39 protein-coding genes, 1 pseudogene and 1 riboswitch are annotated in these 54,794 nt (G+C 72.2%); of the genes and pseudogenes, 16 read left to right on the plus strand and 24 right to left on the minus strand.

Going from position 1 to position 54,794, the window contains the following annotated elements:
• Window positions 1-127: 127 nt before the first annotated feature.
• Window positions 128-1,696 (minus strand): bifunctional phosphoribosylaminoimidazolecarboxamide formyltransferase/IMP cyclohydrolase, encoded by a 1,569-nt coding sequence (purH, locus tag ABZ904_RS36255; protein WP_359398004.1) that lies wholly within the window; start codon window positions 1,694-1,696, stop codon window positions 128-130.
• Window positions 1,693-2,343: a phosphoribosylglycinamide formyltransferase gene (purN, locus tag ABZ904_RS36260; protein WP_359398006.1), complete on the minus strand. Its 651-nt coding sequence runs from the start codon at window positions 2,341-2,343 to the stop codon at window positions 1,693-1,695. Before purN ends, purH begins: the two co-directional genes overlap by 4 nt.
• A 351-nt stretch (window positions 2,344-2,694) precedes the next feature.
• Here purN and ABZ904_RS36265 point away from each other — a divergent pair, with 351 nt between their 5' ends.
• Together ABZ904_RS36265 and ABZ904_RS36270 are read left to right on the plus strand one after the other, a co-directional pair.
• The gene (locus ABZ904_RS36265; protein WP_361828282.1) at window positions 2,695-3,519 is read left to right on the plus strand and encodes a hypothetical protein; all 825 of its coding nucleotides are present in this window, start codon (window positions 2,695-2,697) and stop codon (window positions 3,517-3,519) included.
• A 219-nt stretch (window positions 3,520-3,738) separates the two neighbouring features.
• Window positions 3,739-4,248 carry a hypothetical protein gene (locus ABZ904_RS36270; RefSeq protein ID WP_361828285.1) on the plus strand — a complete coding sequence of 170 codons (510 nt, stop codon included), beginning with the start codon at window positions 3,739-3,741 and terminating at the stop codon, window positions 4,246-4,248.
• Window positions 4,249-4,341: 93 nt separating this feature from the next.
• Here the strand turns inward: ABZ904_RS36270 and ABZ904_RS36275 are convergent, their stop codons facing one another.
• On the minus strand, window positions 4,342-6,090 hold the full coding sequence (locus ABZ904_RS36275; protein ID WP_361828288.1) for a DUF6350 family protein: 1,749 nt from the start codon (window positions 6,088-6,090) through the stop codon (window positions 4,342-4,344).
• A 105-nt stretch (window positions 6,091-6,195) separates the two neighbouring features.
• On the opposite strand from ABZ904_RS36275, the gene ABZ904_RS36280 reads away from it, so the two are divergent.
• Window positions 6,196-7,236 carry a sigma factor-like helix-turn-helix DNA-binding protein gene (locus tag ABZ904_RS36280; RefSeq protein WP_360990692.1) on the plus strand — a complete coding sequence of 347 codons (1,041 nt, stop codon included), beginning with the start codon at window positions 6,196-6,198 and terminating at the stop codon, window positions 7,234-7,236.
• A gap of 105 nt (window positions 7,237-7,341) precedes the next feature.
• Here ABZ904_RS36280 and sucD read toward each other — a convergent pair whose 3' ends face one another.
• The 7 genes from sucD to ABZ904_RS36315 form a co-directional block, all read right to left on the minus strand.
• Window positions 7,342-8,226, minus strand: coding sequence for a succinate--CoA ligase subunit alpha (sucD, locus tag ABZ904_RS36285; RefSeq protein WP_359398016.1), 885 nt, complete (start codon window positions 8,224-8,226; stop codon window positions 7,342-7,344).
• Between the two features lie 21 nt (window positions 8,227-8,247).
• Window positions 8,248-9,429 carry an ADP-forming succinate--CoA ligase subunit beta gene (gene sucC / locus ABZ904_RS36290; protein ID WP_359398018.1) on the minus strand — a complete coding sequence of 394 codons (1,182 nt, stop codon included), beginning with the start codon at window positions 9,427-9,429 and terminating at the stop codon, window positions 8,248-8,250.
• A gap of 462 nt (window positions 9,430-9,891) precedes the next feature.
• Window positions 9,892-11,607, minus strand: a complete 1,716-nt coding sequence (locus tag ABZ904_RS36295) for a hypothetical protein (RefSeq protein ID WP_361828293.1) — start codon at window positions 11,605-11,607, stop codon at window positions 9,892-9,894.
• Window positions 11,608-11,866: 259 nt separating this feature from the next.
• On the minus strand, window positions 11,867-13,018 hold the full coding sequence (locus tag ABZ904_RS36300) for a hypothetical protein (RefSeq protein ID WP_361828296.1): 1,152 nt from the start codon (window positions 13,016-13,018) through the stop codon (window positions 11,867-11,869).
• 217 nt (window positions 13,019-13,235) lie between these two features.
• Window positions 13,236-14,423: a VWA domain-containing protein gene (locus ABZ904_RS36305; protein ID WP_359398024.1), complete on the minus strand. Its 1,188-nt coding sequence runs from the start codon at window positions 14,421-14,423 to the stop codon at window positions 13,236-13,238.
• Between the two features lie 11 nt (window positions 14,424-14,434).
• Complete coding sequence (locus ABZ904_RS36310; RefSeq protein ID WP_359398026.1) at window positions 14,435-16,957, minus strand: DUF5682 family protein; 2,523 nt, start codon at window positions 16,955-16,957, stop codon at window positions 14,435-14,437.
• 132 nt (window positions 16,958-17,089) lie between these two features.
• Window positions 17,090-18,346, minus strand: a complete 1,257-nt coding sequence (locus tag ABZ904_RS36315) for an AAA family ATPase (protein ID WP_359398028.1) — start codon at window positions 18,344-18,346, stop codon at window positions 17,090-17,092.
• A 134-nt stretch (window positions 18,347-18,480) separates the two neighbouring features.
• Between ABZ904_RS36315 and ABZ904_RS36320 the strand changes: the two genes are divergently transcribed.
• Together ABZ904_RS36320 and ABZ904_RS36325 are read left to right on the plus strand one after the other, a co-directional pair.
• The gene (locus ABZ904_RS36320; protein WP_361828301.1) at window positions 18,481-19,833 is read left to right on the plus strand and encodes an SWIM zinc finger family protein; all 1,353 of its coding nucleotides are present in this window, start codon (window positions 18,481-18,483) and stop codon (window positions 19,831-19,833) included.
• Window positions 19,834-19,876: 43 nt separating this feature from the next.
• Window positions 19,877-21,493, plus strand: coding sequence for a DUF5691 domain-containing protein (locus ABZ904_RS36325; protein WP_361828304.1), 1,617 nt, complete (start codon window positions 19,877-19,879; stop codon window positions 21,491-21,493).
• A 252-nt stretch (window positions 21,494-21,745) separates the two neighbouring features.
• On the opposite strand, the gene ABZ904_RS36330 is transcribed toward ABZ904_RS36325, so the two are convergent.
• Window positions 21,746-22,162, minus strand: coding sequence for a cobalamin B12-binding domain-containing protein (locus ABZ904_RS36330; protein WP_359398034.1), 417 nt, complete (start codon window positions 22,160-22,162; stop codon window positions 21,746-21,748).
• Window positions 22,163-22,852: 690 nt separating this feature from the next.
• Between ABZ904_RS36330 and ABZ904_RS36335 the strand changes: the two genes are divergently transcribed.
• Entirely contained in the window at window positions 22,853-23,719 is an 867-nt protein-coding gene (locus tag ABZ904_RS36335) for an alpha/beta fold hydrolase (RefSeq protein ID WP_359398036.1), read from the plus strand.
• Between the two features lie 304 nt (window positions 23,720-24,023).
• On the plus strand, window positions 24,024-25,634 hold the full coding sequence (locus tag ABZ904_RS36340; protein WP_360990669.1) for a M23 family metallopeptidase: 1,611 nt from the start codon (window positions 24,024-24,026) through the stop codon (window positions 25,632-25,634).
• 57 nt (window positions 25,635-25,691) lie between these two features.
• Here the strand turns inward: ABZ904_RS36340 and pcrA are convergent, their stop codons facing one another.
• Window positions 25,692-28,196 carry a DNA helicase PcrA gene (gene pcrA, locus ABZ904_RS36345; protein ID WP_360990666.1) on the minus strand — a complete coding sequence of 835 codons (2,505 nt, stop codon included), beginning with the start codon at window positions 28,194-28,196 and terminating at the stop codon, window positions 25,692-25,694.
• Between the two features lie 407 nt (window positions 28,197-28,603).
• Window positions 28,604-28,773, plus strand: a riboswitch (cyclic di-AMP (ydaO/yuaA leader).
• 8 nt (window positions 28,774-28,781) lie between these two features.
• On the opposite strand from pcrA, the gene ABZ904_RS36350 reads away from it, so the two are divergent.
• Together ABZ904_RS36350 and ABZ904_RS36355 are read left to right on the plus strand one after the other, a co-directional pair.
• Window positions 28,782-29,954, plus strand: coding sequence for an NlpC/P60 family protein (locus ABZ904_RS36350; RefSeq protein ID WP_359398042.1), 1,173 nt, complete (start codon window positions 28,782-28,784; stop codon window positions 29,952-29,954).
• A gap of 108 nt (window positions 29,955-30,062) precedes the next feature.
• Window positions 30,063-31,037, plus strand: a complete 975-nt coding sequence (locus ABZ904_RS36355) for a tellurite resistance/C4-dicarboxylate transporter family protein (protein ID WP_359398044.1) — start codon at window positions 30,063-30,065, stop codon at window positions 31,035-31,037.
• Here the strand turns inward: ABZ904_RS36355 and ABZ904_RS36360 are convergent.
• Window positions 31,015-31,368, minus strand: coding sequence for a hypothetical protein (locus tag ABZ904_RS36360; RefSeq protein ID WP_359398046.1), 354 nt, complete (start codon window positions 31,366-31,368; stop codon window positions 31,015-31,017). The two genes, ABZ904_RS36355 and ABZ904_RS36360, sit on opposite strands and share 23 nt — an antisense overlap.
• 432 nt (window positions 31,369-31,800) lie before the next feature.
• Between ABZ904_RS36360 and ABZ904_RS36365 the strand changes: the two genes are divergently transcribed.
• On the plus strand, window positions 31,801-32,856 hold the full coding sequence (locus tag ABZ904_RS36365; protein WP_361828311.1) for an NlpC/P60 family protein: 1,056 nt from the start codon (window positions 31,801-31,803) through the stop codon (window positions 32,854-32,856).
• A 49-nt stretch (window positions 32,857-32,905) separates the two neighbouring features.
• Here the strand turns inward: ABZ904_RS36365 and ABZ904_RS36370 are convergent, their stop codons facing one another.
• Both ABZ904_RS36370 and ABZ904_RS36375 read right to left on the minus strand, forming a co-directional pair.
• On the minus strand, window positions 32,906-33,634 hold the full coding sequence (locus ABZ904_RS36370) for a response regulator transcription factor (protein ID WP_360990657.1): 729 nt from the start codon (window positions 33,632-33,634) through the stop codon (window positions 32,906-32,908).
• Window positions 33,631-34,959, minus strand: a complete 1,329-nt coding sequence (locus ABZ904_RS36375; RefSeq protein ID WP_359398052.1) for a PspC domain-containing protein — start codon at window positions 34,957-34,959, stop codon at window positions 33,631-33,633. The genes ABZ904_RS36370 and ABZ904_RS36375 overlap by 4 nt, the downstream gene beginning before the upstream one ends.
• A gap of 680 nt (window positions 34,960-35,639) precedes the next feature.
• On the opposite strand from ABZ904_RS36375, the pseudogene ABZ904_RS36380 reads away from it, so the two are divergent.
• Window positions 35,640-36,890 (plus strand): annotated as a pseudogene (locus tag ABZ904_RS36380) (PspC domain-containing protein); the annotation flags it as partial.
• Entirely contained in the window at window positions 36,877-37,119 is a 243-nt protein-coding gene (locus tag ABZ904_RS36385; RefSeq protein WP_359398054.1) for a hypothetical protein, read from the plus strand. The pseudogene ABZ904_RS36380 and the gene ABZ904_RS36385, both read left to right, overlap by 14 nt.
• 69 nt (window positions 37,120-37,188) lie before the next feature.
• Here ABZ904_RS36385 and ABZ904_RS36390 read toward each other — a convergent pair whose 3' ends face one another.
• The 3 genes from ABZ904_RS36390 to ABZ904_RS36400 form a co-directional block, all read right to left on the minus strand.
• A complete protein-coding gene (locus ABZ904_RS36390) occupies window positions 37,189-37,719 on the minus strand; it encodes a DoxX family protein (protein ID WP_359398055.1) in 531 nt (176 codons plus the stop codon).
• Between the two features lie 408 nt (window positions 37,720-38,127).
• On the minus strand, window positions 38,128-39,414 hold the full coding sequence (locus ABZ904_RS36395; protein WP_359398057.1) for a hypothetical protein: 1,287 nt from the start codon (window positions 39,412-39,414) through the stop codon (window positions 38,128-38,130).
• Between the two features lie 234 nt (window positions 39,415-39,648).
• On the minus strand, window positions 39,649-40,443 hold the full coding sequence (locus tag ABZ904_RS36400) for a class II aldolase/adducin family protein (RefSeq protein ID WP_359398059.1): 795 nt from the start codon (window positions 40,441-40,443) through the stop codon (window positions 39,649-39,651).
• A gap of 218 nt (window positions 40,444-40,661) precedes the next feature.
• On the opposite strand from ABZ904_RS36400, the gene ABZ904_RS36405 reads away from it, so the two are divergent.
• Window positions 40,662-41,138: a pyridoxamine 5'-phosphate oxidase family protein gene (locus ABZ904_RS36405; RefSeq protein ID WP_359398105.1), complete on the plus strand. Its 477-nt coding sequence runs from the start codon at window positions 40,662-40,664 to the stop codon at window positions 41,136-41,138.
• A 10-nt stretch (window positions 41,139-41,148) separates the two neighbouring features.
• Here ABZ904_RS36405 and guaA read toward each other — a convergent pair whose 3' ends face one another.
• Window positions 41,149-42,729, minus strand: a complete 1,581-nt coding sequence (guaA, locus tag ABZ904_RS36410) for a glutamine-hydrolyzing GMP synthase (protein WP_359398061.1) — start codon at window positions 42,727-42,729, stop codon at window positions 41,149-41,151.
• Window positions 42,730-43,037: 308 nt separating this feature from the next.
• Here guaA and ABZ904_RS36415 point away from each other — a divergent pair, with 308 nt between their 5' ends.
• Window positions 43,038-43,340, plus strand: a complete 303-nt coding sequence (locus tag ABZ904_RS36415) for a chorismate mutase (protein WP_361828318.1) — start codon at window positions 43,038-43,040, stop codon at window positions 43,338-43,340.
• Between the two features lie 726 nt (window positions 43,341-44,066).
• Window positions 44,067-45,083, plus strand: a complete 1,017-nt coding sequence (locus ABZ904_RS36420; RefSeq protein ID WP_361828321.1) for an LPXTG cell wall anchor domain-containing protein — start codon at window positions 44,067-44,069, stop codon at window positions 45,081-45,083.
• A 138-nt stretch (window positions 45,084-45,221) separates the two neighbouring features.
• Here ABZ904_RS36420 and ABZ904_RS36425 read toward each other — a convergent pair whose 3' ends face one another.
• The 5 genes from ABZ904_RS36425 to ABZ904_RS36445 form a co-directional block, all read right to left on the minus strand.
• Entirely contained in the window at window positions 45,222-47,024 is a 1,803-nt protein-coding gene (locus ABZ904_RS36425; protein ID WP_361828324.1) for a GMC family oxidoreductase, read from the minus strand.
• 49 nt (window positions 47,025-47,073) lie between these two features.
• Entirely contained in the window at window positions 47,074-48,714 is a 1,641-nt protein-coding gene (locus ABZ904_RS36430) for a succinic semialdehyde dehydrogenase (RefSeq protein ID WP_359398069.1), read from the minus strand.
• A gap of 115 nt (window positions 48,715-48,829) precedes the next feature.
• Window positions 48,830-50,488 (minus strand): serine/threonine-protein kinase, encoded by a 1,659-nt coding sequence (locus ABZ904_RS36435; RefSeq protein WP_361828328.1) that lies wholly within the window; start codon window positions 50,486-50,488, stop codon window positions 48,830-48,832.
• Window positions 50,489-50,569: 81 nt separating this feature from the next.
• A complete protein-coding gene (locus ABZ904_RS36440) occupies window positions 50,570-52,234 on the minus strand; it encodes a serine/threonine-protein kinase (protein ID WP_361828331.1) in 1,665 nt (554 codons plus the stop codon).
• A 178-nt stretch (window positions 52,235-52,412) separates the two neighbouring features.
• Complete coding sequence (locus ABZ904_RS36445) at window positions 52,413-54,065, minus strand: protein kinase (protein WP_360990636.1); 1,653 nt, start codon at window positions 54,063-54,065, stop codon at window positions 52,413-52,415.
• A gap of 324 nt (window positions 54,066-54,389) precedes the next feature.
• On the opposite strand from ABZ904_RS36445, the gene ABZ904_RS36450 reads away from it, so the two are divergent.
• A partial coding sequence (locus tag ABZ904_RS36450; RefSeq protein WP_361828334.1) for a helix-turn-helix domain-containing protein occupies window positions 54,390-54,794 on the plus strand: 405 nt, incomplete at its 3' end.

Here is a 54,794-nt window from a genome sequence, read left to right on the forward strand (position 1 = left end):
CGTACCACCACAAGACCGCACGGAACGACACTTCCTGCCGCGGGGTGCCGCAGCGCACCAGCGCCGCCACTCGTCCCTGCCGCGCTCTGGGCAGCCGGTGGCACCGGACAGGCCCGCCGTTCGGCGCTCAGTGGAAGAAGTGGCGGGTCCCCGTGAAGTACATGGTCACGCCCGCCTTCTGCGCGGCCTCCACGACCTGCTCGTCACGGATCGATCCGCCGGGCTGCACGATGGCCTTGACGCCCGCGGCGATCAGGATCTCCGGCCCGTCGGGGAACGGGAAGAAGGCGTCCGAGGCGGCGTACGCACCGCGCGCCCGCTCCTCGCCGGCCCGCTCGACGGCGAGTTTGCAGGAGTCCACCCGGTTGACCTGGCCCATGCCGACGCCGACCGAGGCGCCGTCCTTGGCGAGCAGGATGGCGTTGGACTTGACGGCCCGGCAGGCCTTCCAGGCGAAGGCCAGTTCCGTCAGCTCCTCGGAGGAGAGCGCCTCGCCCGACGCCAAAGTCCAGTTGGCCGGGTCGTCGCCGTCGGCCTGGAGGCGGTCGGTGACCTGGAGGAGCACGCCGCCGTCGATCTGCCTGGCCTCCACGCGGTTGCAGGGGCCGTTGGGGGCCTTCAGCACCCGGATGTTCTTCTTCTTGGTGAGGGCCTCCAGCGCGCCGTCCTCGTAGTCCGGCGCCACGATGACCTCGGTGAAGATCTCCGCGACCTGCTCGGCCATCTCCTTGCTCACCGGCCGGTTCACGGCGATGACACCGCCGAACGCGGACAGCGGGTCGCAGGCGTGCGCCTTGCGGTGCGCCTCGGCGACGTCCGCGCCGACCGCGATACCGCACGGATTGGCATGCTTGATGATGGCGACGCAGGGCTCGTCGTGGTCGTACGCGGCACGGCGCGCGGCGTCCGTGTCCGTGTAGTTGTTGTACGACATCTCCTTGCCGTGCAGCTGCTCGGCCTCCGCGAGGCCGCCGCTCGGGCCGCCGCCGACATAGAGGGCGGCGGGCTGGTGCGGGTTCTCGCCGTAGCGCAGGGTGTCCTTGCGCTCGTAGGTGGTGCCCAGGAAGTCCGGGAAGGGCGAGTCGTCGACGGGCGCGTACGACGACGCGAACCAGTGGGCGACGGCGACGTCGTAGGCGGCGGTGTGCTGGAAGGCCTCGGCGGCGAGGCGCTTGCGCGCGGTGAGGTCGAAGCCGCCGTCGCGGACCGCGGCGAGGACGTCGGCGTACCGGTCCGGGCTGGTCACCACGGCCACGGACGGGTGGTTCTTGGCGGCGGCGCGGACCATGGAGGGGCCACCGATGTCGATCTGCTCGACGCACTCGTCGGGCGAGGCCCCGGAGGCGACGGTCTCCCGGAAGGGGTAGAGGTTGACGACGACGAGGTCGAACGGCTCGACGCCCAGCTCGGCGAGCTGCCGGCGGTGGCTGTCGAGCCGCAGGTCGGCGAGGATGCCCGCGTGGACCTTGGGGTGCAGGGTCTTGACCCGGCCGTCCAGGCACTCGGGGAAGCCGGTCAGCTCCTCGACCTTGGTGACGGGGACGCCCGCGGCGGCGATCTTCGATGCGGTGGAACCGGTGGAGACGAGCTCGACGCCGGCCTCGTGCAGCCCACGGGCGAGCTCTTCCAGCCCGGTCTTGTCGTAGACGCTGACAAGCGCGCGCCGGATGGGCCGCTTGGTGCTCTCGGCGGTCACTGGATAACTACCTTTCGTCCCTCAATGCGATAGCCGTTGCGGGCGAGCCGCCCCACGACCTCGACGAGCAGCCTTCGCTCGACTTCCTTGATGCGTTCGTGCAGAGCGTTCTCGTCGTCCTCGTCCCGGACCTCCACCACGCCTTGAGCGATGATCGGCCCGGTGTCGACGCCGTCGTCGACGAAGTGGACGGTGCATCCGGTGACCTTGGCGCCGTACGCGAGCGCGTCGCGCACACCGTGGGCTCCGGGAAAGCTGGGGAGCAGGGCGGGGTGGGTGTTGACGAACCGCCCGCCGAACCGTGCGAGGAACTCCTTCCCCACGATCTTCATGAACCCGGCGGAGACGACCAGGTCGGGCTCGTGGGCGGCGACGGCCTCGGTGAGGGCGGCGTCCCAGGCCTCCCGGCTCTCGTAGTCCTTGACCCGGCACACGAAGGTGGGCAGCCCGGCGCGCTCGGCGCGGGCCAGGCCCTCGATGCCGTCGCGGTCGGCGCCGACGGCCACGACCTCGGCCCCGTAGCCGGCGGCCGAGGTCTCGGCGACGGCGTCGAGGAGCGCCTGCAGGTTGGTGCCGGACCCGGAGACCAGGACGACCAGGCGCTTGGCCGGGGACTCGGTGACGGTCTCGGCCACGGACTCGGCCACGGCGGGGCCCTTTCTCGGGGAAGCGTTGGTGCAATCGCTCGGCAGAGCGTTTGTATGGTCGTACAAATGCTTCGCACCCCCGGATACGGGGAAGTCTACGAAGCGGTCGGCCGTCAGCAACGATACCGGCACATCGGACGGCCCCCCCAGGGGACGGGGGCGCGGCCGGAAGGTAGCGTCTGGGGAGGGGCCATCCGAAAACGCGGTGCCGACGCGGGGAACGCCGCACCTGCGTGGGACGTTGACCCGGGACGGGAACAACCCCGTCCGGGGCGCCCGCTTCGCGGCTGGCCACAGGGGCAAGCCGGACAAGACGCCCACCGGAACCACCAAGGGGAAGACGCACACCTGATGCCGGACCGCAGTCTCCGACTCCCTCCGCTGCTGCTGCGCGAGCGGCGCCCTTCGCCCGTGCCTCCGCGGGAGAGCAAGGGGGCACCCCACAGCGGGGGTGACTCCGCGGGCGGCGGCTCCGCGGACGGTGGCCGGGGCCCGGAGGCGCCCGAGGACGACAACCCCTTCGCGCCGCCGCCGGAGGGAACGCCCGACCAGCCCTGGCGGCCGCGCCATCCGGCACCGGGGCAGGGACAAGGACAGGGCCGTCGGCCGGAAGGCTCCGACGAGGGCGGACGTCCCTCGTGGGGCAGCCAGTGGAGCGACCGGCAGCCCGGTCCTTCCGCGGGCGGCCGCTTCGGCGAGCGCCCCGGAAGCCAGGGCGGTCAAGGCGGTCAGGGCGGACCCCAGGGCCCCGGCGGTCAGGGCGGACCCGGCGCGGGCCTGCGCTGGGACCCCACGGACCCGGCCCAGCGCCGCGCTCGCTACGCGCTGATGGCAGGCATGTGGGCCTTCCTCTTCTCCCTCTTCAGCTGGCCCTACCTCGCATTGCTGCTGGGTGCCCTGGCGCTGTACTGGGGCGCCAGCGCCCTGCGTGCCAAGCCCCGCAACCCCGACCCGAACACCGCCGCCCCCACGGCCCGCCCGCAGACCTCCGCGGCGATCAGTGGCCTGGTCACGGCGTCCCTGGCGATCGCGATGGTGGCGGCCACGTTCGCGGCCCAGTTGGTGTACCGCGACTACTACACCTGCCTGAACGACGCCCTGACGACCTCCGCCAAGCAGTCCTGCAACGACCTGCTGCCCCAGGATCTGCGAGGGGTGCTGGGCACACGCGGCTGAGCCGGGGGCTGGTCCTGCGCGAGCGGGGCGTTCACGCCAGGTGCGGGACGAACCCTGGGACGCGCGGGTCCGGCGTCGGCCCATCTGAGGCAAGCTCATGTTCTCCTCAGAAACCTCGTGGAAGCTCGCCGTCCGCCGACCGGCGCTGACATGATCTCGCCAGCTTCAGGGGGCACTTGACCGCACCGTGCCCACCGTTCACGGGGGGAGAGATGTGTTGTGAGCGTGCCGAGAACCCTTGCAGGAGTGGGCATCGTCTGCGCCCTGGCACTCGCTTCGGTCAGTGCGTGCACCGCGGACGACACCGGCGACGGGCAGCCCGCCAGGGCCACTCGCTCCACCGGGCCGGCCACCGCCGTTCACGTCACGGCACGCCCTTCCCTGCAGGAACCGCCGAAACTGGACGGTGACGAAACGCTCGCCGGTCAGCAGAAGGTGACCCGCGGCAGTGCCAGTTTCGCCTTCGGCGCGGGGAAGAAGGGCGAGGCGCTGATCGTCGCGGTGAGCTGCCAGGGCACCGGGAAGATCGAGGTCGCGGTGCGCCCCGCCAGTGTGTCCTTCCCCTTGGAGTGCCGGCCCGGCGAGGTGAACACCATCCGCAACGAGGTGCTGGTGCATGGGGTCGAGCGAACTGGCACCGTGTCCGTCGAGGCACCTTCGGCCGTTCGCTGGGCCGTGACCATCGGCCGAGGCGAACCGGCGCAGGTGGAGCCGGCCGGCACCCAGTGATGTCACAGCGGTCCGGCCCGGTCCCCGGTTGAGCGCGGAACTCGGACGGAAGGCGCCATCCGGCGGGAAGATGCCGACCGGCAGCGACCGGCCTCACGCACGCGGTTCGGACCCGTCCGGCGGGACGGGCTTGGAGGGATCCGGCAGGACGGGCTTCGGAGGTTCCGACGGAACGGGCTTCGAGGGATCCGACGGAACGGGCTTCGGAGGTTCCGACGGGACGGGCTTCGGAGGGTTCGGCAGGGCGGCTTTCGGCGGGTCCCGCAGGACGGACTTCGGGAGGTCCGGCAGGAAGGACTTCCTGGAGGCCGACGCGAACGGGTCCTCCCTTCGCAGTGCCTCGTACGGCTTGAGGTCGGGGTCCTCCCACGCATCGTGCTGTTTCGGAGTCGCGGGAAGCGACGGTCTCCGGCCGACAGAAAGGACAGGCGGTCGCGGAACCGCGGGCGGGGGGACCGCGGCGGCGTGCGCCGCGCTCCGAGGCTTCGGTTGCCGCCGCGGCTCCCCGCGCCCCCACAGCCGCACTGCCCGTACCGCCCATCCCACCGGCAGCCCGACCGCCGCCGTCCAGCCTGCCGCCGCGAGGCCCACCTGCCATCCCACCGGCCCGAACCGCGCCAGCGCGTTCACCCCGAGCGGTCCGCCCGCCGCCTCCGCGAGGCCCGCGAGCACCATCCCGCACACCGCGCTCGCCACCAGGACCGCTCCCCCCGTCCGTCCTGCCGACCACGCGCCGTCCCGTCCGCGCTCCCGGTCCGCGCTCGCCGCGCGTGCCACGAACCACCCGACGGTCACCCCCGCCGCGACCGGCACCGCTCCCACCGCCCACCGCAGCGGCCCGCCCCCCGCTTCCGGAACCGCCGCCAGCAGCGGGAACGGCTGCAGGAACGCCGGTGGCCGCACGGTCGACAGCGGTGCCACCACATGCCCCGCTCCCAGCACGAACCCCGGCCCGAGTCCGTACGCCGCGCCCCACACGGCGGCGTTCGGCACCAGCGCAGCCGCCAGGAGCAGCACCGCCCACCGCCCCGACCATCCCTGAGCGAGCTGCAGGAAGGTCAGTTGGGCCGTGTCGCCGTGCCGCACCAGTGACACCCCGACCAGCAGCGCACCACCGCCCACCAGCACGGTCGACCCCGCCAGGGCCGCCCGGAGGGAGTCCCCGAGCCGTAGCCGTCCGTCACGGTCGACCGCTCCGAGCGTCACCACCTGCCGTACGCCCTCGGGCAGCCACTCGAGTGCCCGGCGCACGCTCCATGGCAGGCGCCCACAGGGGCGCCCGTGCGCCGTCCACACGCCCAGACCCGCCGCCCCGGCGACGCCGAGCGGCACGTACCACGCGGCCCCCGTCCACGACGGCCGCAGCGTCCCTCCGGAGGCGTACAGCGCCGCCACGGCCCCCACGCCGAGGTAACCCGCCACCACGCCGGTCCACGCCGCGCGCGCACCGACGGGCGGCGCGTCCTCCCCGGCGGCCTCCGCGCTCTCCCGGTCGGTGGCGTCGCGGGCCGCCCGGTACACCAGCCACATTGGAAGCACGGCCAGCAGCAGCGGTGTCACCCCGACGGGCGCGGGCAGTCCGGAGAGCGTCTCGGTGCGCATCAGGGTGACGCCGTGGGCGAGCAGCCACAGCGCGGCCGCCACACGCAGCGCACCACCCGCGCCGGTGGCGGGGTACGGCGAGCTGATCCACAGCACGATCGCGAGCAGGGCGAACGAGCCGAGCCCCGCCACCGCGGCCAGGGCACCGCCCAGCAGTGCGTCACCCAGCCCGGGCGAGCGCTCCCGCAACCCGGTGAGGAGGGACGGAATGGGGGTTCGGCGGTCGGTCCATTGGGTCACGCCGCCATGGTCCCAACGACACGCGCTAATCCGGTGCAACCGATAAAGCCACGATGTGTCGCTAAATATGTGGTTATGTACTTTTCCGTATTGGAGGACCGTCCAGTGAAGCAGAGTCCTTCCCTCCCGCTGCCGCACCCCAAGGAATGCCGACGTCTGCGCAGGACCAAGTCCCTGACCCAGGCTCAGATGGCCGCCAACTTGCATGTGTCCATCGAAACGGTGCGCGACTGGGAGACCGGCCTGACCAGCCCGCGCGGCCGGAAGCGGAAAGCGTACGCGAGACTGCTCGCCGAATGGGCGGTGCAGGAAGGGGCCCAGGAGAGCCCAGATGAACGCCCGCCCATTCCCCTGACTCCCCATCAGGCGTTCGACGAGCTCTACAGGTTCTGCACGCCCGCCCTCGTACGGCAGGCGTATCTGCTCACCGGCCGGCGCGGGCTGGCCCGGGAATCGGTCGAACGCGCCTTCCAACAGGCCTGGCAGCGCTGGCCGGAGGTGGCCATGGACCGGTACCCACCGGGATGGGTACGGGCGGCGTCGCACGACTGGGCGCTCTCCCCCTGGCACCGCTTCCGCCCGCGCCATCGCCGCGCCGAGGAGCCACCCTCGGACCCCGCCAACCGGGAACTGCTGCAGGCCTTCCTGACGCTGCCTCCGGTCCAGCGGCGCACGCTGCTGCTGCACGACGGCGTCGGCCTCGGTCTGCCGGAGACCGCCGCCGAGACGCAGGCCAGCACTCCCGCCACGGCCGCCCGGCTGCTGCGGGCCCGCACGAGCCTCGCCGCGCTCGTACCGGACCAGGCGTCGCCGGACGTCCTGGGCCGCAGACTGACCGAGCTGGCCACGGCGGAACGCCTCCGCGCGGCCAGACCGCCCGTGGTGCGCTCCGGCGGCGAACGCCGCGTCCGCCGCTGGTCCGCCGCGGCGGTCGTCCTCACGGCCGCCTTCACGGGCTCGACCGCCCTGACCATGCAGATGGCCGCGGACCACTACGAACGGCCGGTGCCCCGGGGAACCGCGATCAAGGACATCCCCGCCCTGGCCGCCCAGGGTCCGCTGTCCGCCCGGCAACAGGCGCTGTGGTACGTGCTGAAGGCGCAGGCCGACCAGGGACCGGAGCGCCTGATTCCGGAGGCGCGCTGACCCGACCGCCCCAAAAACGCCCGTGGGCCCGTCCCCTGCACGGGGTACGGGCCCACCGACGTTCAGCCGGAATGCTCACCTGGAGCACCCCCGGCCGGGAAGGATTCAGCCGGCCAGGATCTCGCGCGCCAGCTTGGCCGTCTCGGTCGGGGTCTTGCCGACCTTGACGCCCGCGGCCTCGAGCGCCTCCTTCTTCGCCTGGGCGGTGCCCGACGAACCGGAGACGATGGCGCCCGCGTGACCCATGGTCTTGCCCTCGGGCGCGGTGAAGCCCGCGACGTAGCCGACGACCGGCTTGGTCACGTTCTCCTTGATGAAGGCCGCGGCCCGCTCCTCGGCGTCGCCGCCGATCTCACCGATCATGACGATCAGGTCGGTGTCGGGGTCGTCCTGGAAGGCCTTCAGGGCGTCGATGTGCGTGGTGCCGATGATCGGGTCGCCGCCGATGCCGACACAGGTCGAGAAGCCGATGTCACGCAGCTCGTACATCATCTGGTACGTCAGCGTGCCGGACTTCGACACCAGGCCGATGCGGCCCGGCTTGGTGATGTCGGCCGGGATGATGCCGGCGTTCGACTGGCCGGGGGTGATCAGGCCGGGGCAGTTCGGACCGATGATCCGGGTCTTGTTGCCCTTCTTGCCGGCGTACGCCCAGAAGGAGGCCGAGTCGTGCACCGCGATGCCCTCGGTGATGACCACCGCGAGCGGGATCTCGGCGTCGATGGCCTCGACGACCGCGTCCTTGGTGAACTTCTCCGGGACGAAGATGACCGTGACGTCGGCGCCGGTCTTCTCGATGGCCTCCTTGACGGAGCCGAAGACGGGTACCTCGGTGCCGTCGAAGTCCACGACCTGGCCCGCCTTGCGCGGGTTCACGCCACCGACGATGTTCGTGCCCGAAGCCAGCATGCGCTTGGTGTGCTTCTGGCCCTCGGAGCCGGTCATGCCCTGGACGATGACCTTGGATTCCTTGGTGAGGAAGATAGCCATGGTTGTCTGTGACCTCGTCCCTTACTTCGCGGCAGCAGCCAGCTCGGCGGCCTTGTCGGCCGCGCCGTCCATGGTGTCCACACGCTGTACGAGCGGGTGGTTGCGGTCGTCCAGGATCTGGCGACCCAGCTCGGCGTTGTTGCCGTCGAGACGCACGACGAGCGGCTTGTTGACCTCTTCGCCCTTGGACTCGAGGAGCTCCAGGGCCTGCACGATGCCGTTGGCCACCGCGTCGCAGGCGGTGATGCCGCCGAAGACGTTGACGAACACGGACTTGACGTCCGGGTCGCCGAGGATGATCTCCAGGCCGTTCGCCATGACCTCGGCGGAGGCGCCACCGCCGATGTCGAGGAAGTTGGCCGGCTTGACGCCCTTGTGGGCCTCGCCCGCGTAGGCGACGACGTCCAGGGTCGACATGACCAGGCCGGCGCCGTTGCCGATGATGCCGACCTCGCCGTCGAGCTTGACGTAGTTGAGGTTCTTCTCCTTGGCCGCGGCCTCGAGCGGGTTGGCCGCCGCCTTGTCGTGCAGCTCCGCGAACTCGGGGTGGCGGAACTCGGCGTTGTCGTCCAGGGAGACCTTGCCATCGAGGGCGATGACGTCACCGGAGGCGACCTTGGCCAGCGGGTTGACCTCGACGAGGAGGGCGTCCGACTTGATGAAGGTGTCCCACAGCGTGACCAGGACGTGGGCCACCTTGTCGGCGACCTCGGCCGGGAACTTGGCCGCGGCCACGATCTCCTGGGCCTTGGCCTCGTCCACACCGTCGATGGCGTCGATCGCGATCTTGGCGACGGCGTCGGGGCGGGTGGCCGCGACCTCCTCGATCTCCATGCCGCCCTCGACGGAGGCGATGGAGAGGAAGGTGCGGTTGGCGCGGTCGAGGAGGAAGGAGACGTAGTACTCCTCGACGATCTCCGGAGCCGTCTCGGCGATCATGACCTTGTGGACCGTGTGGCCCTTGATGTCCATGCCGAGGATGTCCGTGGCGCGGGCGACCGCCTCGTCCGGGGTGGCCGCCAGCTTCACGCCGCCGGCCTTTCCGCGACCACCGACCTTCACCTGCGCCTTGACGACCGACTTGCCGCCCAGCCGCTCGGTGATCTCGCGCGCCGCCTCAGGCGTTTCGATGACTTCACCGGCCAGCACCGGTACACCGTGCTTGGCGAAGAGGTCCCTCGCCTGGTACTCGAACAGGTCCACGCGCTTCCGTCCCTATCAGTGATCTCGCGGTTCGTTGGATGCGTGGGCGTGCCGCGAAGGGCAACGTGACGTCCGCTGTGTCACAAGGGAGGCGCACACGGTGTCCGAGCGCGCGGCATGTCCGTCTCGCAGGTTATCGCCGCTTGAGGTGGGGCTCTAAATCGCAGATCACACCTGAGCGGTGATACCTGTCACACGTGTGACCCCGCGGCGGAACCGGTCGCGACCCTCCGGTGAACGGCCGGAGCAGGGCGGCAGGGTCCCACCGGGTTGGGGTTGGCCCGGTGGGACCCCTTGTGCCGCCCCGGAGGGCGCAGGACGGGTCGACCCCACCCCAATGGGGCCACCCGTCCCGCCCGCGGGGCTTCGGTCGGGCCGGCCGACGGAATTCGGCCGCCGTTCCTCAACCCCGCGGAGTCGGTGCCGGGTGCCGTGCGGCGTGCGCCACACGGCACCCGTGGATCAGATGGAGTCGGTGCCGTAGTGGCCCGGCCGCAGATGGCTCGGGACGGCCGATTCGGCGACGCCCCGGGCGCCGGTCACCGCGTGGCCGCCCAGCGAGCCGCCGGACTCCTGGACCGTCCCGGCCAGGCCACCGGCGAACGGCGCGACCTGGCCCGCGACTCCCTGCGTGAACGGATCGGCCGCGCCCACGACGCCGCCCGCGAACGGCCGCACATCGCCCGTCACGCCGTACGCCAGGTCGGTGGCGCTGCCCGCCGTGCCGTGCACCACGGGCCGCGCGGTCTCGTCGACCGTCTGCACGACCGGATGCACCGCGCCCGCCACGCCGTACGCGAACGGCTGCACCTCGTCCGCCACGCCGTACGCCAACTGGGTGGTGCTCCCGGTGACGCCCCCGGCGAGCGGCGGGACCTGTCCCGCGATCCCGCCCGCGAACGGCCGCACATCACCCGTCACGCCGTAGGCCAATCGGGTGACGTCCTCGACGGACTGCCCGGCGACGGGCACCACCCCGTGCACCGCGGTCTGCGCGACCGGGGGCAGCACGGACCCGGTCACGTCGCCGGTCACCCCACCGGCCAGGCCGTAGACCGGCGGCTGGGCGTCGGCGGCCACGCCGTACACCAGCGCGGACGCATGGCCGGTCGCGTCGTGCGCGAGCGGCTGGACGTCCGCCACGACCCCCTGCGCGAGGCCGGTCACGTTGCCGACGGCGTGTCCCGCGAGCGGCGTCACCCCGTCGACGACCGTGCCGGCGACCGGCGGGAGGACGGCCGCGGCCGTCTCGGCGACCACCGGCGCGACCGTGCCGGGCACCCCGGCGACCGTGCCGACGACCTGCTGCTTCACACCGGTGACCGCACCGGTGATGTGGCCCGGTACGGCGGAGACGCTCGCGTCCGCGGCGGACGTGACCTCGTCCGCCTGGCCCTGCACGGCGGCGACCGCACCCGTGGCCCGTCCCTCCGCCCCGGTGACCGCCTGCTGCGCGGCACCACTCGTGCCGCCCGCGATCCGGCCCGCGCCCGCGACCGTGCTCTGCGCCTTCGTGCGGATCACACCGTCGACGCCGTCCGCCTGGCTGCGCACGGCGCCCTGGACGCCCTGGAGCTTGGTCTGCGCGGCGGCGAGCGCCTGCTCCAGTTCGGGGGCGAAGGCCGAGAGGGGGCCGAAGAGGTAGTCGATCTCGTCCTGCGGGGCGGCCGCGTCGGTGACGACGGCCGTGGCCGCTCCCCCGGCCCTGGACGCGGTGGCGTGCACGGCGCCCTTGGCCTGCGACGGGAGGTGCGCGGCGGTCACCTCGTGGTCGACGTACCGGCGTGCCCGGTCGGCGACGGGTGCCGCCTGCGCGGCCTGCGCGGCCTTGTGGACCCTCTCCACCCGGGAGGCGGCCCGGGTTCCGGCCCGGGAGGGGGTGCTCGTGGCCTCCTTCGCGGTGGACTGCGCCGTGGCGGCGGTGTGCGTCACCGCCGAGGCGGCACCGTGCGCAGCCGCGCCCTGGGTGACGCCTGACACGGTGTTCTGCACATCGGCGACGACGCCGTCCACGGTGCCCGTGACCGCGCCGACGGTGTCCGCGGTGTCGATGCCGACGTCAGAGGTGGAGACGGACGATGCCGGCAGTTCGTCCGCGCTGGCGACGGCGGAGCCGAGCGCCCACGCGCCGGTGACACCGGCGGCTATGACGATGGAGCGGCGGATGTTCTTGTTCATACGTGCGTCAGATCCTTCGGGAATCCGGAATTCTGGAGTTCTTCACGTACCGGTGCCGAGGCCTGCAAGCCGGTGCCGGCGTGGAGCCGGCGGATCCGTGGGCGGTCCGGGGGGAAAGACCGGCGGCCACGGGTGTGCTCCGGCCGCTATGGCTCGGGGTCCGGTGGCTGCCGCCCGGGGATCGGAGAGGTGTCCGGACGGCGGGCAGACCTGCTTCCGCCCCCCGCGCGGCAGGTCTCGCGGGGAGGGAAGGGGCGCCCTAGCCGGGGAACTCGGGGATGTCCCGGTGCCGGTCCCGGGTCCCGTGCGCGGTCACCACCGCGATGGCACCGCGCACCAGCGTGAGCGGTGCCCGGTGGTGGGAGGCGACGGCGTGCCCGTCGCCTTGCGACGGCGCACCGCCGTCGGCGGTCTGCCGATCGCCGTACGCGCCCGTCGGCTCACTGTCGGGCGCCTGGTGCGGGGGCGTGTAGGGGGACCGGGTGAGATGGGGGGTGGGGTGAGCGAACGGCGTCGCCGTGGTGTCGGCCAGGACGACTCGCGGTCCGTACGCGCCGGTCTCCCGCTGCTCGACCGCGTTTCCGTCATCCGTACCACCGCCCTGCTGCGCTGCCGACGGCGCGGGCAGGGCCCCTGCCGGCGATGCCGGCCGACTCTGCGGACCGGACAGCCCCAGCAGACCGGGAACCCCCGGAAGCGACGGCTCCGAGGGGAGCGACGGCAACGGCGCGGGAGCCTCCGTCAGCCCGTCGGTCACGGTCTCCACAAGTCCGCCGACGGGCCGCACGACCGCCTCGCCGACCGGCCGCAGAACGCCTTCGGCGACCGGCCGCACCACCTGCCGCACGGTGCCGCCGACGGCGGGAACCGTCTTGGCCACGGCGGTGATGACGTCGGCGGGCGCGCCGGATGCGGCGGGGGCGGCGGGCGTAGCGGGGCTGGGTGCGGAGGGCTTACCGGGTGCGGTGGACGTGGCGGGGCGGGTGACGGGTGCGGTGCCCGGCCGGACGGTGTGCGAGCCGGAGGGGCTCGCCGTGTGCCGGCCGAGGGGCGGCACGGAGTCCTTGCCGTCCGGTGTACGCCCGGACGGGGGCGGCGCGGGGTGTCCTCGCTGAGCGTCGGGCGCGGGAGAACCCTGCACCGTGTGCCCCAGCGTGCTGCTGACGGTCTCGTCGAGCCGCCGCACCGCCTTCGTGACCGGCCGGAGCGCGTCAGCCGAGGCATCGGCCGCGACCGGAGCCGCAGAAGTTGCCGGTGTGCCCTCCGCCGCGTGCGCCTGCCCCTCGCACAGGAGCCCCAGTGCGAACAACCCACCCATCACCAGGGCCAGATGCACCGCACGCCGACCGGCCGCCGTACGCATCGCGCGCAGTGCGGCACCGGCGAAGGGCAGTGCGGCTGGCAGGGTCAAGACGGGGAGAGCCTCCGTGCGGCGGGACGAGGCGGTGCGGAGCGAACACGCGCACCGCCCGATGGCGAAGCGCCGTCGATCCTTGCACGGGACTCCCGAGGTTGCGCAAGTCCCCCGTTACCGATGGGTAGTCATTTCCGTTTTGTCGCCTGTCGTTCTCGGTGTCCGGTTCGCCAAGTACCCGTTGTGCCCCTCATGTCGGCACATCGGCACATCGTCATGTCGCCTCCGGTACCGGCAGGGGCCGTTTCTCGATCGCCGCCGCCATCACCTCCGGGAACAGGTCGGGCGTACACGCGAACGCCGGTGCGCCCAGCGCCGCGAGGGCCGCCGCGTGCTCACGGTCGTAGGCGGGTGCGCCTTCGTCCGAGAGCGCGAGCAGCGCGACGAACTGCACCCCCGACGCCTTCATCGCCGCCACCCGCTTGAGCATCTCGTCCCGGATCCCTCCCTCGTACAGGTCGCTGATCAGGACCACGACCGTCTCCGAGGGCCGGGTTATCTGCGACTGGCAGTACGCCAGCGCTCGGTTGATGTCCGTGCCGCCGCCGAGCTGGGTGCCGAAGAGGACGTCGACGGGGTCGTCGAGCTGGTCGGTGAGATCCACGACGGCCGTGTCGAAGACGACGAGCCGCGTGGCGATGGACCGCATGGAGGCCAGGACCGCCCCGAACACGGATGCGTACACCACCGATGCAGCCATCGACCCCGACTGGTCGATACAGAGGACGACTTCCTTCTTCACGGACCGGGACGCCCGCCCGTAGCCGATCAGCCGTTCCGGCACGACCGTGCGGTGTTCGGGCAGGTAGTGCTTGAGGTTGGCGGCGATCGTGCGGTTCCAGTCGATGTCGTGGTGGCGGGGCCGGGTGACACGGGCGCCGCGGTCCAGAGCGCCGGTGAGCGTGGCCCGGGTGCGTGCGGCGAACCGCTTCTCCAGGTCCTCGACGACCTTGCGGACCACCGCGCGCGCCGTCTCCTTGGTGGCCTCGGGCATGGCCTTGTTCAGCGAGAGCAGCGTGCCGACCAGATGCACGTCCGCCTCGACGGCCTCGAGCATCTCGGGCTCGAGCAGGAGTGTGGACAACCCGAGCCGGTCGATGGCGTCGCGTTGCATGACCTGGACGACCGACGAGGGGAAGTACGTACGGATGTCCCCGAGCCAGCGCGCGACGGAGGGCGCGGACGCCCCGAGCCCCGCCGAACGGTCCCGTCCCTGCCGGGCCTTGTCCCCCTTTCCGTACAACGCGGTCAGCGCCCCGTCCATCGCCGCGTCCCGCCCGGTGAGCCCGTAGCCGGTGCCGTCCGCAGCGTCCGGGCCGAGCACGAGCCGCCAGCGCCGCAGCCGTTCCTCGGCGGCGGTCGTCGGGTCTCCCGTAGCCGTGGCTTCCGTTCGGTCGGTCATGTGCCTGCTCATCACGCCACCCCCACAAGGTCGTCGGCCTCGCTGTCGGCCGGCTCGTCCAGGCCGAGGAGCAGACGCACCACCGGAACCACCGCGTCCGCCCGCCCGGTGTCGATGCCGGGGGCGAACCCGGAAACACCCGAGCCGGTGGCCGCTCCGGTCTCCCGCGCGCCCGGTCCCCGCCGCACCAGCTCCCCCAGCGTGCGCCGCACTCCCGGCTCGTACGCCGAGAACGTGCGCCGCAGCAGCGGCAGCACGTCCGCGAACGCCTCCGCCGGCACTCCGGTCAGCCATGTGTCCACCAGGCCGAGCAGACGCTCGTCGTGCACGAGCAGCAGTCCGCCGCCGGAGCCGCCCCCGACGAAGCCCTCGATCCACGCTGCCGCGTCCGCGGGCGCCGTCCCCGGCGAGAGGACGAGGCCCATGAGCCGCGACGCCTCGTCCTGCGACAGCTCTCCGTCGTCCAGCAGCAGTCGCACGGCACGGCCGCGGACGACACCGGCGACGGTCTCCCGTCCGGCGAGCACCCGCAGGACGGAACGCCACCGCCCGCGTATGTCACCCTCCGCCGACGCGATCGTCTCCTGGAGCAGGCCCACCGCCCCGTGCACCGCGTCCACATGGCTTCGCATCTCCTCCGCCGCGTCCGCGTCCAGCGCGGCGCACGCCGGTGGCAACCCGACGAACACACGCTCGGCGAGGCCCGCCGCGACGCCGGCCAGCACCCGGGTGTCCGTACCGCGCACGTCCCCGTAGCGCAGGGACCGCACCAGTGCGGGCAGGGCCTGGGCTAGGTGCCCGACGTCGACGTCGAGGGCAGCGCGGTCGGCGAGGACCCGCATCACCACGGGCAGCGCGTCCGGCAACTCCGCGGGCAGGCACCGCTCGGCGAGCGCGGTGACCTCGGCGAGCGTCCGTGTGGCGACCGCGTCCGCCTCGGCCTTGGCGGTCGCAGCGGCGTGCACGGTCGTGCCCCACACCCCGGCCTCGGCGACCCGCACCGCCAGCTCCGGCTCCCAGCGCAGCCGCCATGTCTCCCGGAACGTCCCCGTACTGCCCCGCGAGGCCACGGGCTCGCCCCAGCCGATCCCGAGCAGCCGGAGCCGGTGGAGCAGCCGGCTGCGCCCCGCGTCGGTCTCCTTGCGCAGGTCGAGTTCCACCTCGCGCTCCGACGGCTCCGGTTTGAGGCGGAGCCGCTTCTGGAGCCGGATCAGGTCCCGCTGCAACGGCACGGCGGGCGCCGAGGCGGGCACCTCCCCCAGCACGTCGCCGACCACGAGCCGGTCGTGCACCAGCGCCAGCGGTATGTCCGAGCCGTCGCACATCACGGCCCGCACGGCGTCGGTCGTCTCCGACAGGCCCGGCAGCGGGCGCCCACGCATTGCGGCGAGCGTCCCGGCGAGCCGCACCGCCTCGATGACGTGCGCGGACGACACGATGCGGCCCTCCTCACGGAGCAGCCGGGCGACCTTGGTCAGCCACCGCTCGACGGGCCGGTCGGGCACGCCGAACAGATGCCCGTACCAGCCAGGGGAGTCGATCCCCGCCCCGTATCCGCCGGCCCGGGACAGCCTCCGATGGGTCCAGGGCACCCAGGTCATGTCCGTCTTCACCTTGGGCAGCCCTTTCAGCAGGGCGCGGTCCGCGGCGACGGACGCCCTCGCCCGGAGCGCGGGCACGTGCCACGCCCCGCACACCACGGCCACCTCGCCATCGAACTCGCGCTGCGCGGCTCGCACTTGGAGACGCATGTACGCCTCCCGTACGAGGTCCCGCTCGTGCCCTCCGGTGCCATACGTCTCCCGCAGGGCGGTCATGGCCTCCTCCAGCACGGCGAAGGGTGCGAGGGCGTCGCCCCGACCCCCGCCCCGGTGCTCGACGACGTCCTCCCACCACCGCTCCGGATCGTCGTACCCGGCGGTCTCGGCCAGCACGGCAAGAGGGTCGACGCGCACGGCCTCACCGGGATCGGGCGACTCCCCGGGCGCCTGCGCCTCCGTCGGCAGCTTCGCGCCTCCAGGCCCATTTCCCGATGCCCCCGGCTGCGGGTGCGCAGGGGCGTCTCCCGGCGGCACCGGCGGGTTCCCCGGCGTGCCGGACTCCGGCGCCGGCTGGGCGGCGGCACCGGCGTCGCCGTCCGACGACGCCGGGTCCTCCGCCCTGTCCCACGCCAAGGTGTGCGTCGCCGGCAGATCGATGAACCGGGCCGGAACGTCGTGTTCCAGGGCCCAGCGGATCGCCACCCACTCCGGGGAGAACTCCGCCAGCGGCCAGAACGCGAACCGTCCGGGCTCGTCCACGGCATGCGCGAGCAGCGCCACCGGCGGCCGCATCCCGGCGTCCGCGGCCAGCGGGATCAAGGCGTTCGCCTCCGGTGGCCCCTCGATCAGCACGGCCCGGGGCCGAGCCGTCTCCAACGCGGCCCGCACGGCGCGCGCGGACCCCGGGCCGTGGTGCCGCACCCCGAGCAGCAGCGGCCCCCCGTCCACTGCTCCGGCCACCGGCCCGCCTGACGGCTTGTCAACGCCTGTCACGCCGTCCCCCTCCCCGGCGGCGCCGCCCCGGGCCGCCCTGCCGCCTCGCTCCCGTGCCGCCACATGCGTCCATGGCCCCGGCCGTGCCCTCCCCGGTCGGGAAGTTCCATGAGGGCTCGGCTTCGGAGTGGCTCATGCGGTCACCTCCCGGCACGCGCGGTAGAAGTCCGTCCAGCCGTCGCGCTCGCGGACCACCGCCTCCAGGTACTCCTGCCAGATGACCCGGTCGGCGGCAGGATCGCGGACGACGGCGCCGAGAATGCCCGCGGCGACGTCACTCGCCCGTAGTACGCCGTCGCCGAAATGGGCGGCCAGCGCGAGGCCCCCGGTGACGACGGAGATCGCCTCGGCCGTGGACAGCGTGCCGCTGGGCGACTTGAGCTTCGTGCGGCCGTCCGCCGTGACGCCGCTCCGCAGCTCGCGGAAGACCGTGACCACGCGGCGGATCTCGTCGATGCCGTCGGGCACGGCCGGCAGGTCGAGCGAGCGGCCGATCTGCTCGACCCGGCGGGAGACGATGTCGACCTCGGCGTCGGCGCTCTCCGGAAGGGGCAGCACCACCGTGTTGAAGCGGCGGCGCAGCGCGCTCGACAGGTCGTTGACCCCGCGGTCGCGGTCGTTGGCCGTCGCGATCAGGTTGAAGCCGCGGACGGCCTGCACCTCCTGCCCCAACTCCGGTATCGGCAGGGTCTTCTCGGACAGGATGGTGATCAGCGTGTCCTGTACGTCGGCCGGGATACGGGTCAGCTCCTCGACCCGCGCGATCATGCCCTCCCCCATGGCCCGCATGACGGGGCCGGGCACCAGCGCCTCGCGGCTCGGGCCGTGCGCCAGCAGCTGCGCGTAGTTCCAGCCGTAGCGGATCGCCTCCTCCGGGGTGCCTGCCGTGCCCTGGACGAGCAGCGTCGAGTCGCCGCTGATGGCCGCCGCCAGGTGCTCGGACACCCAGGTCTTGGCCGTGCCGGGCACCCCGAGAAGGAGCAGGGCGCGGTCGGTGGCGAGCGTGGTGACGGCGACCTCGACGATGCGGCGCGGGCCGACGTACTTCGGTGTGATCACCGTGCCGTCCGGCAGCGTGCCGCCGAGGAGGTAGGTGGCCACCGCCCACGGCGACAGTCGCCAGCGGGCCGGGCGCGGCCGGTCGTCGTGCTCGGCCAGCGCGGCGAGTTCACTCGCGAAGGCGGCCTCCGCGTGCGGCCGCAGCGCCTCGGCCGGCGCCGTCACCGCTTCCCTCGCCCCGCCGTCCGCCTGCCCTTCCCCGCTCTGTTGCGCGAGTGTGCGCACGGGCGCGGACGCCCGCCCGTCCGGGCCCGCTCCCCCGCCCCCGTTCGCGGGCGCGGACTCGCTCGGGCCCGGCTGGACGGACATCGGATCAACGGACACACGCATGGCCACTTCCCCCTCGGCGTCGGCCGGTTCGGATCTGTCACCAACCGTGCACCACACCACTGACAACGCGTCGTGAGCTGCGTAAACACCCTCGCGGTGATCGATTGTCAGTGCCGGGACCTACCTTCGACGACATGACTCAGCAGGGGGTGCGCTGGACCGCGGAGCAGGTGCTTGCACTGGCACCTGACGCGGCGTCACGCAAAGCGGGAAGCAAACTCGGCGCGGCCGGGCCGTGGTCGGACGCGGGCAGTTCCGAGGAGGGGACGGTGTGGGGACTGTGCAAGGGCAGCGGCAGCAAGCCGTACCAGACGGTCGTCGACATCGCGGATGCGGCCGGCCCGGCCTACAAGTGCAGTTGCCCGAGCCGCAAGTTCCCGTGCAAGCACGCGCTGGGACTGCTGCTGCTCTGGTCGGGCGGCGACGCGACGGTGCCCCGGGGGCAGGCGCCGGACTGGGCGGAGCAGTGGATCGAGGGGCGCCGGCAGCGGGCGCTTGAGAAGCGGCCGACGACCGGGTCGAAAGCAGCCGCGCCCGCTGATCCGCAGGCGGCGCGGCGCAGGTCGGAGCAGCGGGCGGAACGGATCACGGCGGGGGCGGCGGAGCTGGAGCAGCGGCTGGCCGATCTGCTGCGGGGCGGCATCGCCGCGGCCGAGCAGGCGGGTTACGGGCTGTGGGAGGAGACGGCCGCCCGGATGGTCGACGCACAGGCCCCGGGACTGGCCGCGCGCGTACGCGAGTTGGGGGCGCTCCCGTCGTCGGGACCGGGCTGGCCGGTGCGGCTGCTGGAGGAGTGCGCGCTGCTGCACCTGCTGGACCGGGGCTGGCTGCGCCGCGAGCGGCTGCCGGACGGCCTCGCGGCGACGGTCCGTTCGAGAGTCGGGCTGCCGGGCTCGCCCGACGGTCCGCCCGCCCGCGACCGCTGGCTGGTCCTGGCGCAGTACGACACCTCGGACGGCCGGCTCACCACACGCCGGATCTGGCTGTACGGATCGGAGTCCGGCCGCACCGCGCTGCTCCTCTCTTATGGGGCGGCCGGGCGCTCGCCGGACTTGGCGCTGCCGGTGGGCCTTGCCCTCCACGCGGAGGTGTCCGGGTATCCGGGGGCGGGACAGCTGCGGGCCGCCCTCGGCGAGCAGTTCGCCCCTCCAGCACCGACGACGGTACGGCCGCCCGGTGTGACCACCGCCGCGGCGGCGGCGCGCTATGGAGAGGCCCTGCAGGCCGATCCGTGGCTGGACTCGGTCCCGGTGACGCTGAGCCGGGTCATACCGACGCCCGTCGAGGAGTCCTGGCAGCTGGCGGACGCGGACGGCGGCACGGCACTGCCGCTCACCCCTTCGGCGAGCGCCCGCCCGGGTCTGTGGCGCATGGTCGCCCTCTCGGGCGGCGCCCCGGTCACGGTCTTCGGCGAGTGCGGCCACCGCGGCTTCACTCCGCTCACCGCCTGGCCGGAGGGCGCGGGAGAGGCGGTGCCGCTGTGCTGACGACACCCCGATCCATGCAGAAACCGACCTGGAAGGGACTGACATGAGTGCGACCCCCGCCCTGCCGGGCACACCCAGTGCCGTGCCCTGGGAGGAGCTGGTGACCGCGGCACTGCTCGGTACCGACCGGCGCACACCGCAGGGGCTGCCGCCGGGCCGTGAGCCGCCGACGGCAGTGCTGGACCTGGCCGCCGTGGAGACGGTGCGCCGCAGGGCAGGTCTGCGGCCTGCACCGGCAGGGCCACGGCCGGAGCGGGCGGCGGCCGATCCGCGCCCGCCGCTGCCGCCCGCCGCGGCCCGCAGACTGGCCGTTCTGCTGTCCGACCGCCCCGGGACGGGCGGCAGCGGCCGCCGCGGGTCGGCGCCCGACCTCATGGAGCTGCTGCCGCAGTGGCTGTCCCTGGCCAATGCCCGGGGCTTCGCGCCGCCCCCGGAAGCGCTGCCCGCGCTCCTGGACGCGGCTCGCGGTCGTACGGACCTGCGTCCCGCCGCGCTGGCCTTCGCCGGTCCGCGCGCCCTGTGGCTGGCCCAGCTGAACCCGGACTGGCGCTTCGCACTGCGCTCCACGCCCGGCGGGTCCGAGTCGCCGCCGCAGGAGCGGGACCGCGTCCTAGCCCTGTGGCAGGAGGGCCTGTTCGCGGAGCGGGTCGCGCTGCTCACCGCGCTGCGCGGGCGACGGCCGGCCGCCGCCCGCGAGCTGCTGGCCTCCACCTGGGCCACGGAGCGGGCCGAGGACCGTCTGATGTTCCTCGACTCGCTCCGCACGGGGCTGGAGCAGCCGGACGAGCCGTTCCTGGAGCAGGCGCTGTCGGACCGGAGCCGCAATGTGCGCGCGACGGCCGCGGAGTTGCTGTCGGCGCTGCCGAATTCGGCCCTGGCCGAGCGGATGGCGGCGCGGGCGGCGGCCTGCGTGGCGGTCGACCGTACGCAGGGGGAGCCCACACTCGTGGTCGAGGCACCGCACGAGTGCGATCCGGGCATGGAACGGGACGGGGTGGTGCCGAAGCCGCCCGCAGGCCGCGGGGAGCGGTCCTGGTGGCTGGGCCAGTTGGTGGAGGCGGCGCCGCTCGGCTCGTGGACGGCGCGGCTCGGGGGCCGGACGCCGGAGGAGATCGTCGCACTGCCGGTGGCGGACGACTGGCAGGACGAACTGCACGCGGCCTGGTGCCGGGCGGCCGTGCGGCAGCGGGATCCCGGCTGGTCCCGGGCGCTGCTCGGTCCGCCCTCGGCACCGGAGGCGGGGGGCCCGGGTGCGGTGTCCCTGGCCGAGCGGGCCAAGCTGCTGTCGACGCTGGGGGCGGCGGAACGAGCCGACTGGGTCGCGGGGTTCATCGCCACCCATGGCCTGTCGGAGGCGTTCCAGCTCCTCGGGGTCTGCGCGGTCCCCTGGGCCGCTCCACTGGGACGGGCGGTTGTGGACGCGCTCAACATCGCGCGGGACGCGGGAAGTTACCCCTGGAGCTTCAGCGGTGTGATGGGGCTGGCGGAACGCTGCCTCGACCCTGCGGAGGCGAGTCGGCTCGATGCGCTGACCGCGATACCCGATGAGCCGGCGGACGCGTCGCCGGGCGCCGGGGGCTACTGGGCAGAGGCCTTCCAGCGTCTGACGACGACGCTGCGCCTGCGCGCCACGATGCGGGAGGAACTGAGCGGGGCATGAGGTGAGGCACGGGGCGGACGGACGGGTCCGGGACCACCGGAGCCGAGGGCGCCCGGACGGTCCGGGACCACCAGAGCCGAAGGCGGACGGACGGGTCCGGGACCACCAGAGCCGAAGGCGCTGGGGCCCTCCGCCCGCCGAGCCGGAATCACTCGAACGGCGGCACACCGATGGCGGACGTGGTCCCCCGCGGCCGGAGACACGAAACGGCGCCGCCCGCCCCCGGGGCGAAACGGCGCCGTGCGCGGAGCGTTACGCCTCCGCGGGCTGGCGGACGTTCGCCCGCACCCAGTCCACGATCGAGGCGGTCGTCGCCCCGGGCGTGAAGATCTCCGCGACGCCCTTCTCCTTCAGCGGAGGGATGTCCGCCTCGGGGATGATGCCGCCGCCGAAGACGAGGATGTCCTGTGCGTCGCGCTCCTTCAGCAGCGCGATCACCGCGGCGAACAGCGTGTTGTGCGCGCCGGACAGGATCGACAGACCGATCGCGTCGGCGTCCTCCTGAATCGCCGTGTCGACGATCTGCTCGGGAGTCTGGTGGAGGCCGGTGTAGATGACCTCCATACCCGCGTCGCGCAGCGCCCGCGCGATCACCTTGGCTCCGCGATCGTGGCCGTCGAGCCCCGGCTTGGCCACCACCACGCGGATCGGACCGGCTGCCACACCCATCACTGCCTCCATGAAGCGACTACTCCACCCTGTACCGATCTACCGCCCTGCCGCCACATCACCGCACCGGCGGACACGCGGACCGCACGGTCGGCGGTACCGCACCGGCAAACGGGCGGTTCCGCCCGCCCCTACGGTCCCGCAGAACAGGCGCACAGCGCACCTCACGGCACAGGCGCCCCGCGTCGTACCGACCCGGGAAGTGAACGAACGTTATCGCCAGCATCCCGCAACCGGCAGTTTCACGGTGCAGACCGAGGGGGAAATCACACAGTGGGACACATTCGCCGCGCAGGGTCTCCCCTCTCCGCGGCACACGCGCCGCATTCACCGGCGGCTCGCGCGCCGTGCACCGAGGAGATCGTGCGCAAGGAGAGCCGCAACGAGGCGGCCGCATCACCGTATCGCCGGCGGGGCGCCGTGGTGGTGGGGCTCCTCGGCGAATGGATGTGCAAGGGCACGACAGCGGGGAGCCAGACCCGTACGAGGAGGACGGGAACCGCGCCACACGGGCGGCCCAGGTCGCGTCATCGCGACGAAAAGGCGCCCGTCACATCACCGGCGCCGTACGTGCCGCATCGGCGGCACGGCGAACCCGCGGCACCGGCCCCGCAGGCCACCGCCACTCGGCTTTCCACAAGGGCTCACGGGGGACAGAGGCGTCCTCGGTGTGCCGACGGGAGGTCGGCCATGATGGTTACCAGGGCAGTACAGCCCTTGCAGCCGTTGCTTCCGCTGTGCCAGCGCCTGTTCCCGAGCAGACTGGCCGGACTTTCCATAGCCCTCCTCAAGGCGACCGCCCTGGAGCTCGCGATACTCGCCGGACATCTGCTCCTGTACCCCTCGGGAATCATCCAGGAGCGCCACGCGGAGCCGCTGGCACTCCCTCCGGACACCGCCACGCTGCCGACCAAGGCCAAACCCCCGGTGATCCTCCTCCATGGGTTCATCGACAACCGCTCGGTCTTCGTCCTGCTGCGCCGCAACCTCACCCAGCACGGACGGCAGCACATCGAGTCGCTGAACTACTCTCCGTTGACCTGCGACATCCGGACCGCCGCCCAGCTTCTCGGCCGCCACATCGAGGAGATCTGCGAGCGCACCGGACAGGATCAGGTGGACGTCGTCGGGCACAGCCTGGGCGGACTGATCGCGCGGTACTACGTGCAGCGCCTCGGTGGCGACCTCCACGTCCGCACGCTCGTCACGCTGGGTACGCCGCACTCGGGCACCCGGGTGGCGCCGCTCGCCAACGCACACCCGATCGTCCGCCAGATGCGCCCCGGTTCCGAGCTGATCCAGGAGTTGCGTGAACCGGCCCCCGGCTGCCGCACGCACTTCGTGAGCTTCTGGAGCGACCTCGATCCCCTCATGGATCCGCTGGAGACGGCCTGCGTCGACCACCCGGACCTGCTCGCGCAGAACATACGGGTCAGTGGCATCGGCCATCTCGCCCTGCCCGTGCACCCCACGGTCGCGGCCGGGATACGGCAGGCACTGGACCTCGAGCAGCCGGGAACGGCCGCGGCCCCCACCGGCGGCCTCACGGTGGCGTAGCCCCCCGGGCGCGGCCACTGTCCACGGCGGCCGGCACGATCCGGTCCTCCCCCGGCCGGAGCACAGCCCTCAACCACGCCTGGCACAGCCGCGATACAGCTGTCGGACAACCCCCGGACACCCTCACAACCTCGAACATTCATCGAACGAAGAGCCAAAGCCTTGCCTTTAGCCGCCGAAACACGGCCGAATGCCCGTTTCCTGCCGGAGGGAAACCTGCAGAAGATTGTCGCGCCCGCATACCGCCGGGTACAGTCACCGCACTGCTCTGCCAGCCCCTGCTGTCGAGGCGAAAGAGAAGTTGGTGAACGACCGTCACCCGTCGGGGACCGCAACTCCCTCGGCTCCGGCCTCCGATGCCTCCTCGGCGCACTATGCGTCGTACGGCGGGCAGGGCGGCCAGTACGGTGACTTCACCACGTACGCCGACACCACCGCGGCCGCCTACGGCGCCGGTGGCCACGCGACCGCGAGCTTCGCGACCGACCCCCTCTTCGGCGACCTCCCGGGCGGCGGCTCGACCGGCTCCTACGACGCCACTCAGTGGTCCGCCGACGCCCACACGCGCCTCGACACCGGCACGCACCAGACGGCGCACTACGACGGGTACGCCGCCCAGCACTACGCCGCGTACGACACCGGCGCCCATGACACATCGGCCTGGGCGGCCGGCTACCAGCACCTCGCCGGAATCCCCGCGCAGGCCGCGCCCACCGACGGCACCGGCCAGTGGGACGCCCAAGCCTGGCTCGAGGGCGGCCGGCAGGCGGACCCGACCCAGCAGTGGGAGTGGGGCACGCAGTCCTACGACACGGGTGCCTACGACGCCACGCAGTGGAACTCGGGCGCCACCACCGAGCACGAGGCGCACTACCAGCAGACCGAGGCGGCGGCCGCGACGGCCACCTTCGAGCACGCGGTCCCGGAGTCCTTCGACCAGGCCGACGCGTTCGACCATGCCGAGCAGTTCGACCAGGCCGACGCGTTCGACCACGCCGAGCAGTTCGACCAGCAGGCCACCGCGACCTTCGAAGCGGCGGAGTCCTTCGACGACTTCCCGTACGAGGACACAACCGCCGACGACGAGGGACCGGCGGACGACGCAGCCGATGACGCCCCGTTGCTCGAAGAGCAGGAGGAGTTCGCGCCGGTCCCGGCACCGCGTGCCGCCTCCCGCGGCGCGAACCGGTCCCGGCGCCGTCCCCCCGCGAGGCGTTCCGCACTGCTGACGGTCGCCGTACCGTCGGTGTGCGTGATGGGAGTCGCCGGGATCGCCGCGGCGTCCGTCGGCACCGGCGGAGAGGACACCGGCACGACGAGCGCCTCCGCCGCCACTCCGGTGAAACCGTCCGCCGCCAACATCAAACTGGACTCGCAGCTCCAGAGCCTCTCCGCGGGCGCGAACGACTTCGCCGACCGGGCGAGCCGCACGCAGGAGCGCATCGACCTCAAGGCCCAGCAGGCGGCCGAGCTGAAGAAGGCGGCGGCGGAGGCGGCACTCAAGGAGCGGCTGCGTCCGAAGTTCGTCCTGCCGGTCCTGCAGAAGGGGCTCAGCGCCTACTTCGGGCAGGCGGGTATCAACTGGATGTCCGTGCACACCGGTATCGACTTCCCGGTCTCGTACGGCACGACGGTGATGGCCGCGACCGACGGCACGGTCCGCACGCAGTGGAACAGCGCGTACGGCAACATGATGATCGTGACCGCGAAGGACGGTACGGAGACGTGGTACTGCCACCTCTCCAGCTACCGGGTCGCGAGCGGGACGACAGTGAAGGCCGGCGATCCGATCGCATACTCCGGCAACTCGGGCAACTCCACCGGACCACACCTGCACTTCGAGGTGCGGCCGGGCGGGGGCGCCGCGGTAGACCCGCTGCCGTGGCTGCGCAGCCACGGGCTGGACCCGACCTGACCCGCCCCCCGCCGGGCCCCCGCCGTTCGGCGAGGGCTCCCTCTTCGGACCCGCGGACTAGAGCTTCTCCACCGGCGCATACCGCAGCAGCAGCCGCTTCGGCTTGGTCTCCCCGAAGTCGATCGTCGCCTCCGCGTTGGCGCCCGTGCCCTTCACCCCGACGACTGTGCCCAGGCCGAACTGGTCGTGGGTGACACGGTCTCCCACCGCCAGGGAGACGACCGGCCTCTCCGTCGCACCGCCCCGCCTGGTGGCGAACCCGGACGCGCCTGCGGCCGAGGACCGCGACCGGGAGGACGACAGCGAGGCCGCCACACCCGAGAGCGGGCCCGTCGGCACGGAGGCGGAGATGGCACCCTTCCGCTTCCAGTCCACGTGCTGGTCCGGGATCTCCTCCAGGAAGCGCGAGGGCGGGTTGTACGAGGGCTGGCCCCAGGCGCTGCGCATCGCCGACCGCGTGAGGTACAGCCGTTCCCGGGCACGGGTGATGCCGACGTACGCCAGGCGCCGCTCCTCCTCCAGCTCCTTGGTCTGGCCGAGCGCGCGCATGTGCGGGAAGACGCCGTCCTCCATGCCGGTCAGGAAGACCACGGGGAACTCGAGGCCCTTCGCGGTGTGCAGGGTCATCAGCGTGATGACACCGCCGCCCTCTTCCTCGTCGGGGATCTGGTCGGAGTCGGCGACCAGGGCGACCTGCTCCAGGAAGTCGGCCAGCGTGCCGCCCGGTGCGGCGGCTCCGGCGGCGCCCTCGCCGCGCTCCTGCTCGAACTCCAGGGCCACGGCGGCGAGTTCCTGGAGGTTCTCGATGCGGGTCTCGTCCTGCGGGTCCGTCGAGGCCTGCAACTCCGCCAGATAGCCGGTGCGTTCGAGGACGGCTTCCAGGACGGTGGCCGGTCCCGCGCCGGACTCCACGATCGTCCGCAGGTCCTCCATCAGCGCGTTGAACCGCTTGACCGCGTTGGTCGAGCGGGCCGCCATGCCGTACGCCTCGTCCACGCGACGCAGCGCCTGCGGGAAGCTGATCTTCTCCCTCTGGGCCAGGGCGTCGATCATCGCCTCGGCACGGTCGCCGATCCCCCGCTTCGGCACGTTCAGGATCCGCCGCAGCGGCACGGAGTCCTCCGGGTTCGCCAGCACCCGCAGATACGCCAGGACGTCCCGGACCTCCTTGCGCTCGTAGAAGCGGACGCCGCCGACGACCTTGTAGGGCAGGCCGACGCGGATGAAGATCTCTTCGAAGACACGGGACTGGGCGTTCGTGCGGTAGAAGACGGCGACGTCGCCCGCCTTCGCCTCGCCCGTGTCGGTGAGGCGGTCTATCTCCTCGGCGACGAACTGGGCCTCGTCGTGCTCGGTGTCGGCGACGTAGCCGGTGATCCGCGCGCCCGCGCCCGCGTTGGTCCACAGGTTCTTCGGGCGGCGGGACTCGTTGCGCTCGATGACCGCGTTGGCGGCGCTCAGGATCGTCTGCGTGGAGCGGTAGTTCTGCTCCAGCAGGATCGTGGTGGCGTCCGGGTAGTCCTCCTCGAACTGGAGGATGTTGCGGATGGTCGCGCCGCGGAAGGCGTAGATCGACTGGTCGGCGTCACCGACGACGCACAGTTCGGCCGGCTGCAACTCGTCCTCGCCGGGCGGTACGTCCACGGGGTGCTCACGGGTGCCGACGAGCTCCCGGACGAGGGCGTACTGGGCGTGGTTGGTGTCCTGGTACTCGTCCACGAGGACGTGGCGGAAGCGGCGGCGGTAGTGCTCGGCGACGTCCGGGAAGGCGCGCAGCAGGTTCACCGTCGTCATGATCAGGTCGTCGAAGTCGAGCGCGTTCGCCTCGCGGAGCCTGGACTGGTAGAGCGCGTACGCCTGGGCGAGGGTCTTCTCGAATCCGTCGGCGGCCTGCGCGGCGAAGTCCTCTTCGTCGATCAACTCGTTCTTCAGGTTGGAGATCTTGGCGCTGAAGGACTTCGGCGGGTACCGCTTGGGGTCGAGGTCCAGATCGCGGCAGACGAGCGCCATCAGCCGCTTGCTGTCGGCCGCGTCGTAGATCGAGAAGGAGGATGTGAAGCCGAGTTTCTTGCTCTCCCGGCGCAGGATGCGGACGCACGCGCTGTGGAAGGTCATCACCCACATCGCGTTCGCGCGCGGGCCGACGAGGTGCTCGACGCGCTCCTTCATCTCGCCCGCGGCCTTGTTGGTGAAGGTGATCGCGAGGATCTGCCCGGGGTGGACGCCGCGCTCGGCCAGCAGATGGGCGATGCGGTGCGTCAGCACACGGGTCTTGCCCGAGCCGGCGCCGGCCACGATGAGCAGGGGGGAGCCGGCGTGCACAACGGCCGCGCGCTGGTTCTCGTTGAGCCCCTGGAGCAGTGCCTGGGGGTCGATGACCGGGCGGGGCGCGCCGTCCCTGTAGTACGCCTCACGGTCCGGGGGTACGTCGAAACGCCCGCCGAACAGATCGTCCGGAACCGGTTCCGGAGCGTGATCGTCCTCGGGTGGCGGGGGCTGCTCCTCAGCGGCCGGGGTGGCCTTGAGGTCCGCCAGGAAGCTGTCGTCAAAGAGGCTGCTCATCGCTCTCCGAGTCTAGGCCGCCCGACCGACAACCGACCGCCGCCCGGGAAACACACCGGCCCGCCTGGGCTCCCCGACGGATGATCTTCCGAATTCGGCCACAAGGACTCCGTCACCTTCCGGGATCGATCGGTCACCAGCGGAAACGGATCGCATGGGGCGGACATGCCTGCCCAGGGCCCCGCTCGAGCCCGTGCGGACAGGAAGACGACACCCCTCCGGCAGCCGCGTCAGGAACGAGTCAACTCATCACAGACCTGCCCATATTGACCACGGGCCGACGGATTCATGAGCCAGGTCACGAAAATGTATCGGGCATATCGAACATCAACCTTCACACGGACCACATCAGTTGGCTACCGTTCCCGGCGGGCCGTACGACCCCCACCGGCGAAGGTCGCCGGGTCGCGCGGCTTCCGCCGAGTCCGGTGCGCCCTCGCGGCAGCCGGAGCCGGGGACCCACCCGATCCCGGGGTGAATCGGCCGACCGCCTTTCGGGGCAAGGCCGTAGGGCACGCCTTCCGAACCACCCGCCCGAACCCGACAGCTAACTCGGTAGGCGGAGTACGGAAGGAGTCGCCTCCCATGGCGCCGCACCGCAAGGCCCGCCCCTCAGGCACGCGCATCGCAGGCATACGGACCCCCGCCCTCGCGACGGCGGCCCTCACCTCCGTGGCCCTGCTCTCCCAGACGGCCAACGCCGCGCCCTCCACCGACGGCAAGCCGAGCATCGAAGAGGTCGAGAAAAAGGTCGACGACCTCTACCGCCAGGCCGAGTCGGCGACCGAGAAGTACAACGCCGCCAAGGAGAAGACGGCCGGCCAACGCAAGCGCGTCGACACGCTCCTGGACGACGTCGCCAGACGCACACAGAGCCTCAACGAGGCGCGGGACAAGCTGGGTTCGTTCGCCGCCGCGCAGTACCGCACGGGGGCGGCGGCCCCCGACACGGCCACGCTCCTGCTCGCCGACTCGCCCCAGGACTACTTCGACCAGACCCAGTTGATGGGCCGGCTCACCAGTCGCCAGAAGCAGGCGGTCGACGAGTACACCACCGACCAGGCCGCGACGATGGACAAGCGGCGCGAGGCCACCCAGAGCCTGCAGACGCTCACGGAGTCGCAGCAGACCCTCAGGTCGAGCAAGACGACCATCCAGACGAAGCTCGCCGCCGCACGGAACCTGCTCTCGGATCTGACCGCCGAGGAGAAGGCGCGACTCGCCGCGATCGAGCAGAAGAAGCAGGAAGAGGCTCAGCGCCAGGCGGAAGAGCTGGCACGGCAGCAGGCGGCACAGCGAGAGGCCGCGCAGCGTCAGGCGGCTCAGCAGAAGGCGCAGTCGAGCACGCCGAGTACTACGACCGGTTCGACGGACACGTCCGCCACGGGCTCCTCGAACGCGACGAAGGCTGACCAGGTCCTGGCGTTCGCCCGGGCCCAGATCGGCAAGCCCTATGTGTGGGGCGCCACCGGACCGGACTCGTACGACTGCTCGGGGCTGACCCAGGCCGCTTGGAAGGCCGCCGGGGTGTCGCTCCCACGCACCACGTACGACCAGGTGAACGCCGGCACGACGGTCTCGCTCACCGACGCCCAGCCCGGTGACCTGATCTTCTTCTACGACGACATCAGCCACGTCGGCATCTACATCGGCAACGGCATGATGATCCACGCCCCGAAGCCCGGCGCGTACGTCCGCGAGGAGTCGGTCTACTACGGCGGCGCTTCGATCATCCACAGCGTGGTGCGGCCCGGCTGAGGCCGGTTTCCCTTTCCGGTACGGGGCACGCGCGCGTGGGGTTGTTTTCGGCCCTCCCGCGCGCGTGCCCCGTACGCATCGCGCGTGTGCGTCCCTAGCATCAGGCGCATGTCAGGCACCTCCGAGCTCCGCACCTGGTGGACACAGCGTCCGCCCGCCACCGGGGCCGCCGTGATGGCGACCGGCATCCTGTCGGTCGGGCTGCATCTGACCGGGTACGGGGTCCTCTCCCGTATCGCCCTCGCCTTGACGGCCGCCGCCTGGCTGGGGCTCGTCGTCGACGTCGGCGTACGGGTGCTGTGGGAGCGCGACCGGTGGGCTCAGCAGGCTCTCACGGCGGCCGCGCTCGCCTCTGTGGCGGCGACCGCCACGCTGGGCACGGGAGTGTCCATGCAGGGCGGGCGGCCGCTCGCCGAGGCACTTCTCGCGCTGGCCTTCGTGCTGTGGGTGGGCCTGCTCCTCCCGGTCGCACTGCGCTGGGAGCGGCCTATGCCCGGGGCCGTGTTCCTCGGGTGCGTGGCCACGCAGGGGGTCGCCGTGCTCGCGGCGCTGCTCGGGGCGACGGTGGGGACGGCATGGCTCGTGCACACGGCGCTGGTGCTCTTCTGGCTCGGGCTGGTGTTCTACCTGATCGGGCTGCGGTGCTTCGACCTGCGGCAGACGGCGACCGGTGCCGGAGACCACTGGATCGCGGGCGGCGCGCTCGCCATCTCCGCGCTGGCCGGGTCCCGGCTCGTGGCAGCCGGGCACAGCGGGCGCTATCTCTGGAGCAACGACGACAAAAACGTCCTGCGGGCAGTCACCCTCGCCCTCCTCGTCCTCGCCCTCGTCTTCTACTGCGTGCTGGCGGTGGCCGAGCTGCTCCGGCCGCGGCTGCGCTATGACACGCGGCGCTGGTCGACGGTCTTCCCGTTGGGGATGACGGCGGTGGCGAGCCTGTCGGTCGCCGCCACCCGCGGGGTGTCCTGGCTGCGCGGCCTCGGCGAGGTCCTGCTGTGGATCGCGGTGGCCGTCTGGTGCGTGGTCCTCGCCGGGGCGGTCTCGTCGATCCTGGGAGGCCTCAGGTCCAGAGCACCGCGATGAAGATGTTCGCGGTGGTCAGCGCACCGACGAGGGCGAAGGGACCCTTGTCGATCTTCTCCTCGTCCCGCTTGACGTAGACCAGGCCGAGAATCACGATCAGCAGGGCCAGTTTGACACCGATCTTGAACGTGTTGACCGAGTGGTGGTCCGCCTGGTTGAGGCCGACCAGGACGACGCCGGTGACCAGCATGGTCAGCGCCCCGTGCAGCATGCCGGGCACGAAGCGGGCGGTGCCCCGGCCCATCGCCTTCATCTGGGTGAGGAAGCCGCCGAGGAGCGCGGCGATGCCGACGATGTGCAGGCCGACGAAGAGATGGATGAGTACGTCCATGGGGCGGAGCCTAATCAGGGGTGCGCAGGGCCCCTGACACCGGCCCCGCGGATGTCAGGCCGCTCACACGGCCCCTGGATCACGCATATATGCGCCCCATAGCACTCCATCGACTCTCCCGCTCCCGGAACCGCCGCATCGGTCATCGCAGAGCGTGATGTCGGCCCAGCCATGCCGGGATAACGCTCACATACGGTCACCATCAGTCCAGTCGGGTCACTTCCGTACTTTGCGTCACAAGACGGTCACGGTGAGGTTTAACGTCCTCCACCAGGTGACCGGCTCCCCACCGCCGCCCGGGCCAGGGGCGGCCGTCGGACACCACCGCCGAGAAGTCCGGCGGCGGCCCGTTCCCCCTGTGCGGGCCGCCGCCGGACGCACGAACCGCCGGGGCCCCGGCCCCGGCGGTCGTACGAAAGGACGGGACGTCAGGTGGCAGCGCACCGCAAGCCCAGACAGCGTTCGCTCGGCGGCAACACCGCCCGCACCGCCGCCACGATCGCCCTCGCGGGAGCGGCGACCGCGACGGCTTTCGACGGAACGGGGCACGCCGAGCCCCCGCTCTCCCCGGCCCAGGTCAAGGCCAAGGTCGACAAGCTGTACCGGGAGGCGGAGGTCGCCACCGAGAAGTACGACGGGGCGAAGGAGAAGGCGGCCCAGACCCAGCAACGGCTCAACGTGCTGCGGGACGAGGCGGCCCGCCGGACGGACCGGCTCAACTCGGCACGTGAGGCGCTGGGCTCGGCCGCGGCGGCGCAGTACCGCAACGGAGGCATCGACCCCTCGGTACAGCTCCTGCTCTCCTCGGATCCGGGGCGCTACCTCGATGACGCGGCGTTCGCCGAGCGGCTCGACGGCCGGCAGGCGGCAGCCGTAAAGCGGGTGCGGACGCAGCTGCGGGAGATCGAGCAGCTGCGCGGGGCGGCCCGGGTGGAGCTGGCCTCCCTGAAGTCGCGGCAGGCCGAGCTGAGCCGGCAGAAGCGGACCATCACCGAGAAGCTGGGCGAGGCGCGGCAACTGCTGGCCGGGCTGACGTGGAGCGAGCGGGCCGCGCTCGGCGTGGACGGGCGGGCGTCGCGGGACGCGGCGCGTGACCTGGGGCCGGTGCCGCTCGCGGTGTCGACCGCGATGGCCCCCGGCCCACGGGCGGCGGCCGCGTTGGCGTACGCGTACAGCAAGCTCGGCAGCCCCTATGTCTGGGGTGCGACAGGTCCTGACGCCTTCGACTGTTCCGGCCTGGTGCAGGCCGCGTACCGCTCGGCGGGAATCTCATTGCCGCGGACGACGTACGCCCAGATCGGCGCCGGACGCCGTGTCTCGCGCGCCGAACTCCTCCCCGGCGACCTGGTGTTCTTCTACTCGGGGGTCAGCCACGTGGGCATCTACGTGGGCAACGGCCAGATGATCCACGCGCCCAATCCGTCGGCGCCGGTCCGGCTCGCACCGATCGACCTGATGCCGTTCGCCGGGGCCACCCGGGTGGTGTGAGCCGCCCGCCCGTCAGCCGCACACCGAGCCGGCCGCGGCGCGGGGGCCGTCACACCAGCCGTCGTGCCGTCGCCCAGCGTGTCAGCTCGTGCCGGTTCGACAGCTGGAGCTTGCGCAGGACCGCGGAGACATGGGACTCGACCGTCTTCACCGAGATGAACAGCTGCTTGGCGATCTCCTTGTAGGCGTAACCGCGGGCGATCAGGCGCAACACCTCGCGCTCGCGCTGGGTGAGGCGGTCGAGGTCCTCGTCGACCGGCGGGGCGTCGGTCGAGGCGAAGGCGTCGAGGACGAAGCCGGCCAGACGGGGAGAGAACACCGCGTCGCCGTCCTGCACGCGGAAGACGGAGTCGACCAGATCCGAGCCGGTGATCGTCTTGGTGACATAGCCGCGCGCACCGCCGCGGATGACCCCGATCACGTCCTCCGCCGCGTCCGAGACGGACAGGGCGAGGAAGCGGACCGGCTGCTCCGCGTCGGCCATCTGGGGCGCGCACCGCCGCAGCACCTCGACCCCGCCGCCGCCCGGCAGATGGACGTCGAGCAGGACCACCTCGGGGCGGCTGGCGGTGATGACGCTCACCGCCTGGTCGACGTCCGCGGCCTCGCCGACGACCTCGACCCCGGTCCGCTCGGTCTGCCCGATCTCGGCCCGGACTCCCGTACGGAACATCCGGTGGTCGTCGACGAGCACGACCCGCACGCGCCGCTCTTCCGTGCCGCCCCCGCTCGCGCGCTCCGGCTCCGCCGGGCCGGCCGACTCGTTCGCGTCGCTCATGACGTCTTCTCCACCCTCTCCATCTCCAGCTCGACTTCCGTGCCGCCGCCGGGAACGGCGCGCAGCCGTGCCGTTCCGCCGTTGCGCTCCATACGGCCGATGATCGATTCTCTGACACCCATGCGGTCTGCGGGAATCGCGTCGAGGTCGAAGCCCGGGCCGCGGTCGCGGACGGAGACGAAGACCGTCCTTCCCTCGACCTCGGCGTAGACCTGGACAGCACCGCCCTCGCCACCGTACTTGGCGGCGTTCACCATCGCCTCGCGCGCGGCCTGCATCTGTGCGCCGATCCGTTCGTCGAGGGGGCAGTCACCGACGACGACGACCTCGATGGGCACGCCGTGCTTGTCCTCCACCTCCGCCGCGTTGCGCCGGACCGCCTCCGCGAGGGTGTCGGGCTCCTCGTCCTCGTCCTTGCCGGTGCCCTCGGGTTTGTAGAGCCAGGCGCGCAGGTCCCGCTCCTGGGCGCGGGCGAGGCGGCGCACCTCGCTCGCGTTCTCCGCGTTGCGCTGGATCAGGGTCAGGGTGTGCAGGACCGAGTCGTGGACGTGGGCGGCGACTTCCGCGCGCTCCTGGGCGCGGATGCGCATCAGGCGCTCCTCCGACAGGTCCTGGGTCATCCGGACGAGATACGGGCCCGCGAGCAGCGTGACGCCGACGAGGACCGCGAGCGCCGCCTGCAGGACCGACCCGAGGTGGGCCGCGGAACCCTGTAGCACGAAGATGCCGGAGACGCCCGCGGTGACCAGCAGGACACCGGCGGCGGCGCGGAGCAGGGTCAGGGTGCGCCGACGGCTGCCGACCTCCATCCAGCGGGCCCGCCGCGCGTTGTCCGCCTGGCGCCAGACCAGGGCGACACCCGCGGCGACGAGGACGGCGGGTATGAGGTACGCCTTGGCCGCGCCGCCGACGTTCACACTGCGCACGAAGGTCAGCGCCACGACGACCATGAGCAGCAGGGCGACGATCTGGCCCCGGTCGGGTCTGCGGGCGATCAGCCTTCGCCGGCCGTCCGGCGAGGTCTCGGTGCCGACCAGGGACGGGGAACGGCGGTCGTCGACACCGCCGACGCCGAGCGGGACGAAGAACCAGAACGCCGCGTACAGCAGCGCGCCCAGACCGTCCGCCGTCATCAGCCCGACGAAGACGAGGCGGACCCAGATCACGGGCAGGCCGAGGTGCCCGGCGAGCCCCCGCGCCACGCCCCCGAGCCAGCGTCCGTCGCTGCTGCGGTAGAGCTTGCGCGGCGGCCGCGGGTCGTCGAGGGGCCCTGCTGCGGCGTCCGGCATGCCATTGATGGTCACACGTACGGCGCACCGGGACATCAGGGTCGGGCCCCTAGACTCCCCTGATCTTCGAATTCGGCGATCGAACACTTCCCTCGCCGGCTGTCGGGGCAGATTTCAGGGTTCTGCCAGGGTCGTCCCGCCTGCCGCTGGGCCGCCGCGCCGGAGACCATGGACGCATGACGGATCAGCGGCGCGCGGCAGTGGGGCGGGGCCCCGGCCCGGGGCACGGCCCCGGCGCCGGGCCGGGCTCCGCCGTGAGGGGCGAGGCGCGCGCACCCGGGGACACGACCGTGCGGCAGGATGCGGCCGTGCGGGAGAGCCGGGCCAAGGACGGGGATGCGGGCGTGCACCGGAACGAGGAGAACTTCGGGGGCGCTCCGGTCCACGACGGGCACGACCGCGGCGGCACCGGCGCACCGCAGGGCCCGGGCCGGAGCGAGCCCGGGGACGCACCCACCGGAACGGCGGCCCGTGACCGCGCCGACGGCGGGAGCCCCTCCGGAGGTCCCGTAGGACCCGGGCACCCAGGCGCACCCGAAGGCGGACGTGGGCCCGAAGGCCTCGGCGCCCCTGGGCCGGCATCGGGAGCCGGACGCGGTCCGGGAAGCCCGGGTGGCCCCGGAGAAGGCGGAGGCGGGCCTGTCGGGCGCGGAGACGGGCCCCGGCGTGAGGACGGCCCGGAGGGTGCCGGCCCGGGCGCGGTCCGGAGTCATGGGCGTTTCCGGCGTGACCGGCAGTACAAGATGCTGGGAGGCGTCTGCTCCGGGCTGGCCCGGCAGTGCGACATGGACCCGGTGATCTTCCGCATCGTGCTCGCGGTGCTCTCCGCGACAGGTGGCCTCGGACTCATCTTCTACGGTTTCGTCTGGCTCCTCGTCCCGTACGAGGACGAGGAGGAGAACGAGATCCGCAAGCTGCTGACCGGCCGCGTCGACGGCCAGGGCCTGGCCGCGGTTCTGTTCGCGCTCGTGGGCTGCGGAGTCTTCCTGTCGATGCTCAGGAACGGTGGGGTGCTGACCTTCGCCGCCATCCTGTCCCTGCTCCTCGCCGGTGCGGGCTTCTGGTCACGGCAGCGCGGCGCCACCGACCCCGACCCGCTCGCCGCGCAGGCGGTGGCCGACGCCCCACCGGAGGCCACGGCGCCGCCCGTTGCCGCCTCCTACCCGTCCTGGTGGCGCGACCCCATCGTCAAGGACGGCACCCACGTGGGCGGCACCGGCTATCTGTGGGGTCCCAGCGACACCCCTGGCCGTGACATCGCCGCGGCCGTCGACAGCCCCCGGGGCTCGTCGTACGCCCAGCAGACACGGGACGCGGACCGGCCGAGGCTGCCCGGGCCGCGCTGGATCGGCGGCTGGGTGTTCCTGCTCGCCCTGCTGGCGGGCGGTCTCGGCACCGGTCTGACCTGGGACGGCCAGGCGCTGGGCACAAGCCTGCAGACGGGTCTGGCCAGTGCGCTCGCCGTGTTCGGCGTGGGAATCGCGATCAGCTCCTTCCTCGGGCGCACCGGGGCGGGCTCGATATTCATCGCGATAGTGACGGCGGGGCTGCTCGCCGCGTCGGTGGCCCTGCCGAAGGACATCAGCACGCACTGGACGCGCACGACATGGGCACCGGCCTCGGCGGCAGCCGTCCGGGAGAAGTACGACCTCGGCACCGGCGTCGGCACCCTGGACCTCAGCCGGCTGCGGCTCGCCAAGGGCGAGACCGTGACGACCCGGGCCGAGGTCGGGGTGGGCCGGCTGAAGGTGGTGGTCCCGAAGGACGTCGCGGTGGCGCTGAAGATCGACACAGGCATCGGCGACATTCAGCTGCCGGGTGATTCGGAGAAGGACGTGGACGTGGAACCGGGCCGGCACAAGCAGGTGACGCTCGATCCCGTGCCGGGGACGAAGAAGGCGGCCGCACTCCGCCTCGGCCTGGAGGTCGGCTTGGGACAGGTGGAGGTGACCCGTGCTGCGTCATGAGTTCCAGCCCGGCCGGCTGGTGGCCGGCATGGCCCTGACCGGCGCGGGCGTCGTCTACCTCGGCGACGCGAACGGCGCTTGGACGACGCCGTGGTTCGCGCTCGTCCCACTGATCTGCGGGGGCCTCTGTCTCGCGGCCGTGAGCGGCCTGCTGGCCCGTGCGCTACGCAGGTCCCGCCCGGTCCGCGGGAAACCGCGTGCCGAGCGGGACGGAGCGACGACCCCGTAGCTCCGGAGTGGATCCGGAGTACGCGTGGGTCCGTCGGGTTTGGCCCCGGATGGCTCCGGAGCACGCGTCCTACCGGTACGCGTTCGCGCGTTGCCGCCGTCGGGTACGGATGGCCGCGTCCAGGGAGAGCACCGGGGCACCGGCGAGCACCAGGGGGATCCAGGCCATCAGATAGGCGAGGTCGTTGCCGTAGTAGTAGGGGCTCGAGGCCCAGCTCACGGTCAGCCACAGGCTCAGCGAGATGAGCGCACCGCCGAACGCCGCCAGGCGGGACAGCAGTCCGATGAGCGTGCCGATGCCGACGGCGAGTTCACCGAAGGCTATGGCGTAACCGAAGCCCACGGGACTCTTCAGCGCCAGGTCGACCAGGGCGGGGATCGCCGAGGTGTCCCGTACGGAGTGCATCAGGTCGCCGATCGAGCCGGCGCCCGAGCTGTGCATGAAGGCACTGCTGGTGAGTTTGTCCAGGCCCGCGTATATGAAGGTGACACCGAGGAAGATGCGCAGAGGTAGCAGCGCATACCGCGTGGCGCTGTCCCGCCAGTCGCGGCGCTCGTCCAGATAGGAGGTGTGGGAGTCCATGCGAATGCCGTGAGTCATCGTGTCCGCCGCCTCTCGCCCGCCCTGCCGTTGACTCCGCAACAGACCATACGTAGGAACGGGGGCGCGCGCTCAACTGCTGGGCGCTGAATTTTCCTGCTTTCCGTGCTTGCGACATCCGGCCCCGGTCGTTCCAGCCGGCTCCGAGCGGCCCGGCCCTGTCGGGCCACACGCCTGGCCTCGCCGCACTGGGGCGGACCCGCGGCTATCCGTCAGCGGCGCACCGGGACAGCGGAAGGGACCCTGCCGACCTATCCCCCAGCTCAGCCGATATTCAGACCGCAGGCCTAGGCCACTCGACCGACGGCCGGCCGCTGCGGCCGGACCTGCCGACGCGGCGCCGACCCGGCCCCGGCAGCGACTGCGGCTCGCCTTGGAGCAGGACGCGTCACCGCGTCATGGTGGTCGTCACTCCGTGACGTCGATGGCCACCGGGTTCGTCTCGACTCCCGCGGCCGTCACCACGTGGACCTCGACCCTGCCGGGCTCGACGTCCGCCGGGACCGGGACCGTCAGGAGCGAGTCGGTCGGGTTGCTGAAGCCGCCCGCGACCGGGACGAGGGGTACGTGGACATGGACCGCGCCTATGCGGACCACCATCCGGGCGAGCCGGTCCGCTCTCTGGGCACCGGGCGGTACGAAGCCGGCGCCGCGGATCTCGATGTCGTCGCCCGTGCGGATCGGCGCGTCCAGGTCGCCCGCCTCCCGCGCTCGCACCACCGAGAGAATCACCGGACGGCCGCCCTCGGCGTACTTCCCGGCGAGGTAGGTGGCCGCCGAGACCAGGACCAGCAGGGCGAGGCCCCAGGGCAGATCCGGGAGCCGGTCGGGACGGCGGGCCAGTCGTACCGCCGCGAACACCAGGGCGACCGCGCTGATCACGACGTACTGGATGTCCGTGAAGCTGCCCCGCCCCGAGTCGTCGGTCAGCAGGTCCGCCGCCCGCGGCCGGTCGGCGCGTACCTTCTGCAGACGCTGGCCGAGCACACGCAGTCCGACCACCCGCCGGACCACCACGGCGATCCCGCACACCACGGCGACCACGGACACCACACCCACCCCGCGCGCGAGGTCGAGCCCGGCGATCAGCGCATCGCGCTTGTCGTGCGTCGAGGCCGCCGCCAGCTCGGTGGCCAGCACCAGCACCGCGTACACCACGAACAGCACCCAGCTCGCCGCCAGCGCACGCGAGGTCGACAGCCGGTTGTCCTCCCCGACGAGGGGCGCGATCACCCCGCCGCGTGCCCGGTGCAGATACCCCGCGCCGGTCAGTGCGGCGCCCACCAGCACGGCCGCGACCAGCCCCGCCGTCCGTGCCAGGGTCCACCCCGCGCCGATGGCCGTCAGCGCCTGCGCCAGCAGCAGGACACCCACCGCGCCCCACACCCAGGCCGCCGTATGCCGCCACAGCCGGCCGAGCCATGCCTCGCCGTCGGCCCGGCCGCGCTCGGCCACAAGGTCGGCGGACTGGGTCAGCTCGTCGGACACCCACTGGCGGGACGCGGACGCGGAGTGCGCGACCGCCGCCGGCAACCCCCGCCCGGAGGCGAACTCCTCACGCTTGGCGAGGAATTCGGCGACCGCACGCCGGTGCCCCTCGCGTACACCGTGCGGGCAGTCCCCGCAGGTGCAGCCACCCTCGTGCGCACCCGGGCCGCTGCCACCCGCGCCCTGCCTCGCCTCCTGCACCGCCACGCCCGCTGCCGCCTTCCCCGCGCCAGTTCGCCGAACCGCCCCCGCCCGCGCAACTGGCAGACGATGACAGCGCATTGTGCCGTACGGAACAGACCCCGCGTCCGCCAGGTCCGGTCAGGAGGGGTGAAACAGCGAGCCCCCGGTTGACCGTCGCCCGGAAGCCGCCTCCGCCCATCCGCGCGGCGGACCACAGCGAGCGCCTGGAACCCGCCTCAGCGGGCCGGGGAACCGCTGTCAGCTGAGCAGATCGGGTTCGCTCCGGGTGATGTCCTGCCACAGGGGCTGGTAGTTGATCCAGCCCACCAGGTCGCCGCCGAGCTGCTCGCGCGTCGCCACCGCCTGCCGGTGGTCGATCAGGACCGGCCGTCCCGCCGCCCTCGCGGTGAGCTGCACCTGGCAGGAGCGTTCCATCGACAGGAACCACCAGGCCGCCGCGTCCACCGAGTCGCCGACGGTCAGCAGCCCGTGGTTGCGCAGGACCAGCGCCTTGCGGCTGGCGAGCGCGGTCGCGATCCGGCGGCCTTCCTCGGCGTCCACGGTGACGCCGGTGTAGTCGTCGTAGACGGCGTGGTCCTCGTAGAAGGCGCAGGACTCCTGGGTGATGGGATCCAGCAGATCGCCGAGCGCCGCGAGGGCACGCCCGTGCACCGAGTGGCAGTGGGCGACGGCGACGACGTCCGGGCGGGCGGCATGGACCTGGGCGTGCACGGTGAAGGCCGCCTGGTTCACGTGGTGGCTGCCCTCGATCACCTGCCCGTCCTGGTTGGCCAGCACGAGGTCGCTCACGGTGACGTGCCGGAAGGGCATCCCGAACGGATTGACCCAGAAGCAGTCGGTGAACTCCGGGTCGCGAGCGGTGATGTGCCCGGAGACCCCGTCCTCGAATCCGAGCCTTCCGAAGATCCGCAGCGCTCCGGCCAGCCGCTCCTTGCGGTGCTGCCGTTCGTCGGCCGCCGATTCGTGCATCGGCGGCATGGCGAACCGCAGCTGGTCGGTGGGCAGTGGAAGCGGCGGGGTCGGCCCGTGCATTCGTCCTCCAGCACTGGGTTCCTGTACGGAGCGGAAAGTTACCGCCGGTCCCCGCAGGAAAACAGGGTCGTTCAGTGAAGGTGGTGCGCAACCGTTACGCGCGGTGGGGGCGCGGTCGCTCCCGGCACCGTCGCACGCCACGTCTCCCTCGTCGAAATACCTGACAGAAGTTGTCGGGTATAGACGAGAGACTCCTTCGTATGAGCGCTGTCAGCCCCATGGGCCCCGTGAGCTGGTCTGCATTCGTCGCCGCCGCACCGGATCTCGCCCGGACCGTCGAGGAGCGGTTCGGCGCCTTCACCCACCACGTCCTCTCGACCCTGCGCAAGGACGGTTCCCCGCGTACCTCCGGCATGGAGGTCCGCTTCCTGAACGGCGAGCTGTGGCTGGGCATGATGCCGGACTCGCTGAAGGCGCTCGACCTGCGCCGCGACCCGCGCCTCGCGCTCCAGGCGAATCCCGGGGCGGGGACGGAGATGGGCGGCGGTGATGTGCGGATCAGCGGGCGGGCGCACGAGGTCGAGGACGCGGAGACGAGGGCCGCGTATGTGCAGAAGGTGGAACCGCCGGAGCCGTTCCACCTTTTCCGCACCGAGCTGACGGAGGTCGTACGGACCTACGTCGAGGACGACACCTATCTGGTCGTCGAGATCTGGAAGCCCGGAGAGCCGGTGCGCACCGTCCGGCGGAGGTGAGCCGCGGGGCTCACTCCCACTCGATGGTCCCCGGCGGCTTCGAGGTCACGTCGAGGACGACGCGGTTGACGTCACGGACCTCGTTCGTGATCCGGGTGGAGATCTTCGCCAGCACGTCGTACGGCAGCCGGGACCAGTCGGCGGTCATGGCGTCCTCGGACGAGACCGGGCGCAGCACGATCGGGTGGCCGTACGTCCGGCCGTCGCCCTGGACGCCGACGCTGCGGACGTCGGCGAGCAGGACCACCGGGCACTGCCAGATCTCGCGGTCGAGGCCGGCCGCGGTCAGCTCCTCGCGGGCGATGGCGTCGGCGTCGCGGAGCAGGTCGAGCCGCTCCTTGGTGACCTCGCCGACGATGCGGATGCCGAGGCCCGGGCCCGGGAAGGGCTGGCGCTGGACGATCTCCTCCGGGAGCCCGAGCTCCTGGCCGACCATCCGGACCTCGTCCTTGAACAGCTTGCGCAGCGGCTCGACCAGCTTGAACTCGAGGTCCTCGGGGAGGCCGCCCACGTTGTGGTGGGACTTGATGTTGGCCGTGCCGCTACCGCCGCCGGACTCGACCACGTCCGGGTACAGCGTGCCCTGGACGAGGAACTCGACCGCGGGACCCTCGTCCGCGATGATCTCGGCCTGGGCCTGCTCGAAGACCCGGATGAACTCACGGCCGATGATCTTCCGCTTCTCCTCGGGGTCGGAGACGCCCTTGAGCGCGGTGAGGAACCTCTCCTCCGCGTCGACGACCTTCAGCTGGACGCCGGTGGCCGCGACGAAGTCCTTCTCGACCTGCTCCGTCTCCCCCTTGCGCATCAGGCCGTGGTCGACGTACACGCAGGTCAGCTGGGAGCCGATGGCCTTCTGCACCAGGGCGGCGGCGACGGCGGAGTCCACGCCGCCGGACAGACCGCAGATCGCCCGCTTGTCGCCGACCAGCTCGCGGATCGCCTCGACCTGCTCCTCGATCACACTGCCCGTGGTCCAGGTCGGGGTCAGGCCCGCGCCGCGGTAGAGGAAGTGCTCCAGCACCTGCTGGCCGTGCGTGGAGTGCATGACCTCGGGGTGGTACTGGACGCCGTAGAGCTTCTGCTCGTCGTCCTCGAAGGCGGCGACCGGCACGACGTCCGTGGACGCGGTGACGGTGAAGCCCTCGGGGGCCGCGGAGCAGGCGTCGCCGTGGGACATCCAGACGGACTGGTCGGCAGGGGTGCCCTCGAAGAGGGTGGAGGACGGCCGCGAGACCGTCATGGCCGTCCCGCCGTACTCGCGCGCACCCGTGTTGTCGACCCTGCCGCCGAGGGCCTGGGCCATCAGCTGGAAGCCGTAGCACATGCCGAAGACGGGGACGCCGGCCTCGAACAGGGAGCGGTCGACGGTGGGGGCGCCCTCCTCGTAGACCGACGAGGGGCCGCCGGAGAGGATGATGGCCGCCGGGTTCTTGGCGAGCATCTCCTCGACCGGCATGGTGCTCGGCACGATCTCGCTGTAGACCCGGGCCTCGCGGACGCGACGGGCGATGAGCTGGGCGTACTGCGCGCCGAAGTCGACGACCAGGACGGTGTCGGGGGCGGCGGCAGCGGAGGTCGCTGATGACACAGGGTGCCTTCCGGCGGTGGGGCGGGGGTCTCGGTACCGATTCTAACGGGGTGCTTGCGGGACACCTCCCGTCTCACCATCCGGCCCCGGTTGGACACCGCCTGTGCCCGGGGCATACTGGGTCCATGCTCACCCAGTACGCGTTCGTCTTTACCTATGGCAACCGGCCCACCGGCTGCCATGGTCGTGCTGCTTGAGCTACTGACAAGCGACTTCCCAGGCGCCCCGGGCCGATACGGTCCGGGGCGCCTGACGTTTGCGGACCGTACCGATCCGGGGCTCCTCATCCCGACACCGAGGAGATCCCCGTGACGACCGCCACCACCGAGCAGAGGGCCACCGAGAAGACCGGCGCCCGTACCTCCGAGGCCGCCGATGTGATCACCGGCGCCCGCGAGCGCATCGATGCGCTCGACGACCGCATCATCGGCCTCATCCAGGAGCGCATGGCGGTCTCCGGCGTGATCCAGGAAGCCCGCATCGGCTCCGGCGGCCGGCGCGTGAACCTCGCCCGCGAGATGGAGATCCTCAGCCACTACCGGGACGCTCTCGGCAAGCCGGGCACCGCCCTCGCCATGACCCTGCTCGAGCTGTGCCGGGGCCGCGTCTGACGACCGGCCGGCCACCCCGTGATGCGACGGACGTCCGGCGCACTCACGTTCGCACGCCCTCTCACCCGTACGGCGCGTGACCGGTCTCACGCGCACTTCGTTGTTCTCGGTGTCCGTGCCAGCCAGGGGCGGGCCCGAAAGAACCACGCGTGGCTCCGCTGGGGCGATGAGACGTGCGGATCGAGCCGTGCGTCGTGGGACCTCGCCCCAGGGTTGTGACCGGACGGCAGGGGACAGCAGCCCGGTCACCAGAGAACGGTCGGCTCCGGGGACGCCCGGAGCCGACCGGCGGAATCAGACAACCGCACCGCTCCCGCACCCGGCTTCCCCGGTCGGCACCAGGCGCGCGCCCCGAGCATGCCGGGCGCACCCGAGCGGTCACACAGACAAGCGGCGTAGCCCCCCGGCGCCGCTCCGGGTACCGACGCTGCCCTGACGTCGGTGCCGACGGAGAAGGGCCCCGCGGATTCTTCTCGCCCCCCGGCCATGTGCGGCCGTACGCGAGGACCCCGCCGCGGGGCCCTTCGCTTGCCCTCGGGCGCGGGCGATCGCACGCCCCAGCGGATTGTGACCCAGGCCACATAAAGAACGTGTGAATACGTTGCAACCGTTCACGGGCTTCGCAGGTCACACCTACCGAATCGTGGGCCACAGCCGCGCCCCACACGCGGAGGCCTCCCCGAACCATGCCGCGCCGTCGCGGCATGCCTGACTTTCGAGGTCTTCATGAAGTTTCGCCGTGCACTGGCCGCCGCTGCCGCGACGGCTGCCATAGCCCCGCTCGCACTGTTGTCCGCTCCGGCGGCGTTCGCGGACGAAACGCCCACGACCCCCGCCGCCGCGACGGAGACCACGGGCACCGAGTCGCCGACCAGCCCCGCGCCGGACACCAGCACGACGACGCCGGCCGGCGAGGAGTCCACGGCGACGTCCTCGTCGAGCGCGACCGCCGTGGCCCCCGCGGGCCAGTCGTCCGCGTCCTCGTCCTCGTCGGGCACCCCGTCGGCCACGCCCACCGAGAGCGCGGTGCCCACCGCCGAGCCGACCCCCTGCACCGACGAAGAGGTCGACCCCGACTCCCAGCTGTCCCTCGCCGTCTCCGGCCTGCCGGGCAAGATCGTCGCGGGCAGCGGCTGGCACAACTTCACCCTGACCGCGTCGAACCACAGCGACCAGTCCCTCGGCCAGGTGGAGTGGCTCGCGCTCATCGACAACGACACGGCGAGCGACGACGAGAAGGACTGGCTGAGCACCTACGCCCTGCTCGAGTACTTCGACCCGACGACCAAGTCCTGGCAGTCCGTCGCGGACGAGATCGGCAACGGCGTCTACTTCGGTGAGACGAACCTCGGCCCCAAGCAGACGGTCGACATCAAGCTGCGGGTCAACATCACCGCGAAGGCCCCCGCCGGCGAGGGCTACAGCGTGGGCCTGGGCGGATACGTGGACCAGGAGAAGAACTGCGTGCACAGCGCGTTCGCCATCTACACGTTCACCGTCCTGAAGCCTGGCAGCGACAACGAGAACCCGGGTCAGGCCAAGCCCGGCAAGGGCGACAAGCCGTCCGGCGGCAAGGAGCCGCAGGGCGGCGCCAAGGAGATTCCGGCCACCGGCAGCCTCGCCTCCACCGGTTCGTCCTCCGCGCTTCCGACCATCGCCCTCGTCGGCGGTGTCGCGGTCGTCGCCGGTGGCGGTGTGGTGTTCGCCCTGCGTCGCCGCAAGACGGGTGGCCAGGCCGCGTAAGGCCTGCGGACCCGCACACAAACTGCGTCAGGCGTCCCGTACGCCTCGCACACAAGAGAGAAGGACCTGAGCTCGGAGGGGGGCACAGGTCCTTCTTTCTTTCACCTTGCGCGGCGGTGTCGTCCGCCGGCGCGGTCGCTACTTCTTCGGCGGCACCGCCGGCATGCCCAGGAACGGCAGGCGTAGCGCGCCGAAGGCCTCCGCCGGGACCGCCGGCGCCGTCGGTTCGACCGCCTTCAGCCGCTCGTAGGTCCCCTGCGCCGGACGCGGGTCCTCGTCGCCCTTGTTCGGCCAGTACGACATCGCCCGCTCGGCCTGAGCGGTGATCGTCAGCGACGGGTTGACGCCGAGGTTCGCCGAGACCGCCGCACCGTCGACCACCGAGATGCCGGGGTGACCGTAGAGCCGGTGGTAGGGGTCGATCACGCCCGTCTCCCGCGAGGAGCCGATCGGGCAGCCGCCGAGGAAGTGGGCCGTCAGCGGGGTGCCCATCAGTTCACCGACGTTCGAGCCGGGGAAACCGTTGATCTCGGCGGCGAGGGCCGCGGCGCCCTCCGAGGCGGCCCTGATCTGCTTGGGGTTGGGGGAACCGTGGCCCTGGCGCGCGGTCAGCAGACCCTTGCCCACTCCGTTCGGCTTCAGGTACGTCGTCAGGGAGTTGTCCAGCGACTGCATCACCAGGCCGATGATGGTCCGCTCCGACCAGCGGCGGTTGGAGAGGGAGCGCAGGACGAGGACGGGGTGGCGGGCGGCGTTGCGCAGCCAGGCCGCCGCCCTCGACGAGCCGTCGGCGTAGGGGACCTGGAGTATCGAAAGGCCGCCCATCGAGTTGGAGCCCTTGCCGTAGCGGACCGGCTCGATATGGGTGTTCTCGTCGGGGTGGATCGAGGACGTGATGGCGACACCGCGCGTGAAGTCGGCCTTCGGCTCGCCCGTGGCCTTGCGGTAGCGCCGGTTGTCGGTCTGCGCCCCGACCAGCGCCTCGGAGTTGGTGCGGGTCAGTTCACCCAGGCGGTCGGAGAGGTACGGCAGTTGCCCGGCCGCCTTCATCCGGTGCAGCAGGGTCTGGGTGCCGTAGGTACCGGCGGCGAGGACGACCCGGCGGGCCGTGAAGAGCTTCCCCCGGCCCTTGCGGCGGTCGTCGGTGGGAAGGGTGGCGACCGCGTACCCGCCCCGCGAGTCGTCCGTGACCGACACGACGGTCGTCATGGGGTGCACGACCGCGCCCGCCTTCTCGGCGAGGTAGAGGTAGTTCTCGTTCAGGGTGTTCTTCGCACCGTGACGGCAGCCCGTCATGCACTCGCCGCACTCGGTGCAGGCCTTGCGCTCCGGTCCCACGCCGCCGAAGTAGGGGTCCGCGACCTGCTGCCCCGGCTTGCCCTTCGCGGAGCCGTCGGCGTCCTCGCCGTCGCCGAAGAACACCCCGACCGGCGCCATGTGGAAGGTGTCGCCCACGCCCATCCGCTCCGCCGCCGCCTTCAGGTGCACGTCGGACAGGGTCATGGTCGGGTTGAGCCGGACACCGAGCATGCGCTGCGCCTGGTCGTAGTACGGCTTCAGCTCCTCGTGCCAGTCGGTGATGTCCCGCCACTGCGGGTCGTCGAAGAAGGCCTTCGGCGGTACGTACAGGGTGTTGGCGTAGTTGAGGGAGCCGCCGCCGACCCCGGCGCCCGCCAGCACCATCACGTTCCCCAGCAGATGGATGCGCTGGATCCCGTACATGCCGAACGCGGGGGCCCAGAGGTAGTTCTTCAGGTCCCAGGAGTTCTTCGGCAGGGAATCACGGGTGAAACGGCGGCCGGCCTCCAGGACGCCGACCCGGTAGCCCTTCTCGGTCAGACGGAGCGCGGAGACGGATCCGCCGAACCCCGACCCCACGACGATGACGTCGTAGTCGTACCCGTCCTCGTCCCGGGCCTGGACAGACTTCTCCTGCGACACGTGCTCTCCTCGTTGAGAACGGGTGTGGTTCTGCGGAAACCGTCGTGGTCTAGCGGAGGCGGAACGCCTTCATCAGCTTCAGGCTGCGGCTCATCAGCGCCGCGTACTTCTCGTCGTCCATGCCGAGCGAGGGGGCCATCGGCAGCAGTCTCTGGTGGGCGACGGTCTGGGCCTCGGTGTACTTGAGGATGCCCTCGGAACCGTGGCGGCGACCGAGACCGGAGTCCTTCATGCCGCCCATCGGGGACTGGACGCTGCCGTACGCGGACGCGTAGCCCTCGTTGACGTTGACCGTGCCGGTGCGCAGCCGGGCGGCGATCGCGCGGCCGCGCCGGCCGTCCTTCGTCCAGACCGAGGAGTTCAGGCCGTACGGGGTGGCGTTGGCACGCTCCACCGCCTCGTCCTCCGTCGTGAAGCGGTAGATCGACACGACCGGGCCGAAGGTCTCCTCCGCGCACACCGACATCGGTGCCTCGACACCGTCCAGGATGGTGGGTTCGAAGAAGAAGGGACCGATGTCGGGGCGCGCCACTCCGCCGGCCAGGACCTTGGCGCCCTTGGCGACGGCCTCCTCGACGTGCCGGCTCACGGTCTCCAGCTGCCGCTCGCCGACGAGCGAGCCCATCTCCGCGCCGTACGCGAGGGAGCTGCCGAGCCGCATGGCCTTGGTGCGGGCCACGAACCGCTCCACGAAGGCGTCCGCGATCGACTCGTGGACGTACAACCGCTCGATGGAGATGCAGAGTTGACCCGCCGAGGAGAAGCAGGCGCGCACGGCGCCGACGGCCGCCTTCTCGATGTCGGCGTCCTCGAGGACCAGCATGGCGTTCTTGCCGCCGAGTTCGAGCGAGACGCCGACGAGACGGGCGGCGGCGCCCTGCGCGACCTCGCGGCCGGTGCGGGTGGAGCCGGTGAAGGAGACATAGTCGGCGTGCCGGACGACCTCCGGTCCGACGACCGGACCGTCGCCGATGACGACCTGGAAGACGTCGGCGGGCAGCCCGGCCTCGATCAGCAGGTCGCGGGCCCACAGCGCGGTCAGGCACGTCTCCGTGTCGGGCTTCATCACGACGGCGTTGCCCGCGACGAAGGCCGGGAGCGCGTCGCCGACCGACAGCTCCAGCGGGTAGTTCCAGGGGGCGATCTGACCGACGACGCCACGCGGGTGGCGCAGTTCGGTGACCCGCGTCAGCGTGGGCACGGCGCCGGTGTGCCGCTTGGGTTTCAGATACGAGGAGGCCATGCGGCCGTAGTGCCGGGCCGCGACGGCGACGGCCTGGACCTCCTCGTGGGCGTGGAGCCGGGCCTTGCCGGTCTCCAGCTGGATCAGGTCGAGGACCTCGGCCTGCCGCTCCAGCACCAGGTCATGGAAACGGAGCAGCACGGCGGCGCGCTGCCGTACGGGAGTGGCCCCCCAGGCCTGCTGGGCCGTGCGGGCCCGGGCGAACGCCTCCGCCACGTCCTCGGGGGTGGACTCGGGCAGGTCGGCCAGCTTCTCGCCGGTGAACGGCGTGTGGTTGGCGGTGCGGCCGGAGCCGGCCACGCCCTTGGTGAGCTGGGCGACCAGCTCCGGGGTGACCACGTCGACGGCGGTGCGGGCGCCGGCGGGGGCGGGTGCGAGAGGGTTCGTGCCGGCCGTGCCCGCACCGGTCGTGTCGGTGGCCTTCTCCGGGGCCTGGGAGTCCGTCATGACGCGCAGGGTATGCCGGGCCGGGGCGTTTGGGTACCCGTCGGTAACGGGCTTTCACGGGGTGTCCACACCGCGCCAGTGATCGCTGGCAGCAAACCCGCTGATCAGGGCGTTGTCAGGAGCCCAGCGTGCTGATGCCGACTTTCAGACGGGCACGGGCGCCCGTGAACAAAGACATGCCCCGTCTCTCCTCCGCGGTGCCTCTGGGCATGTCGACGCGCAGCGTGTAGTGCTCCCCGGCGGGGGTGACGATGAGCAGTTGCAGGACCCGGAACCGGTGCCGCCGTGCCGTGTAGATGGTGTCGGTGAGCATGGCCTCGTCGCCATGGAAGTTCGTCGGCTTGTAGAGCGTGGTCGCGTCGTCGCCGGACCAGGCGGCGGTCTCCTGCCGGGCCCAGGCCCGGAGCGGGGCGAGGGCGTTCTCCTCACGGGTCAGTCGGAGCTTGAGGTCGTCGTCTCCGTAGGTCACCGCGCGGTCCGTCGACGTCCGGCGCGGGGTGCCGGCAGGCACGGACACGATCGCGTCGAGCCGTCGCTCGCGATGGGCCGTCCAGGTGCCGGTGGCGGGACCCGGGGAGGTGACGGCGGGAGCCGAGTTGTAGGTGGCGGTGTGTTCCGTGGCCGAGCCGTCGGCGGTCCGGGCCAACAAGTCGGCCGCGCCCAGCCCCAGGCCGCCCAGGAGGAGAGCGCCGAGGAGCATGGTGGAGAAGGGCCGGTGAGAGGAGCCGCGGCGCCCCGGCGCGCGGCGCTCGGGGGCGGTCCGCGGCTCGGGGACCGGTATGGACTCCCGTTCGGAAGCCGAGCCGACGCCGGCGGAAGCCCCGGAGCCCTGCTCGCCCGTCAGCCGCAACGTGCCCGTGTCGTCCGTGAGTTTCCGCGGACCGGAGGCCTCCTGCGCTTCGGGTACCTCGCCGTATGCCGTGTCCGGTACGGGGCGCCCCTCGGCCACCGCCTCCAGTACCGTCGCGGCCTGCTCCGCGCCCGGCCGCCGCGACGATTCCTTCCGCAGCAGCGCTACGAGGAGCGGCGCGAGCGGCCCTGCCTGCCTGGGCTCGGGCGGAGCGGCGGCGAGGATCGCGGCGAGCGTGGCCTCCGGCGTCGTACGGCGGAACGGGGACGACCCCTCGACGGCGGCGTACAGCAGCACGCCCAGCGACCAGAAGTCGGAAGCGGGGCCCGCGGCGCCCGGGCCGGACATCCGCTCGGGGGCGATGAACTCCAGCGAGCCGACGAACTCGCCGCTCATGGTGAGGGATTCCTCGCCCTGGATATGAGCGATGCCGAAGTCGGTGAGGACGACACGGCCGTGCGGGCCGAGCAGCACGTTGGCGGGCTTCACATCGCGATGCACGATGCCGACGGCGTGGGCGGCGCGCAGCGCGCCGAGGACGGCGAGGCCGATCCGCGCGGCCTCGGCGGGTTCGAGAGGGCCGCGCCGGAGCACTTCGTGCAGCGATTGACCGCGGATCAGCTCCATGACGATCCAGGGCAGTCCGTCCTCGACGACGACGTCGTGGATGGAGACGGCGCAGGGATGGTCGACGTGGGCGGCGGCCCGGGCCTCGCGGTAGAGCCGGTGGGCGGCGCGCTGGTGGCCCTCGTCCTCGGGATCCCCAGCAAGCTGGGGCTGTTTGACGGCGACGTCCCGCTCGACCAGTTCGTCGTGCGCCCGCCACACCGTGCCCATGCCGCCGGAGCCGATGCGCTCGATCAGCCGGTAGCGTCCGCCGACCAGCCGCCCCTCCGCGCCCGTGCGGCACCCGCCGTTGCTCATGCCCCATGAGTATCGCGGGAGGGCGCCCACTTGTCGACGCGGGTCGTGGAGCGGGCGCCGCCACGGTGCGGTGCGGACCGCTCAGAGCCTGTCGATGTCCAGGTTCGCCATGGCCGCGCGCGCCACCTCGCGGCCCCGGTCCGTGAAGTCGCCCTTGCCCGGGTAGCTGACCGTGAGCTTGTACATGTCGCCCGCGGAGTTCTTGTAGTAGAAGATCTGCAGTTCGCGGGGCCGGGGATTCTGGCTGTCGTTCGTCGTGTAGGAGACCGTGTTCTCGGCGGCCTGCTTGCCCTGGTACGCGGTCTCCTTCGGTTCGGTCTTCTTCGGGCCCGCGGCCATGGCCAGCTCATAGGCGCCGGTGTCCTTGAACTCGCCGTTGTCGGCGTGCATCTCGGCGGCCGAGGAGTCCTTGATCTGGTGGGAGGAGTCCTCGGACTTCCTCGCGAGGTGCAGTCCGATCCAGATGCTGCCGCTCCAGTCGGTGTACGTCACCCAGTTCTTGTCGGTGTCGTCCTTCCCGGGCCTGGTCACCTGGTAGTCCGCGGGCACCGCGAGCGTCGCGCCCAGTGCCTCGGCCCGGCGCTGCTGCCAGCCGTCCGGCAGCGGTCCCGCGAACGGGTCGGCGAGGACGAGGTACGCCGCCACCGCCACCCCGACCACCGCGGCGCCGATCCCGAGCAGTGCCTTGCGGCCGAGGCGGACGCCCCCGCCACCGGGGACGGGGACGGCCGGCTGGGTCGGCGGGACCGGCCGCGGTTCTTTCGCCGCCTCTCGCAGGACCCGGCGGACCTCGGCAGCGTCCGGGCGGCGCGCCGGGTCCTTCTGCAGCAGGCCGTCGATGGCCTCGGCGAGCGGACCCCGGCCCGACGCCGGGGCGGCGGGCGTGGAGTGGAGGACGGACTGGAGGGTGGCGGGCGTGTTGGTGCGGCGGAACGGCGAGACGCCCTCCGTCGCCGCGTACAGCACCACGCCCAGCGACCACAGGTCGGAGGCCGGGCCAGGACGGTGGCCCAGCACCCGCTCGGGCGCGATGTACTCGGGCGAGCCGACGAAGCCGCCCGTGTCCGTCAGGTTCGTCTCGCCCTCGATCTGCGCGATGCCGAAGTCGGTGAGGACGACCCGGTCGTACCGGCCGAGCAGCACGTTGTCGGGCTTCACGTCGCGGTGCAGGATGCCCGCCGTGTGCGCGGCCTCCAGCGCGCCGAGCACCTCGAGGCCGATCCTCGCGGCCTCGCGCACCCCGAGCGTGCCCTCCTGGAGCACATCGCCCAGGGAGCGGCCGCGCACCAGCTCCATCACGATCCACGGCCTGCCGTCGACCACCGCCACGTCGTGCACGTCGACGACGGCCGGGTGGTCGAGGCGCGCGGCGGCCCGGGCCTCACGGCGCATCCGCTCGTAGACGTTGGCCTGTTCCCGTTCGGGAAGGTGGCCGGGGATCCGGGGTTCCTTGACGGCGACCTCGCGGTCCACGGTCTCGTCCTTGGCCCGCCACACCGTGCCCATGCCACCGTGGCCGAGCTTGGCGAGCAGCCGGTAGCGTCCGGCGATCAGCCGCCCGGCCCCGGGGTCCTCCGCCCGGTCGGGCACGACCTGGGTGGGGACCGCCTGGGGCTGCGCGTCCGCCGGTGCGGACTGCGGCCGCGCGTACGGGTTCCCCGGATACGGCACGGCCGGCCGTGGCGGTTGCAGTCCGAAACTCGTCGTCTCGTCGGACCGGTGCGGCCCTCCCCCGTTGCTGCTCATGCGTTCATCCTCATACGAGGGCCCTTCGGCAGCCACCCCTGCCCGGTACCGGTCACAGATCCGTGACCCACCGCGCAACTCGTCTCCGGTTCACGCCAGTACGAACGCGGCGCGGCCGGACTGCGCGGCTACGAACGCGCCCTGGCCGAACTGCGCGGCCACGAATGCGGCAGCCGTACTACGCCGGTACGAACGTGTCGACCGCCACGTCGAAGTACTCCTTCGCCTCCCGTACCTTCCCGACCGGCGCCGACACCCAGACGTCGTACATCCGGCCGTTCTCCTCCCAGCACAGGTCGTAGGTGTGCCGCGGTCCCTCGGCTGCCGTGAAACCGTCCCAGGTGAACTCCCACAGCGCGGCCGAATTCCCGCGGTGCGACGTCCCGGTGACCCGGCCGTCGCGATAACCGGGGTTGTCGGCCGGCCCTTTGGCGTCCGCGCTCCGCATCACCGCGAGGGGGCCGCCTGTTTCGCGATCGGTGGCCTTGATGCCGATGCGGAAGGTCTGCCCGGGCGACATGTAGAAGATCCGCTCGCCCTGGGGGGCCCGAGTGAACCCCTCCGGCACGGCGAGCGAGAACCCGTCCGGATCCTGGACCGACCGGTACCCGGAGGGAGCCGTGCGGGGCGCGCGCGGTGCCGAAGCCGGTCCCGAGGACGGCGACTTCGTCACCGTCACGGTGGGCGCGGGCGAGGGCCCCGTGGCCGGAGAACTCGACGGACGGGTGCTCGGAGATGTGCCCGGCGGTCCCGAACTCGCGGGCATCCCACCGCCGTTGCCGCCGTCGCGGATCAGCAACGTCGCCGCCGAGACGCCCGCACCCGCCATCGCGGCGACGAGGGCGGCCGCGATGAGCATGCCGCGGGCGGAGGTTCCACCGGGCCGCGGCACCGCGCCCACCGACGGTGTCGCCGACTCGGGTGCCTCCCGCGAGGGTGCCGCGCGCCGGGGGATGTCCCCCTGTGTCGGCGTGTACGCCACCGGCACGCGTGGCGTACGTCCGGTCTCCAGGAACTCCTGGAGCAGCCGCTCGGCCTCCGCCGCGTCCAGGCGCCGGTCCGGATCGCGCTCCAGCAGCCCTCGCACCACGGGCAGGATCGGCTGGGCCTGCGCGGGCGGACGGATCTCGTCCGCCACCACCGCGTGCAGGATGCCGCCCAACGAGTCGCGGCGGAACGGCGACTCGCCGCTCAGCACGGCGCACAGCAGCGCGCCGAGCGACCACAGGTCGGACGCGGGCCCGGTGCGTTCGCCGGACATCCGCTCCGGCGCGGTGTACTCGGGCGAGCCCACGAAGGAACCGCTCTCGGTCAGCGTCGTGGCCCCGGCGACCTGTGCGATGCCGAAGTCGGTGAGGACGACACGGTCGGTGCCCTCCTCCATCAGGACGTTCGCCGGCTTGAGGTCGCGGTGCAGCACGCCCGCCTCGTGCGCGCGGCGCAGCGCGCCCAGCAGGGCGATGCCGATCCGAGCGGCCTCGCGGGCGTCGACGGGACCGTGGGCGGCGACGTGTTCTGCCAGCGAGCCGCCGTCGATCAGCTCCATCACGATGTACGGACGTTCGTCGTGCTCGACGACGTCATGGACGACGATGATGTGGGGGTGGTGCAACTGCGCCACCGCGCGCGCCTCGCGCAGGGTGCGCTCCCGCTGGCGACGGAGCTCCTCGGCGGAGCGCGAGGTGTCGAGGACGAGTTCCTTGACCGCCACCTGACGGCCGAGCAACTGGTCGGTCGCCCGCCACACGACGCCCATGCCGCCGCGGCCGATCCGCTCCTCGAGCCGGTAGCGGCCCGCTATCACACGGACGTTCTCCCCCTCGGTCCCCATAAGCCCCATCATGCCGCACCGGAGGTCGCCCCTCCGGGACGCTGCCGAGACGGTGGCCGACAAGCGACGCAAGAGGGCGTGCGGGCGGGGTGCGGCGGACGTTCGGGGGCGTACGAGGGGGCGTGCCGGCGCCGGAGCGCACGAGAGGGTGCCGAGCACGGGCCGCACGCGGGGGCGTGGCCGCCCCGGCTGTCAGCCCGTGGGCTGGCGCCACGCCCGCAGCACCTCGTCGAACTGCTGACGCGTCGTGTCCCAGTCCGCCGCGGGACCGGACATGTAGTGTCCTGCGCCTGAAGTTCGATGAATATATGTAGTCTTGCTTGCATGGCACGTATGGGACGGCCGATGGCCGAGGTGACGTTGACCGACGAGGAGCGCGAGACGCTGCTGCGCTGGTCGAGGCGGGCGACGTCCGCGCAGGCCCTGGCCCAGCGGTGCCGGATCGTGCTGGGCTGCGCGGAGGGGAAGTCGAACCAGCAGGTGGCCGCCGAGCTCGGGATCTGGCCGCAGACAGTGGGCAAGTGGCGTCGCCGCTTCCTGGAGTTGCGTCTGGACGGCCTGGGTGACGAGCCGCGCCCCGGGGCTCCCCGGAAGATCTCCGACGAGCAGGTGGAGGCGGTTGTCGTCGCTACCCTGGAGCGCACCCCGAAGGACGCTACGCACTGGTCACGGGCGTCCATGGCGGCCGAGAGCGGGCTGTCGAAGTCCACCGTGGGGCGGATCTGGCGC

Source organism: Streptomyces sp. NPDC046900, from assembly GCF_040644975.1.
In the GTDB taxonomy this organism is placed as follows: Bacteria; Actinomycetota; Actinomycetes; order Streptomycetales; family Streptomycetaceae; genus Streptomyces.

Excerpts from the sequence above, each read along its gene's own strand:
- ABZ904_RS36265 (WP_361828282.1), top strand. The coding sequence starts at position 2,695 with ATGCCGGACCGCAGTCTCCGACTCCCTCCGCTGCTGCTGCGCGAGCGG.
- sucD (WP_359398016.1), bottom strand. The coding sequence starts at position 8,226 with ATGGCTATCTTCCTCACCAAGGAATCCAAGGTCATCGTCCAGGGCATG.
- ABZ904_RS36295 (WP_361828293.1), bottom strand. The coding sequence starts at position 11,607 with ATGAACAAGAACATCCGCCGCTCCATCGTCATAGCCGCCGGTGTCACC.
- ABZ904_RS36305 (WP_359398024.1), bottom strand. The coding sequence starts at position 14,423 with ATGACCGACCGAACGGAAGCCACGGCTACGGGAGACCCGACGACCGCC.
- ABZ904_RS36315 (WP_359398028.1), bottom strand. The coding sequence starts at position 18,346 with ATGCGTGTGTCCGTTGATCCGATGTCCGTCCAGCCGGGCCCGAGCGAG.
- ABZ904_RS36320 (WP_361828301.1), top strand. The coding sequence starts at position 18,481 with ATGACTCAGCAGGGGGTGCGCTGGACCGCGGAGCAGGTGCTTGCACTG.
- ABZ904_RS36325 (WP_361828304.1), top strand. The coding sequence starts at position 19,877 with ATGAGTGCGACCCCCGCCCTGCCGGGCACACCCAGTGCCGTGCCCTGG.
- ABZ904_RS36330 (WP_359398034.1), bottom strand. The coding sequence starts at position 22,162 with ATGGGTGTGGCAGCCGGTCCGATCCGCGTGGTGGTGGCCAAGCCGGGG.
- ABZ904_RS36335 (WP_359398036.1), top strand. The coding sequence starts at position 22,853 with ATGATGGTTACCAGGGCAGTACAGCCCTTGCAGCCGTTGCTTCCGCTG.
- pcrA (WP_360990666.1), bottom strand. The coding sequence starts at position 28,196 with ATGAGCAGCCTCTTTGACGACAGCTTCCTGGCGGACCTCAAGGCCACC.
- ABZ904_RS36350 (WP_359398042.1), top strand. The coding sequence starts at position 28,782 with ATGGCGCCGCACCGCAAGGCCCGCCCCTCAGGCACGCGCATCGCAGGC.
- ABZ904_RS36355 (WP_359398044.1), top strand. The coding sequence starts at position 30,063 with ATGTCAGGCACCTCCGAGCTCCGCACCTGGTGGACACAGCGTCCGCCC.
- ABZ904_RS36360 (WP_359398046.1), bottom strand. The coding sequence starts at position 31,368 with ATGGACGTACTCATCCATCTCTTCGTCGGCCTGCACATCGTCGGCATC.
- ABZ904_RS36370 (WP_360990657.1), bottom strand. The coding sequence starts at position 33,634 with ATGAGCGACGCGAACGAGTCGGCCGGCCCGGCGGAGCCGGAGCGCGCG.
- ABZ904_RS36375 (WP_359398052.1), bottom strand. The coding sequence starts at position 34,959 with ATGTCCCGGTGCGCCGTACGTGTGACCATCAATGGCATGCCGGACGCC.
- ABZ904_RS36390 (WP_359398055.1), bottom strand. The coding sequence starts at position 37,719 with ATGACTCACGGCATTCGCATGGACTCCCACACCTCCTATCTGGACGAG.
- ABZ904_RS36400 (WP_359398059.1), bottom strand. The coding sequence starts at position 40,443 with ATGCACGGGCCGACCCCGCCGCTTCCACTGCCCACCGACCAGCTGCGG.
- ABZ904_RS36405 (WP_359398105.1), top strand. The coding sequence starts at position 40,662 with ATGGGCCCCGTGAGCTGGTCTGCATTCGTCGCCGCCGCACCGGATCTC.
- ABZ904_RS36420 (WP_361828321.1), top strand. The coding sequence starts at position 44,067 with ATGAAGTTTCGCCGTGCACTGGCCGCCGCTGCCGCGACGGCTGCCATA.
- ABZ904_RS36430 (WP_359398069.1), bottom strand. The coding sequence starts at position 48,714 with ATGACGGACTCCCAGGCCCCGGAGAAGGCCACCGACACGACCGGTGCG.
- ABZ904_RS36435 (WP_361828328.1), bottom strand. The coding sequence starts at position 50,488 with ATGAGCAACGGCGGGTGCCGCACGGGCGCGGAGGGGCGGCTGGTCGGC.
- ABZ904_RS36440 (WP_361828331.1), bottom strand. The coding sequence starts at position 52,234 with ATGAGCAGCAACGGGGGAGGGCCGCACCGGTCCGACGAGACGACGAGT.
- ABZ904_RS36445 (WP_360990636.1), bottom strand. The coding sequence starts at position 54,065 with ATGGGGACCGAGGGGGAGAACGTCCGTGTGATAGCGGGCCGCTACCGG.